This is a genomic window from Lepagella muris (genome assembly GCF_004793975.1).
GTDB classification, from domain to species: domain Bacteria; phylum Bacteroidota; class Bacteroidia; order Bacteroidales; family Muribaculaceae; genus Lepagella; species Lepagella muris.
In genome coordinates this window covers 1-57671 of sequence record NZ_SRYB01000006.1, presented here as the reverse complement: position 1 = coordinate 57671, position 57671 = coordinate 1, and the positions used below count along the sequence as shown (strand labels likewise).

The 57671-nt window shown below is 45.3% G+C and carries 39 protein-coding genes and 1 pseudogene (1 of these 40 running past the window's edge); 31 read left to right on the top strand and 9 right to left on the bottom strand.

Annotated features, from left to right (window positions below):
• Positions 1-3665, bottom strand: partial view of a two-component regulator propeller domain-containing protein gene (locus tag E5331_RS05675; RefSeq protein WP_123483618.1) — the 5' portion only. 445 nt of this gene lie to the left of the window's left edge; only the first 3665 of its 4110 coding nucleotides appear in the window; it begins with the start codon at positions 3663-3665; the stop codon falls past the left edge of the window.
• A 286-nt stretch (positions 3666-3951) separates the two neighbouring features.
• Between E5331_RS05675 and E5331_RS05670 the strand changes: the two genes are divergently transcribed.
• The 3 genes from E5331_RS05670 (at position 3952) to E5331_RS05660 (ending at position 9725) form a co-directional block, all read left to right on the top strand.
• Positions 3952-7017, top strand: a complete 3066-nt coding sequence (locus E5331_RS05670; RefSeq protein WP_123483619.1) for a SusC/RagA family TonB-linked outer membrane protein — start codon at positions 3952-3954, stop codon at positions 7015-7017.
• Between the two features lie 32 nt (positions 7018-7049).
• Positions 7050-8843: a RagB/SusD family nutrient uptake outer membrane protein gene (locus E5331_RS05665; protein WP_275441098.1), complete on the top strand. Its 1794-nt coding sequence runs from the start codon at positions 7050-7052 to the stop codon at positions 8841-8843.
• Positions 8844-9071: 228 nt separating this feature from the next.
• A complete protein-coding gene (locus tag E5331_RS05660; protein WP_123483620.1) occupies positions 9072-9725 on the top strand; it encodes a MarC family protein in 654 nt (217 codons plus the stop codon).
• Between the two features lie 75 nt (positions 9726-9800).
• Here the strand turns inward: E5331_RS05660 and E5331_RS05655 are convergent, their stop codons facing one another.
• Together E5331_RS05655 and E5331_RS05650 are read right to left on the bottom strand one after the other, a co-directional pair.
• The gene (locus E5331_RS05655; RefSeq protein WP_123483621.1) at positions 9801-11147 is read right to left on the bottom strand and encodes an ATP-binding protein; all 1347 of its coding nucleotides are present in this window, start codon (positions 11145-11147) and stop codon (positions 9801-9803) included.
• A gap of 209 nt (positions 11148-11356) precedes the next feature.
• The gene (locus tag E5331_RS05650; RefSeq protein WP_123483622.1) at positions 11357-12646 is read right to left on the bottom strand and encodes an ATP-binding protein; all 1290 of its coding nucleotides are present in this window, start codon (positions 12644-12646) and stop codon (positions 11357-11359) included.
• 389 nt (positions 12647-13035) lie between these two features.
• Here E5331_RS05650 and E5331_RS05645 point away from each other — a divergent pair, with 389 nt between their 5' ends.
• The 9 genes from E5331_RS05645 (at position 13036) to E5331_RS05605 (ending at position 28390) form a co-directional block, all read left to right on the top strand.
• Positions 13036-14364 carry an efflux RND transporter periplasmic adaptor subunit gene (locus E5331_RS05645; RefSeq protein WP_123483623.1) on the top strand — a complete coding sequence of 443 codons (1329 nt, stop codon included), beginning with the start codon at positions 13036-13038 and terminating at the stop codon, positions 14362-14364.
• Positions 14354-17446 (top strand): efflux RND transporter permease subunit, encoded by a 3093-nt coding sequence (locus tag E5331_RS05640; RefSeq protein WP_135984263.1) that lies wholly within the window; start codon positions 14354-14356, stop codon positions 17444-17446. The genes E5331_RS05645 and E5331_RS05640 overlap by 11 nt, the downstream gene beginning before the upstream one ends.
• A 24-nt stretch (positions 17447-17470) precedes the next feature.
• Complete coding sequence (locus E5331_RS05635; protein ID WP_275441097.1) at positions 17471-18892, top strand: TolC family protein; 1422 nt, start codon at positions 17471-17473, stop codon at positions 18890-18892.
• A 295-nt stretch (positions 18893-19187) separates the two neighbouring features.
• Positions 19188-21398, top strand: coding sequence for a hypothetical protein (locus E5331_RS05630; RefSeq protein WP_123483625.1), 2211 nt, complete (start codon positions 19188-19190; stop codon positions 21396-21398).
• Positions 21399-21415: 17 nt separating this feature from the next.
• The gene (locus E5331_RS05625) at positions 21416-23935 is read left to right on the top strand and encodes an alpha-L-arabinofuranosidase C-terminal domain-containing protein (RefSeq protein WP_123483626.1); all 2520 of its coding nucleotides are present in this window, start codon (positions 21416-21418) and stop codon (positions 23933-23935) included.
• Positions 23936-24661: 726 nt separating this feature from the next.
• On the top strand, positions 24662-25783 hold the full coding sequence (locus tag E5331_RS05620; RefSeq protein WP_123483627.1) for a 6-bladed beta-propeller: 1122 nt from the start codon (positions 24662-24664) through the stop codon (positions 25781-25783).
• A gap of 118 nt (positions 25784-25901) precedes the next feature.
• Positions 25902-27056, top strand: a complete 1155-nt coding sequence (locus E5331_RS05615; RefSeq protein WP_123483628.1) for a 6-bladed beta-propeller — start codon at positions 25902-25904, stop codon at positions 27054-27056.
• A 298-nt stretch (positions 27057-27354) separates the two neighbouring features.
• Positions 27355-28137 (top strand): 6-bladed beta-propeller, encoded by a 783-nt coding sequence (locus E5331_RS05610; protein ID WP_168355157.1) that lies wholly within the window; start codon positions 27355-27357, stop codon positions 28135-28137.
• A complete protein-coding gene (locus tag E5331_RS05605) occupies positions 28124-28390 on the top strand; it encodes a hypothetical protein (RefSeq protein WP_135984188.1) in 267 nt (88 codons plus the stop codon). The genes E5331_RS05610 and E5331_RS05605 overlap by 14 nt, the downstream gene beginning before the upstream one ends.
• 301 nt (positions 28391-28691) lie before the next feature.
• Here the strand turns inward: E5331_RS05605 and E5331_RS05600 are convergent, their stop codons facing one another.
• Positions 28692-28937 carry a hypothetical protein gene (locus tag E5331_RS05600; protein ID WP_135984186.1) on the bottom strand — a complete coding sequence of 82 codons (246 nt, stop codon included), beginning with the start codon at positions 28935-28937 and terminating at the stop codon, positions 28692-28694.
• Between the two features lie 412 nt (positions 28938-29349).
• Between E5331_RS05600 and E5331_RS05595 the strand changes: the two genes are divergently transcribed.
• The 9 genes and pseudogenes from E5331_RS05595 to E5331_RS05555 all read left to right on the top strand — a co-directional run bounded on the left by E5331_RS05595 (position 29350) and on the right by E5331_RS05555 (position 42069).
• Positions 29350-32310, top strand: coding sequence for an alpha-L-rhamnosidase (locus tag E5331_RS05595; protein WP_168355156.1), 2961 nt, complete (start codon positions 29350-29352; stop codon positions 32308-32310).
• 42 nt (positions 32311-32352) lie between these two features.
• A complete protein-coding gene (locus E5331_RS05590; protein ID WP_123483631.1) occupies positions 32353-33591 on the top strand; it encodes a DegT/DnrJ/EryC1/StrS family aminotransferase in 1239 nt (412 codons plus the stop codon).
• A 175-nt stretch (positions 33592-33766) separates the two neighbouring features.
• Positions 33767-34426: pseudogene (locus E5331_RS05585) on the top strand (succinate dehydrogenase cytochrome b subunit); the annotation flags it as partial.
• Between the two features lie 374 nt (positions 34427-34800).
• Positions 34801-36795, top strand: coding sequence for a fumarate reductase/succinate dehydrogenase flavoprotein subunit (locus E5331_RS05580; protein ID WP_123483657.1), 1995 nt, complete (start codon positions 34801-34803; stop codon positions 36793-36795).
• A 27-nt stretch (positions 36796-36822) separates the two neighbouring features.
• On the top strand, positions 36823-37581 hold the full coding sequence (locus E5331_RS05575) for a succinate dehydrogenase/fumarate reductase iron-sulfur subunit (RefSeq protein ID WP_123483633.1): 759 nt from the start codon (positions 36823-36825) through the stop codon (positions 37579-37581).
• Positions 37582-37877: 296 nt separating this feature from the next.
• Positions 37878-39230 (top strand): hypothetical protein, encoded by a 1353-nt coding sequence (locus E5331_RS05570; protein WP_135984184.1) that lies wholly within the window; start codon positions 37878-37880, stop codon positions 39228-39230.
• Positions 39231-39454: 224 nt separating this feature from the next.
• Entirely contained in the window at positions 39455-40738 is a 1284-nt protein-coding gene (locus E5331_RS05565) for an ATP-binding protein (RefSeq protein WP_123483635.1), read from the top strand.
• Positions 40739-40777: 39 nt separating this feature from the next.
• Positions 40778-41368, top strand: a complete 591-nt coding sequence (locus tag E5331_RS05560) for a phosphoribosyltransferase (protein ID WP_135984182.1) — start codon at positions 40778-40780, stop codon at positions 41366-41368.
• A gap of 5 nt (positions 41369-41373) precedes the next feature.
• Positions 41374-42069 carry an HAD family hydrolase gene (locus tag E5331_RS05555; RefSeq protein ID WP_123483637.1) on the top strand — a complete coding sequence of 232 codons (696 nt, stop codon included), beginning with the start codon at positions 41374-41376 and terminating at the stop codon, positions 42067-42069.
• A gap of 20 nt (positions 42070-42089) precedes the next feature.
• Here E5331_RS05555 and E5331_RS05550 read toward each other — a convergent pair whose 3' ends face one another.
• Both E5331_RS05550 and E5331_RS05545 read right to left on the bottom strand, forming a co-directional pair.
• The gene (locus E5331_RS05550; RefSeq protein ID WP_123483638.1) at positions 42090-42683 is read right to left on the bottom strand and encodes a DUF4230 domain-containing protein; all 594 of its coding nucleotides are present in this window, start codon (positions 42681-42683) and stop codon (positions 42090-42092) included.
• Between the two features lie 40 nt (positions 42684-42723).
• Positions 42724-43347 carry a DUF4230 domain-containing protein gene (locus tag E5331_RS05545; protein WP_168355155.1) on the bottom strand — a complete coding sequence of 208 codons (624 nt, stop codon included), beginning with the start codon at positions 43345-43347 and terminating at the stop codon, positions 42724-42726.
• Positions 43348-43528: 181 nt separating this feature from the next.
• Between E5331_RS05545 and E5331_RS05540 the strand changes: the two genes are divergently transcribed.
• The 6 genes from E5331_RS05540 to E5331_RS05515 all read left to right on the top strand — a co-directional run bounded on the left by E5331_RS05540 (position 43529) and on the right by E5331_RS05515 (position 49875).
• The gene (locus E5331_RS05540; protein ID WP_123483640.1) at positions 43529-45262 is read left to right on the top strand and encodes a tetratricopeptide repeat protein; all 1734 of its coding nucleotides are present in this window, start codon (positions 43529-43531) and stop codon (positions 45260-45262) included.
• A 153-nt stretch (positions 45263-45415) separates the two neighbouring features.
• Positions 45416-45805, top strand: a complete 390-nt coding sequence (locus E5331_RS05535; RefSeq protein ID WP_123483641.1) for a hypothetical protein — start codon at positions 45416-45418, stop codon at positions 45803-45805.
• 79 nt (positions 45806-45884) lie between these two features.
• Positions 45885-46295 carry a hypothetical protein gene (locus E5331_RS05530; protein ID WP_123483642.1) on the top strand — a complete coding sequence of 137 codons (411 nt, stop codon included), beginning with the start codon at positions 45885-45887 and terminating at the stop codon, positions 46293-46295.
• Entirely contained in the window at positions 46292-47875 is a 1584-nt protein-coding gene (locus E5331_RS05525; protein ID WP_123483643.1) for a BSAP5a family pore-forming toxin, read from the top strand. Before E5331_RS05530 ends, E5331_RS05525 begins: the two co-directional genes overlap by 4 nt.
• 65 nt (positions 47876-47940) lie before the next feature.
• Positions 47941-48345 (top strand): hypothetical protein, encoded by a 405-nt coding sequence (locus tag E5331_RS05520; protein WP_123483644.1) that lies wholly within the window; start codon positions 47941-47943, stop codon positions 48343-48345.
• Between the two features lie 1230 nt (positions 48346-49575).
• Positions 49576-49875, top strand: coding sequence for a hypothetical protein (locus E5331_RS05515; protein ID WP_123483645.1), 300 nt, complete (start codon positions 49576-49578; stop codon positions 49873-49875).
• 104 nt (positions 49876-49979) lie between these two features.
• Here the strand turns inward: E5331_RS05515 and lpxB are convergent, their stop codons facing one another.
• The gene (lpxB, locus tag E5331_RS05510) at positions 49980-51377 is read right to left on the bottom strand and encodes a lipid-A-disaccharide synthase (RefSeq protein WP_275441096.1); all 1398 of its coding nucleotides are present in this window, start codon (positions 51375-51377) and stop codon (positions 49980-49982) included.
• A 29-nt stretch (positions 51378-51406) separates the two neighbouring features.
• Here lpxB and E5331_RS05505 point away from each other — a divergent pair, with 29 nt between their 5' ends.
• Positions 51407-52834 carry a hypothetical protein gene (locus E5331_RS05505; RefSeq protein ID WP_135984180.1) on the top strand — a complete coding sequence of 476 codons (1428 nt, stop codon included), beginning with the start codon at positions 51407-51409 and terminating at the stop codon, positions 52832-52834.
• Here E5331_RS05505 and E5331_RS05500 read toward each other — a convergent pair.
• Positions 52775-53647: a hypothetical protein gene (locus E5331_RS05500; RefSeq protein ID WP_123483647.1), complete on the bottom strand. Its 873-nt coding sequence runs from the start codon at positions 53645-53647 to the stop codon at positions 52775-52777. The two genes, E5331_RS05505 and E5331_RS05500, sit on opposite strands and share 60 nt — an antisense overlap.
• Position 53648: 1 nt before the next feature.
• On the bottom strand, positions 53649-54575 hold the full coding sequence (locus E5331_RS05495) for an NAD-dependent epimerase/dehydratase family protein (protein ID WP_123483648.1): 927 nt from the start codon (positions 54573-54575) through the stop codon (positions 53649-53651).
• 211 nt (positions 54576-54786) lie between these two features.
• Here E5331_RS05495 and E5331_RS05490 point away from each other — a divergent pair, with 211 nt between their 5' ends.
• The 3 genes from E5331_RS05490 (at position 54787) to E5331_RS05480 (ending at position 57141) form a co-directional block, all read left to right on the top strand.
• Positions 54787-55818 (top strand): TolB-like 6-bladed beta-propeller domain-containing protein, encoded by a 1032-nt coding sequence (locus tag E5331_RS05490; protein WP_123483649.1) that lies wholly within the window; start codon positions 54787-54789, stop codon positions 55816-55818.
• A gap of 157 nt (positions 55819-55975) precedes the next feature.
• Positions 55976-56230, top strand: a complete 255-nt coding sequence (locus E5331_RS05485) for a hypothetical protein (protein ID WP_169477641.1) — start codon at positions 55976-55978, stop codon at positions 56228-56230.
• 392 nt (positions 56231-56622) lie between these two features.
• Positions 56623-57141, top strand: a complete 519-nt coding sequence (locus tag E5331_RS05480) for a ferritin (protein WP_123483650.1) — start codon at positions 56623-56625, stop codon at positions 57139-57141.
• Positions 57142-57671: the final 530 nt, after the last annotated feature.

The following is a 57671-nucleotide window of genomic DNA, read 5'->3' as shown; positions in this document are numbered from 1 at the left end:
AGTGATAGCATTCTTAGATGTTCTGCCATGTTTCTTTGTAGTCTCAAAATATTGTTTATTCTTGCGAGTAGCAATTTTGCAGTGAACGGTTTTGTAAGATAGGAGGATGCTCCGGCTTCATATCCCTCTTGTTTGTCGGTGATGGAGTCTTTTGCTGTCAGCATGACGATGGGGATATGAGAGGTGAGGATATCCGCTTTTATGTTGCGACACATTTCGATACCGTCCATCTCCGGCATCATGATGTCTGTCACGATAATATCCGGTGTATCTTCATGGGCGCATCTTAGTCCGTCAAGACCATTCTCTGCCGTCAGCACCTGAAATTGGTTTTCCAGGCATTGACACATATATTTGCGAAGATCAAAATTGTCTTCTACAATAAGTACTTTCTGACGCTCCTTTTTCTCAACGGGATTGTCGGCATCTTGCTCTTCTGCAGTCTTATCGCGGGCGGATGTGTCGTTATCTCCATGCAGTGCATCCGGATAAAGATTATCATGCAGGAGTCTAATTGTGAATACCGATCCTTCCCCCGGTTCTGACTCTACGTCAATCGTTGCTTCATGTATATCAATAAGGCTCTTCACCAATGCCAATCCTATTCCGGTGCCTGATGCCTGATGAGTGTCGTTCGCTTGATAATAGCGTTCAAATATATGCGGGAGTTTATCCTTTGAGATGCCATAACCGGTGTCGGATATTTTGATTTCAAACGTAGATTTACCGTTGATATTGATAATATGGCATGATAGCCTGATTTCCCCCATTTGGGTATATTTCAGAGCATTGATCATTATATTGTTGATGATGATTGTAATGATTTCGGGATCAAAGAGAGAGTCGCTGCTATCATCGTCAATGTCAAGAATTATCTCCACGTCCTTGTTATGGTTGAGCTCTTTGAAATTAAGACCGATTTCCCGCAACAGATTGGGAAGGTTGCCGGATTTCACTTTCAGACGACGGTTCTGTGTCTCTGTCTTGCGGAATTCAAGGATTCCGTTTATAAGGTTGAGGAGTTGTGTTGAACTGTTGCGGATCATTTGAAGTTTGCCCGAATAAGATGCCGGCAGTTTAGGGTCGCTGACGAGTTCTTCAAGCGGACCGAGAATTAGAGTGAGCGGAGTGCGTAATTCATGCGTTATGTTGGTGAAGAATCGCATTCGTTCCTCATTTAGTTCACTACGGTTGCGGTCGGTCTCTTCAAGCAATGATACTTGCTGCTGAAGATTTATCCAGTTGCGGTAAAGTCGCATACAATATGCTATAAGGCTCACAGCTATTATGAGATACAGAATTTTTGCCCACCATGTCAGCCATATCGGAGGAGCAATGTGTATTGTCATGATATTTTGTGGAGCTCCCCATTCATTTCCTTCCTGACGTTGCCTTACGTATAATTTGTATGTGCCGGGTTTAAGGTTCCTGAATAGAACCTTATTTTTTGATGATGAAGGGGAGAGCCAGCCCTTGTCTATGCCCTCAAGAGAACATTGGAACTCGGATATGCTGGCTATTGCGTGATCAAGGACATTAAAAGTGATTGAAAATGTGTTTTGGTTGTGCGACAGATTGATGATGTCGGAGAATATAGGGATACTATATGAATTGTTGTCACTTTCATTATTCTCTTGGAACACTGAGAAATCTGTCACTTTTGCAGGAATGTTATCCTTTTTACTCAAGATTATTGTCGGGTTAATCTCAAACAGTCCATTGCTTGATGCGAATAATATGTTGCCGTTGTCATCCCTTGTCGCGCCATTGTCAATGAACGTATGGATGGGAAGAGTGTTGGAATACTGATATAATTTTGTGGTATTGTTCTCAGGGTTGATTTTTCCGATACCCCTTGAATGACTGAACCAGATGTTGTGGAAATTATCCTCTTCAAGAGATTTTATCTGTAGATACCGGTTGGTAGTCTCCGTGATATTAGTGAAAGAGGAGAGATTTGACAGATTGGGTATCATGGTCACACCGGCGCGTGTGGCAAGCCATATTCTGCCTGAACTATCCTGAAGTATTGAATTTATGGTGTTTGATAGCAGACCTTCCTGTTTGCCGAGATTGCTTTGCAATTCAAAAGAGCTGTTGAGTATGAACACTCCTTTCCCGAATGTGCCTATCCAATAATTGCCGTGGTCATCAATGATGACCGACATAATCACAAGGTCGGAAAGGGATATGTTGATATTATTGTCGTATTCTCCATGAGGAAGACCATTATGGCATCTGTATAGACCTTTGTCTGTACCGATGAGCATGTCGCCATCCGGAGTCTCGGTAAATACTTTCACATCAGGATTGATATTTTCCACACGGATGAATGATTGATTGGAAGGATTATATATCATTGCGCCTCGGTCGTAGGTGCCGATCCATACTCTCCCTTTGCGGTCGATTGTAAGTGCCTTGACGTAGGTCTTTGCAATATCCGGGACGTAAGGTATCGGGATATGTTTTGTCTTACCATCTTTTATTTGGGCGATTTCATTAACACCGCCTACCCAGAGAGTGCCGTCTTGGGAGTACGCGCAGCTCCATGTCGGAAGATATGGGGAACTACTATTGTTTTTGCCGATATATTCTATCCTTGATATTCCGGGACTTATATGATTTATCACCGACAGACCAGTCCTATGGTTCCCTATCCAGATATTTCCGAACGAATCCGGATATATTGTCCTGGCATATTCATTGGAGGTGTATAAACTGAATCCGTTTGTGGGAATCCTTGTGAATTTGGCTTTGCTGTAGCCATCGGCTTTTGAGGAGGAGGCGGGAAGCATACATACTCCGGCAAGGGTGGATGCAAACCAGATGTTGCCGTTACGATCTTGCGCTATGTGGCGTATTCTTCCCGGCAGAATGGAATTAGGATTGTTTTCATCATTTGTGAATGGGATGAAGAGATTCTGTTTCGGAAGATAGAGAGCCGCTCCCTTATCTGTACCTAACCACACATCGTCATCTTTATCCACACATACAGAGTATACTTCGTTGCCGGGTATTGATGGTTTACCTTCCTGATGCCGGAATGTGACTACTTTCTTTTGAACAGTATCTACCACACTGAATCCTTCTCCGGCATGCCCCACATACAGTTTGCCATCCTTCCCCTCGGTCGTGGTCCAGCAGTGTTTTGGCATTCCGGGAATTTTTCGGTAGGTGTATTCCCGGCTTTCTCCTGTTTGGAAATTTATATATTGTGGTCCGAAGTGGTAATAGTTTACCCACATCCCGGAGTCTGATGCAGGGGTGATTGTCGTGACATCAGTCGAAATCTGCACGGGGTGTGTCAAACCATGTATCTCTCCTGAAGCATGGTCATAATAAAATATTCCGTCTCGTTGGGAACCGATCCAGAGCCTGTCTGGATCATTGGGTAATTGTGTCACGCAGTTCAATGCATTTGAACCAAGTCCGGAATTTTCCATGGTGAAATTTATGAAATCTGTCCCGTCAAATCGGTTAAGACCATTGGCTGTGGCAACCCAGATCTGACCTCGGCTGTCTTGTGTAATCGATAATACGTCGCCATCCGAAAGACCAGACATAATTCCGAGATTTTCGATATGGTATTGTTCGGAGGCTAAAATGGTGTTGCTCTGCCAGCATAATATGGCAAACACAACGAGTAGGTTGAGATAAGTCTTCATTACACGATGTTGTGATTCCTATTAATGATTGCAAAATTAATATCATATTTTCAAGTCTGATTGTCGGAATGAATTATTAGTGTGTCCGTATCATTCATAATTTATCGGACAAATCTAATGAATTGTTTGGATAGGTGAGAAAAATAAATAAATATCTAATTTTGCACAGTAGATTGAGGTGATGTTATGATATAAGGTAGAAAATTAAAAGAGTAAAAAAGGTTTTTATTAGGTATTGATTACTAAATATATTAACAAAATACTTTATTTAATACTAACAGACATAATGAAAAAAGAACGTTACCTGATGTGGCTGTTCTTCCTTGTCCTGGGAGCAGTCACCATGAAAGCTCAGCAGTATCAGCTTAAAGGTGTGGTACATGATGAGGTGGGAGAAGCGGTGATCGGTGCTACTGTGATAGTCGAAGGCACGACAAATGGCACTTCCACGGATGTAGACGGACAATTCACACTCAATGTGAAGAACGGAGATAATCTGATTGTCTCTTACGTTGGCTATATCACACAGACAATCAAAATCAATGGACAAAAAGAGATTACAGTGAATCTGAAGCCTGATGACCAGCTTCTTGATGAGGTGGTGGTAGTGGGTTACGGTGCCGTGCAGCGCAAGAACTTCACCGGTTCGGTTTCGACAGTGAAGGTGTCTGACTCTCCTCTGTCAATCATGCCGACCTCAAACGCAATGGATGCGTTGAGAGGTACAGTCACTGGTATAACTGTCGGGCAGCAAACTGGTGCGGGACAATCTCCATCCATGCTCGTGCGTGGTCAGAAATCTGTAAATGGTGGGTCGTCGCCGCTGCTTGTGGTGGATGGCGTGATTTTTCAAGGTGCCTTGCGCGACATTGATCCTTCCGTGATTGAAAGTATGAGCGTATTGAAGGATGCCACATCTCTTGCTGCATACGGTTCGCAGGCTGCAAACGGTGTGATCATGATTACTACTAAAAAAGGTACAGAGGGTAAGCCTCTTGTGTCGCTCTCAACCTCATGGGCCTGGAGCGAGGCGGCTGCCAAACCTGATCTTTTGAGTCCTGCTGACTATATCCGTAAGAACAATATTCTTTCAGGTCTTGATGAGAATGCCGACCCGACATGGATGTCGAAATTTGAGTATGAAAATTATAAGAAGGGGCAGACTACTGACTGGTTTGACTATTCCACTCGCACCGGTCTTATGCAGAACTACGCGCTCTCAATCAGCGGCGCGACAAGCAAGGTCAATTATTTCCTATCTGGATCCTACACTAATCAGAAGGGGGTGATAAAGGGTGACGATTATGAGCGTTTCGTGATGAACAGCCGTATTACCGGCGATGTGACAGACTGGTTGCAGATCGGCGGGCAGATGATGTATTCTCACAACAACTATTCTGGAGCAAGCGTCTACGACCTCTATCAGACCACTCGTCTAAGTCCGTATGGACAGCCCACCCGTGTCAACGGTGAAGTCAACAAATATCCCGTCAATGAGGGTGGATATCGTCTTAATCCTCTATGGAGCGTGCTTTCCAACACGATTGATGACCATGATATATACAATACCACCACTCTTAAAGGGCACATCCTTCTGAAATGTCCTTGGCTGAGAGGTCTTACTTTCCGCATGAACGGCAGTTTCTCTTTGGAGAATATCGAACGCGATTATTTCACCCACGAGGGTTATTATGTAAGGGAGATGAGTGGCGTTGCAATTGAGGATGCCGAGTCTTATTATACGGATGCTGCTGTGAGCGGCTATCTCGCTTCGGCAAACGGCTACACTTCAAGAACCAAGAACAAATCGTATGTATGGGACAATATCCTTAATTACAACGGTCAGTTTGGTGAACATTTTGTGGATGTCACTGCGGTCTATACTCGCGACTCATACGAATATTTCTACAAGGGATATAGTGGTTCTGACTTCTCCGCTCTCGGCAACACAAATCTCGGATATAACGGTCTTAACCTCGCTGCAACTCAGAAAATCAGCAATCCCGGATATACAAAGCACACTGACGTGGGTTATCTCGGACGTCTGAACTATAATTATGACCAGCGTTATCATCTCAGCGTTTCTGTACGTCGTGACGGTTCATCCGTATTTGGTGCTAAGAAGAAATGGGGTACATTCCCTGCTGTCGGTCTTGCATGGACTGTTTCTAATGAGAAATTTTGGGAACCGGTTGCTGAATATGTAAATAATCTGAAGATTAAGGCTTCTTGGGGTAAGAATGGTAATCAGTCGCTTAGTCCTTATCAAACATTGTCAAAGATCACGCTTGGTCAGCAGGGCGGACTTCCCTATGCGTTCGGAAATACAGATAATGTAAGCTGGGGACAACGTATCACGGCTATGGGTAATCAGCTCCTCGGTTGGGAGACTACACAGTCATGGAACTTCGGTTTTGAGGCAGGTGCTTTCAACAATAGGGTAGTACTCGAACTTGATGCCTACAAATCAAAGACTACCGACCAGATTTTCTGGCGATCAATCCCTGTTATGATTAACGGTCTCACCGGTATGTATGCCACTATGGGTCGTGTCGACAACTGGGGTATCGAAGTCAACCTTAACACAATAAATATCGAGAGTAAGGATCTGACTTGGACCTCAAACCTTAATTTCTATCTTAACCGCAACAAACTGAAGGAACTCTATGGCGATGGAAAGGATGATATTTCCAACGGTCTTTTCCTCAATAAGTCGCTCGGTGCAATCTATGGATATAAGAATATCGGTATTGTTCAGGAAACGGATACGGAATATATAGAGGCGAACGGTGCCCAGCCCGGCGACGTTATGTTTGCAGATACTGATGGCGACGGAAAGATTACGTCTGAAGACCGTACTATCCTCGGCTACAGCAAGGAAAACTTCCGTATGGGATTCGGAAATACTGTGACATGGAAAGGTTTCACTCTGTATGCTATGTTTACAGGTGTGTTTGGTGGTCGTGGATATGGTATGGCAAGCAATCTTTATGCTTACCGCACGCTTTCTGACGTAAACATGGATAACAACCTTAATCACGGTTGGTGGACTCCGGAGAACAAGAGCGATAAATATCCGCGTATAAATTATACCGACGGTAGATACAATCCTCTTCAGAACTATTCTTTTGTGCGTCTCGCTGATCTCAGCCTTGCTTATACGTTCAGCCAGCCTTGGGTGAAAAAGATGCATATCAACAACATAAAGGTATTCTTGTCTGCCAAGAATCTATTCACTATCTCATCATGGGATGGTGGTGATCCTGAAATTCGTCAGACAATCGGGTCAGGATATAGCTATGGTTATCCTTTGGCTCGCACTTATTCTGTCGGACTGAACCTCACTTTCTGATAATGGGTCAAAATACTCAACATCTATTTAACATGAAAAAGATGAATTTTAAGAAATTATTGAAATATACGCTCAGCGGCATGGCTATCATTCCGATGCTATCGGCTTGCAATAGCGATACGGATTTTCTCACTGAAAAACCGGAGACAATATATACTCCAGAGAATGCATACGAGACTGTGGATCAGGTGAAAGCCTGCGTGACAAACCTATATGTCCATATCAGATATTGGTATGATGTGGATCAGTTCCTCAAAGGTCTCGGTTCTGACGTGGCGGACACCCCCAATTGGCGTGCGTCGGGAAACGGTGTGTGCAACTTCTCTAACTGGAGCACATCCTCCAACCAGTCGAACAAGATTTTTGAATCGATGTATCAGCTTGTGAACTATGCCAACCAGAGCCTTGAGGGTGTCAACCAGCCATCCCTTTCATGGGCGAGTGAGGATGAGCGTCTGGAGTGTTACGGAGAGATGATGTTCATGCGCGGCTATGGCTATCTTCGTCTTGGTGAAATGTTTGGTGGTGTGCCGCTTGTGACTAAGTTCTATCAGGAGCTTAAACTTGACTTTGAACGTTCTTCACGTAGTGAGACCTATAATCAGGCAATCTCTGATTTGAAGGAAGCTGCCGAGAATCTTCCTGACTATCCGTCTGAAGCGGGACGTGTGGGTAAGGGTGCCGCATATCACTTCCTGTCGGAAGCATATCTTGCGTTGGCTATAGAGAACGATAACAATGCATCTGACCTTGATATGGCAATATCATACGCTGACAAAGTGATGGCTCTGCATCCTGTCATGACCGAGTGTTTCGGTTCTCGTGCAATACCCGGTGGGGGTAAGGCTGTGAACGGCGTGGAGGCATATCGTGAGGACGGCAACGTATTTTTTGATCTTTTCCAGAGAGGAAATCAGGATTATCAGGATGGCAACACTGAAGCTCTTTGGGTATTCCAGCATAACTATAATATTTATCATGAGTATGGCGGCAACAAAAGCGAATCTCCCCGCAACTGGTCTCCCGTATTGCGTGATGCTTTCTGGAAGGATGAATATAAGGAGAATGGTGAGAACTGTCCGTGGAACGGTGCCGATACCGAACTCTATCCCGGTGGCAACATCTGTGCTTATGTAGGCGGACGAGGAATTTCCGCCAATGCGCCTACAAACTATGTGATCAATGAGGTATGGCATGGTGATTTCAGCGATGATATGCGTAATGCTCCATGCAACATACATCGTGACTTTGTGGTAATCGACAAGAACCATTCAATGTACGGTCAGGTTGTCACAAAAGATATGCTTGACCCGACACGTATCGACCGTTATTATCCAGTATGGGAGAAATGGGCATCGTGGGACGATTATAACTACGATGACCTCAGTGAAGGTTGGCAGCGCAGTGCATATTTCATCGACCAGTATGCATGCCGTTCAGCCGAGACGGTCCTTCTGCGTGCCGAGGCTAAGCTTCGCAAGGGCGACAAGGGTGGTGCTGCCGATGATGTCAACATTCTCCGCAATCGTGCGCAATGCTCTTATAAGGCTCAGGCAAGCGACATGACAATGCAGTTCATCCTTGATGAGCGCGTGCGTGAGCTATTCTTTGAGGAACAGCGTTGGCCTACTCTGCTCCGCATAGGCAAGGAGGGTATAGAGAGCATCAATAAGCATGCAATGTATATAGCCGACCAAAGTGAGGCTTGGCCCGGTTGCTTTACCTCCACTCTGCCAGGTATCTCAAAATGGACACTTTTCCCGATACCGCAGACGATTATCGATACCAATACCGGTGCTGTAATCGAACAAAACCCCGGTTGGTAATAAAAAAGGTTATGTAAGCTAACCTTATACCCGATATGGGTGGGAGGGCTGCATCATTAATGAATGGTGCAGCCCTCTTTATAGATTGAAGGTTATGGTTCTATGAGAGCAGTGGTTATGCGGACTTGTAGAAGGAGTGTTATAATTTTTTGAAAATGACATGGGAATTTTTGGTGAGAATACAAAAAATATTTATTATTTTTGCAGAAAATTAAATCTAACCTTGACATGGAAAATTTACTTCCTTTTGCATTTATTTGTCTCACCTCCTTCTTTACACTGACCAATCCGTTGGGGACGATGCCTGTGTTCTTGTCTATGACTAAAGGATTAAACAATTATGAACGTGCGCATATAGTGAAACGTGCCACCATCGTTTCGTTCATAATTCTGATCTGCTTCACAGTTGCAGGACAGTTTCTGTTTACTCTTTTCGGTATATCCGCCAATGGTTTTAAGATAGCTGCAGGTTTCATCATTCTGAAGATCGGATTTGATATGCTTCAGGCGAAATATTCCAATACTAAGTTGAGTGATGAGGAGGTGAAGGTGTATGCCGATGACATATCTATAACTCCGTTGTCAATACCGATGCTTTGCGGTCCGGGTGCGATTGCCAATGGCATCGTCCTTATGGAGACTGCCACAACGGTTCCGATGAAGGTTACTCTCCTCGTGAGCATCGCTCTGATATATGCACTCACATACGTCATTCTTCGTGCATCAACCAAACTGGTGCCTCTTATCGGAGAGACCGGCAACAATGTGATGATGCGATTGATGGGTCTGATTCTTATGGTGATTGCTGTGGAGTGTTTTGTCGGTGGTCTCAAACCGGTCCTTGTCGACATAATCCGTCTGGGCAACGGGCTTCCCGGCTAATATTCACATTACTGACCTACAAATAGAGTGGCGACAGAATCCCGTCGCCACTCTATTTTGTCGGTAAGAACTAAATTATAGGAGTCCGGTCATATATAGGGGAAGATAGGTTACATTTTCCTTTATTTCCAGATTGTCCGGATGGAGCACAATCGCCTTATTTAGTTCCATCTCATATTTTTTCATTGCTTTCTTCAATGAGTATATATGATAATCTTTTCCGGATTTTACTTCTACAAAGTTCATGTTATGCTTGTTTGTGACATGGCTTTTGGGCAGGAGAAAATCAAGTTCCATGCGGTTTTCATTGTCGTTGCGGTCTGAGTTCGAATAAAAGAATAGGCTATAACCTTTGGCAACCAACATCTGTGCCACGATATTTTCCATAAACATACCTTCATTCAACGATAGTTTACCGCGAATTATCTTTCTATATACGTCATTCTTCTCCTCAATATTTGTGAATGCCAAAGAATAAAGTAGTCCGGTATCACCAAAATAGCATTTGAGAGTGGTTCGGTCAGCATTTATAGCCAATCCCATGCTTGGTTCAGTGCTTCCGAAACAAAGGTTTACAAACTTTGCATCTTGTAGCCATGTGAAAGGCTCGATATATTCTCGCATCCTTGCATTCTCTGAAATGGAGGAAAGTCTGAATTTCTTTTCATGTTTTGACAACTGTGATGGTATGGCATCAAAAACGGATTCCACTTTAAAGGTCTGAGATCCGGTGTGTTTGGCAATGTCTCCACGATAAAGGGTCAGGATTATGGATTTCTGACGGTCAGCCTCGTTGAAATCTTTTGTTGAAAGATAGGCTTTTACAACTTGTGGCATCCCTCCGATTACCATATATTCCTTGAAAAGTTGAAGAGCTTTCCTATGAAGCGCCTGTGGTAGTGGAGTCGTTTTGTAATAACATTCTGCAATGAAGTCGGCAAGCATCTCCTCTCCGTTGGCATATAGATATTCCTCAAAGTCCATAGGATACATATTGATATGCTCCTCTTCCGACGGAATAATGATATTCTCGGTATTTTTTCTTATTGACATCAGTGAGCCGATTTCAATATAGTCATACCTGCCGTCTGCAACAAGATACTTAATGGCGGCACGCATCTTCGGACATTCTTGTATCTCGTCAAGAATTATTAATGATTCCCGTTCAAACAGTTGTGTATTATAGATTAGTTGAAGATAAGAAAACAGCCGGTCGCGGTCATGCAGATTATCAAGTATCAAATTCAAGTTATCATCGGAGATGTCGTTGAAATCAATCTTGATAAATGAACGGTATTCATTCCTGCCTAATTCTTCGGCGATATAGCTTTTCCCTACTCGTCGGGCACCATTGATGAGAAGTGCGGAAGTTCCGTTATGTTTCTTCCAATTCAGTAAGTGATTGTATATCTTGCGCTTCATATCATTGTATCACGTTTTCAAGGTTTAGAATACCTATGAAATACACGTTTTCAAGGATATTAATGCTGCAAAAATACACGTTTTCAAGGGATAAACAAAATTTTTCTGTAAAATTGATTTATAAGAAATGCCATTATTAGACAATCTATTTGAGAAATAACTCAATTTCCATAGTACTTCGTAGGGATTGTCTTGTTTTTTCATGTTATTCAATCTTTTAAACATGAAAGAGGTATTACTTTTACCCCATCTGGTCGTGTGTAGGCAATAGGTCCCCCGGTAATCACAAGCAATAAATCTGGTTCTCGCATTTTTAATTGAGTTTCTGTTTCATTCTTTTTCTTTACAAGATCTTTGATCTCAAGGAGATGTTTTGCGCCCATGTCAATTTCAGCACTTCCAAGTTTGAACTCAATCAATGCATATCGTCCATCATCAAGATGCAGCACAGCATCTGCTTCAAGGTCGTATCGATCATGATAATATGATATGGAGCCATACGAAGCCTGGGAGTATGCACGCAAATCCCTAATAGCCATACACTCAAAAATGAATCCATAGGTTTTTAAATCCATCTGTAAGTATTGCGGAGATAACCCTAAAGCTGCTACAGCAATAGATGGATCAGTGAATCCTCTTTTTTTACCTCTTCGAATCGCCGTTGCTGAGCGAACAGCTGGAGACCATGAATCAATGTCTTGAATTACAAATAATTTTTCCAATGCTGATACATAGCTATCAAAAGTCGGTTCCGTGCAACTTTCAGTAGTTGCTGATACATCCTTGATCATTTTGCTTTTCTTTGCAAGAGTCGAGATATTTCGAGCGTATGACCTTAATATTTCACGTGCTAACTTTTCGTTTCGATCTACCCCATCAATTGTAGATATGTCGGTAGCACAAACGCTTTGTACGTAATTCTTTGCCACAAGTAATTGTGCTTTGGTCGATGTTCCCAATAATGTGGCTGGCCAACCTCCTCGGCAGGATGCGAATATGAGCTGTATTAAATCAAGTTTTGATTTTTTACCATCAATGACTAAGTTAGGATTATCGAATAATTCGTTCAAAGATATTTCACCTGTTGATTCCCCTGATTCCCAAAGACTCATGGGAAGCATTCTGATTCGTGCGATACGCCCAGTGCCGGAATGTAAAATTTTTGATTTATCCACAGAATTGGAACCAGTCAAGATAAATTGTCCTACTTTTTGACGTTCATCTACAACAGTCCTTACGGCATCCCATAGTAAGGGTGCGTCTTGCCATTCATCTATAAGCCGAGGGGTAGCTCCTTCTAAGAGAAGAGATGGACGAGTTGCTGCGGTTGCGAGATAACCATCACGTGTATCCGGATTTTGTAGTTTGAGTTCACTGTTGGCTTGTTGTTCTGCAGTTGTGGTTTTGCCGCACCACTTTGGCCCTTCAATAAGAACGGCTCCAAATGCTTCAAGATATTCTTGCAATATTTGATCTGCTATTCGGGGGAAATATAACATGTTTTTTTGAGTGCAAAGTTAATTATTTTAAGGGATATAGCAAATTTATTTTGGTTTTTTGTGGCATTTCATTTTGGTTTTTTGTGGCATTTCATTTTGGTTTTTTGTGGTTACGGAGGACTTTCAAGTTTTATGCTGTTTTCATTGTCTTTGCAGTCTGATTTGGAATAAAAGAAGTGGGGATGTGCCAAATTTTTAAATGTATTTTGTTTTTATTAGCATAAGTTTGGTCAACATTAGTGCGTATAAAAGTGTTATGAATTTGTATCGCCGGCTTGTAAGCGATATGAACCGATTCAGGTACAGGTAATGAAATAGAAAAGAATGAGGTTCAATTCATGGAATGGCCTATCGTCGGAGAAATCATAATTATCTAACGTTTAACCAACATGGGAGTCAATAGCAGTACTTTTCCAAACAAATCAACAGAAGAGGTTATCAACAAAAATCGGCACACAGAAGACTCTAACGGGTATGATGGTGGGCACAAAAAAAGAAATTTCATCATTGCCGGCATCGTTCTGTTGGCGATTGTCGCTGTAATCCTATATATATGGATGCGTCCGAAACCGCAAAATGTGGTCTTGCCGACTGTAGAAGTGGAGGAGGTAAGCACTGATAATGTCAATATATATGGTGAATACGTCGGACGTATACGAGCACAGCAGTTTGTGGAAGTACACGCCCGCGTGGAAGGGTATCTTGAAAAGATGCTCTTCAAGGAGGGTTCCTATATAAAGAAAGGACAGACGCTCTTTGTCATTGACCCTCGTCTTTACAAGGCTCACGTCGAGAAGGCGCGTGCCCAGCTCAACAAGGCACGTGCGCAACTCAACAAGGCGAAGCGCGACCTCGACCGAATCACACCTCTCCACGCACTGAATGCGGCATCCCAACTTGACCTTGACAACGCTACAGCTGCCTACGAGAGTGCGAAAGCGGAGGCTACCGTGGCTGAGGCTGATCTGACGCAAGCTGAATTGACCTTAGGTTACACGCAGGTGACATCCCCCATCTCCGGATATATATCGGAAAGAGTAGCCGACATAGGTACCCTCGTCGGTCCCGGTGGCGGTAAATCGCTACTTGCCACTGTCGTGAAGAGCGACACCGTAAGGGTGGATTTCTCAATGACCGCACTCGACTATCTCCGCAGTAAGGAGCGCAACGTCAACTTGGGCGGTTCCGATCCTGACCGGAAATGGGATTCTTTCGTGAAAATCACCCTTGCCGACGGTTCCGTCTATCCCTATCAGGGTCAGGTGGATTTCGCTGACCCACAGGTAGACCCCAAGACTGGCACATTCTCCGTGAGGGCGGAGATGCCTAACCCCGACAGAAGTCTTCTCCCCGGTGAATTCACAAAGGTGAAGGTGCTTCTCGACGTCAGGGAGAATGCCGTGGAGATTCCCGACAAGGCTATCGTAATTGACAAGGGTGGTGCCTACGTCTATGTGGTGCGCCCTGACAGTGTGGTGGAGAAGAGATTCATAGAGACCGGTCCGCAGACCGACAACAAGACCATAATCGAACGCGGTCTGGCGAAAGGTGAGAAGATCGTGGTGGAAGGCTACCATAAACTGTCGCATGGTATGAAGGTGAACCCTGTGACAGCAGCTCAGGAGAAGAATGGTGCCGAAGAAGTGAATGCATCGGCAAAGGATAAAGGGGATGTGGATGCCAAGGATAAAGGGAAGGAGGGTGCTGATGAAGCGTAATTTCTTTCTTGACCATCCGGTGTTCTCAATTGTGATATCCATCGTGGTATTCATAATCGGTGTCATCGGACTGATGCTTCTCCCTGTCGACCAATATCCGCAGATTGTGCCACCGGTTGTCAAGGTCAGTGCCTCCTATCCCGGAGCCGATGCCCTTACGGTCACTCAGGCAGTGGCTACCCCTATTGAGCAGGAATTGAACGGCACTCCCGGCATGATCTATATGTCGTCGTCAAGTTCAAACTCCGGCGGCTTTTCCGCCATCGTCACATTTGATATTGATGTCGATCCGGAGTTGGCTGCCGTGGATATCCAGAACCGAGTGAAGAAGGCGGAATCACGTCTCCCTGCCGAAGTTGTGCAGAATGGCATATCGGTGTCGAAGGAGACGGCAAGCCGACTGATGACCATCACAATCCAGTCAGACGATCCAAAGTTTGATGAAGTATATCTCAGCAACTACACCACTCTCAACGTCATTGACCCTATCCGACGCATACCGGGCGTCGGCAGTATAAGCAACGTCGGAGGCAGGTATTACGCCATGCAGATATGGGTGGATCCTGCGAAACTTGCAGATATGGGGCTTACGGTGAAGGATATACAGAATGCCTTGAAAGACCAGAACCGAGAATCTGCCGCCGGCACTCTCGGTCAGGCACCTTCGGAGAATGTTGACATAACTATGCCGATCATCGCAAGAGGGCGTCTATCGTCAGTTGCTGAGTTTGAGGATATCGTGTTGCGTGCGGAGAGCGGCGGCTCGGTGATAAGGATGAAGGATGTGGCGCGTGTGTCGCTTGAGGCGTCAAGCTATGCTACGGAGAGTGGTATCAACGGCGGGAATGCTGCCGTAATCAACATCAACATGCTCCCCGGAGCAAACGCCATGGAGGTGGCGGATGCCGTGAAGAGGGAGATGGAGAATATTGCAAAGGGATTTCCGGAGGGTATAACCTACGATATACCGTTTGACATGACCACCTACATATCGGAGTCTATACATCACGTCTACAAGACATTCTTCGAGGCTCTGATACTGGTGATTCTCGTGGTCTATCTATCGCTTCAGAACTGGCGTACAACAATTATCCCAGTGATTGCCGTGCCGATCTCGCTTGTCGGCACATTCGGCGTGATGCTCATGTTCGGATTCTCCCTCAACATGCTGACTCTGCTCGGTCTTATCCTCGCCATCGGTATTGTGGTGGATGATGCGATAGTCGTCGTGGAGAATGTGGACCGACTGATGAACGAGGAGAAACTATCTCCATACGAGGCGACGGCAAAGGCGATGAGTGGTATCGGTTCGGCACTGATTGCAATGTCGCTGGTGCTCTGTGCGGTGTTTATCCCCGTGAGCTTTCTCCCCGGCATAACCGGTCAGCTCTACCGTCAGTTCACTATCACTATCGCGGTGTCCGTCATCATATCCACGATGGTCGCGCTCACGCTGTCTCCGGTGATGTGTGCGAAGCTGCTGCGTCCGGAGACGAAGAAAAAGCGGGCGAAACTGTTCCGGCTCATCAATATCTGGCTCGGTAAGGGGAACCGATTCTATTGCGGAATGATAAGGAAGGGGTTGGCACGACCCAAGACTATGGTTGCCATCTACGTAGGGGCGATAATTCTTATCTGCGTGATGAACTACCTGATGCCGCGCAGCTTCATGTCGCAAGAGGATCAGGGTTATTTCACGGTGGAGCTTGCCCTTCCGGAGGGTGCCACAATTGAGAGGAGCCGTGAGGTGACGGAGAGGGCTATCGCTTATCTGAAGGAGGATCCCGACGTGAGATATGTGCTCAACGTGACCGGATCATCACCGCGCGTGGGCACGAATCCCGCCCATGCGCAGCTGACCGTGATTCTGAAACCATGGGATGAGCGCGAGACGGAGGATATAACCGTTGTCCGCGAGCGCATTAGGGATCATCTTGCCGGGTATCCGGAGAGCGAGGTGTTTGTCTCTACACCTGCCATCATACCGGGTCTCGGTTCATCCGGCGGCTTTGAGATGGTACTCGAGGCGAAGGGGGATGCGACGTATCAGGATCTGCAACAGGCAGTCGACTCATTGAGGCATTATGCCGCAGCAGTGCCGGCGATTGCGAATCTGTCGGTGTCGATGCAGCCAGACATCCCGCAGCTATATTTCGATGTGGACCGCGATAAGGTGAAGATGCAGGGCATACCGGTGAGCGATATCTTCTCCACGATGAAGGCTTTCACCGGTTCGGTCTACGTCAACGACTTCAACATGTTCAACCGAATATACCGCGTCTACATACAGGCGGAGGCACCCTTCCGCGCCAACAAGGAGAATCTGAACCTCTTCTTCGTGAAGAGCACCGACAACACGATGGTGCCGATCACCTCGCTCGGTACATCTCGCTTCACCACCGGACCCGGAACTATGTCGCGCTTCAACATGTTCTATTCAGCCACCGTGTCGGGGGATGCCGCCAATGGCTACAGCACCGGTCAGGCTATGGATGCGCTGGAGAAAATCGTCAGGGAGAAACTTCCCGAAAATATCGGGGTGGAATGGAGCGGTCTGTCATATCAGCAGAAGCATGAGAGCGGCAATACGGCTCTTGTGCTCGGTCTCGCCTTCCTGTTTGTGTTCCTCTGTCTGGCGGCGCAATATGAGAGTTGGAGTGTGCCGTTGGCAGTGATTCTGTCCTTACCCGTAGCCGGAGTGGGAGCATATCTCGGTATATGGGTATGCGGACTTGAGAACAACATCTATTTCCAGATAGGATTGGTGATGCTTGTGGGTCTGGTGGCTAAGAATGCCATTCTGATTGTGGAGTTTGCGAAGGAGGCTGTCGACAAGGGTGCGGATGCCGTGAGTGCCGCGCTTACTGCCGCACGACTGCGTTTCCGTCCTATCGTGATGACTTCGCTGGCATTCATGCTCGGACTTATACCGCTCCTTTTTGCATCCGGTCCCGGTTCTGCCGCACGCCGCGACATTGGCACCGGAGTATTCTTCGGTATGCTTGTGGCGATTACTGTCGGTATCCTGTTTGTACCGTTCTTTTTCGTGATGATAGAGCGTTTCGTTAGAAAAAATAAATAGAAAGATCTAAAGATGCGATACAATTTGAAATCAAATATAATTCTGTCGGTGCTACTTGCCTGCACAATGGCGTTTGCCTCATGTTCGGGAGTGAAGGGGCTTGCGAAGCCCGACCTTCAGATGCCTTCGGCGTTCATGGACAGCCCGACCACTGATTCTCTTTCGATTGCCGATATGGATTGGTGGGAATTTTTTACGGATGAACCGCTGAGGGAGATAATTATGCGTACTCTTGAGAATAACCGCGATATGCTCAAGGCACAGGCACGGGTTGATGAGCTTCGTGCCCTCTATGGCGTGGAGAAGGTCAACATGTTGCCTGAAATCACCGGCACGGTTGGAGCTGACCATGAGACCAATAACTATCATGGCGACGGTGTGGATAAAGATCCGGAATTTGACCTTAAACTATCCGTAGGTTGGGAGATAAATCTATGGGGAGCCCTCACGTGGGCACGTCGTCAGAGCAAGGCGAAGTATGTGGCTACGGTGGAAGATATGCGTGCCATGCGTATGACTCTCATATCGCAGGTGGCATCCGCTTATTTCAGACTTATAGCTCTCGATAATGAGCTTGAGATCGTGCGTCAGACTCTATTGACCCGTCAGGAATCTCTTGAACAGGCACGTCTTCGTTTTGAGGGTGGTCTCACGTCGGAGACTGTATATCAGCAGGCAAAGGTGGAGTATGCCACCACTGCATCGCTTGTGCCGAATCTTGAGAGTGAAATCAATAAGGCACGCAATGCCATAACGCTTCTGATGGGGGAATATCCGGAGAAGGAGATTCGCCGATCGGCATTGAGCCTGTATGAGAATCTGCCGGAACGTCTTCCGGTAGGTGTGCCCTCATCACTGTTGCAGCGTCGTCCCGACCTGCGCAGGGCGCAGCAGAACCTGGAGGCGGCTATGGCGGATGTCGGTCTGAAATATGCCAACCGTTTTCCGAATCTGAAGATCTCCTTGTCAGGAGGTCTGGAGAATGATGAGCTGTCTACTTTCTTCAAATCCCCGTGGACTTACGTGGGAGGAAACATTGCCGGACCGATTTTCGATTTCGGGCGACGTAAGAAGAAATATGAGGCTTCGAAAGCCGCCTACGAACAGGCGCGTTATTCCTACGAGCAGGCAGTGATAAGCGCATTTACTGAGGTAAGCAATGCCGTGGTAGATTACCAGAAGGCGCATGAGTCGGCATTACTGAAGTCGGAGCTTTGCGATGCCGCCACAAAATACGTGCAGCTTGCCCATGTGCAGTACCGTGGCGGAAGTCTCAACTATATAGACGTGCTCGACGCACAGCGACGTTTCTTCGATGCCCGCATCGGACTCAGTAATGCCCTTCGCAACGAATACCTTGCCATAGTCAATCTCTATAAGGCACTCGGTGGAGGACTTGACCCGTCGCCCAAATCCACCGCCCATTCCACATCTCCAACCCATTAGTAATCCAATCTGCCTGTAATAATGGAACCGGTTGAAACTTTATTATCCCGGTGGTCCGACAATACAGATTCAAACACAAAAAGCAGGTCACCATGACGGTTGCCTGCTTTTTGTGTATGTATGGGGTTGAAAGTTGTGTGCTGACGTGTCGGTTTACAACTTTGGCAGGGATGACAACAGAGTTGTCGGATGTTTTTATGTTATTTTGCGGAAACCGACTCATCCGGCTGTTGACTGACCTATCTTTTTGCCGGAATGTGGTCAATGCTATAGAATCAGATTGAATTTATATATCATGAGACAGAACAGAAAAGATTATGCGCGCTTGTGGCGCGTGGGCGTGGCTTTACCATTGTTGGCGTCAATGGGCGCCGGTGTGTCGCCGATGATGGCAGACGACAATGTGAAGACCACGTTCCAGACTTCGCGTGAATGGCGTCCTACTATTGATAACCGTGCGGATGCCGTGATGGTGTATGGTGTGGGTGGCAATCCTTCCGACAGGAATGGAAACCGTAATTTTGAGAGTCGCGTGAAGAGCTGGCGCGACCGTGGCTATACAGTGCATTTCATGACCGGAATCGCATGGGGCGAGTATCAGGATTATTTCACCGGGAAATGGGACGGTCGTTCCCATCTTGATGAAGGACAGGTGACGCAGCGCGGCGACACTATCTGGCACGGGCACCTTGTGCCTTATATCGTGCCGTCGATGAACTTCCTGAAATATCTGAAGGAGGCTCACGTGAAGCGCGTGATTGATGCCGGTATTGACGCTATCTTTATGGAGGAGCCTGAGTTCTGGGCGCGTTCGGGATATAGCGATGCTTTCAAACGCGAATGGAAGGAGTATTATGGCACTGAATGGCAACCGCAGCATGAGTCGCCCGAAGCTACGTATCTCTCCAATAAATTGAAGTATCATCTCTATTATCGTGCGTTGAATGAGGTGTTCACCTACGCCAAGGAGTATGGCAAGACGCTTGGTCGGGATATAAAGTGCTATGTGCCTACCCATTCTCTCGTCAACTACTCTCAGTGGCAGATTGTCAGCCCGGAGGCGAGTCTTGCATCTCTGCCTTGCGTTGACGGATATATCGCACAGGTGTGGACCGGAACTTCCCGCGAACCGAATTATTATAATGGCAAGGCACGCGAGAGGGTATTTGAGACTGCTTTCCTTGAATACGGCTCTATGGAGTCGATGACCGCACCGACGGGCAGAAAGATGTTCTTCCTCACTGACCCGATTGAGGACCGTGCGAAGGATTGGGATGACTATAAGCGTAATTATCAGGCTACCTTTACTGCCAAACTTCTCTATCCCGGTGTAGGCGACTATGAGATAATGCCTTGGCCTGAACGTATCTATGAGGGGCTTTACCGCGTGAGTGCCGACAGCGATGAGAAGACGAAGATTCCGCGTTTCTACTCTGCGCAGATGCAGGTGATGGTGAATGCCTTGAATAAGATGCCGGTGGTGAAGAACACTGTCAGCGGCAACCAGGGTATCGGCGTGCTGATGTCAAACTCCCTTATGTTCCAGCGTTTCCCGCTTCATGAAGGTTATGACGATCCGCAGCTCGCGAATTTCTACGGCATGGCGATTCCTCTTGTAAAGAGGGGTGTGCCTGTTAAGACTGTGCATATCGAGAATCTCGGATTCCCCGCTACGCTTGCATCGACGAAGGTGCTCGTGATGACTTATTCTAATATGAAACCGCTTGACCCGGCTGCTCATGAGCATCTTGCCGAATGGGTGAAGAAGGGTGGTGTGCTTCTGTTCTGCGGCTCGGATAAGGACCCATTCCAGAGTGTGCCGGAATGGTGGAACAACGGCGGCAATTCATACGCTGCACCGTCGCAGCATCTCTTCTCTATGATGGGTATGCCGCAGAATGCCGGTGAAGGTAACTATAAGGTAGGGAAGGGCACTGTATGCGTGATGCGTCATGACCCGAAGGAGTTCATTCTGAATGAGAATGGTGATGCCGGATATATATCTACGTTGACCGGTCTTTATGAGAAGCAGGCTAAGGGTGGCGCACTCAAATTCAAGAACAACTATCTGCTTCAGCGCGGTCCCTACACTCTCGCTGCTGTGGTTGATGAGAGTGTGAGCGATGAGCCGCTTACTCTGAAAGGTAAGTATATAGATATGTTTGACCATACGCTCCCGATGAAGGATGAGGTGACTGTTACACCAAACACACAGGTTATGCTTCTCGATGTCGCTAAGGTGAAGGATGGCAAGAAGCCACAGGTGCTTGCCGCTTCTTTCCGTGAGAGCGATGAGAAGAGAGCGAAAGGGGAGTACACATTTGTAGCAAAAAGTCCGATCGATACAGACGGCGTGGCACGTGTGCTTCTCCCCTCAGCACCCAAGAGTGTGCTGATAGATGGAAAGGAATCATTGGTTTCCAATGCATGGGATGCAGCTTCAAGAACGTATCTAATTAACTTCGAGAATAACCCCGACGGACGCAAGGTGACCTTCCGTTGGTAATATTAATCATCAATTAAATGACTAATCTACTGAAATATGCTATTGCGGCGGCAATGATATCTCTGTCGGTGTCAGCCGTTGCCGAGAGCCGGATAGATATAAATTTAAAGAAAACCGGTGACAAGGTGCCGGCTACGCTCTATGGCGTATTCTTTGAGGAGATATCCGGAGCCGGCGACGGCGGACTATACGCCGAGATGGTGCGCAACCGTGGCTTTGAGGAGGGTACTCTTCCGACCGGCTGCACGCTTGATGCCGACGGCTTTGCCGCCGCTCCGACTGCGCGTTGCTATTCCAATGATTCCATCAACAATTTCAAGGTGCGTTGGGGTGCCGACCGTGGCATGACCGCGTGGCGCACGCAGTATGCCGACGGCTCACAGGCATCTTCGCAAATCACCGATGAATATCCGTTAAATTCCGCAACGCCTCATTCTCTGCGCATTGACCTCAGCCGCGCCCATCGCGACGTGTCGGCTGTAAATACCGGATACTGGGGTATGGCAATCGAGAAAGGGAAAACGTATCGTCTCAGTCTATATCTGCGAGGGGAGGGTGCCCGTCGATGCACGGCTTCGCTCGTGGATGCTGCCGGAAAGTCTCTTGCCTCCGCTCAGATAAATATAGATTCCGATGGCGAATGGCACAAGTATGACGCCACTTTTGTCGCCGATGATTCGTGCGACAAGGCATCCCTTAGCCTGTCGTTCCCTCCGGAGGGTACTATATGGCTTGATTTTGTGTCGCTGTTTCCTGCCGATACCTACCGCAACCGTCCCAATGGGCTTCGTCGGGATATCGCCACAACCATCGAGGAGTTGAAACCGGCATTTATCCGCTGGCCCGGCGGTTGTATCGTGGAAGGTCTTACGCTGGATAACCGTGTGAATTGGAAAGAGACGATAGGTGATCCGGTGAAACGTCCCGGTGAATATGATCTCTGGGGCTACCGTAGCACCTACGGTTTTGGTTACCATGAATTTCTGCAATTCTGTGAGGATATCGGTGCCGATGGTATGTTTGTGTGCAATGCCGGTATGTCGTGTCTGTTCCGTAACGGTGACTATGTGGATGGTGACGACCTTGAACCGCTGATTCAGGATGCTCTTGACGCGATAGAGTATGCCATAGGCGATACCTCTACACGTTGGGGTGCGGAACGTGCCCGCAACGGGCATCCGGAGCCATTCCCTCTGCGATATGTTGAGGTAGGAAATGAGAATGTGTTTGGTAGATATGCCGTAAACTATAACCGTTTCCATAAGGCTATTAAGGAGCGTTATCCGCAGATTGAGCTTATAACGGCTCTCATGTTCAGCAAGGATGTCGAAAAACTTGATGAGGTGGAGATTATCGATCCGCATTATTATGAGACTGCCGACTGGTTCTATAATAATGCCGATGTCTACGACAAACTCCCTTCGCGTCTCCCCTACAAGGTGTATATAGGTGAATATGCCGCTACCGGACGTAACAATCTCTATTCTTCGCTTGCCGAGGCTGCATTCCTTACCGGGGTGGAGCGGAATGGCGACAAGGTGCAACTCGTGTCGTATGCACCATTGTTGCAGAATGCCCATTATGGCAAGGGTCATCTGATTGTGTATGATGGTAAGCAGACTTACGGACGTTCGAATTATCATCTCTTGAAGGCGTTTGCTGAGAATCGTCCTGATGTTAATGTGAATACGGTGATAAGAGGGGAGGATACCGCTGTCCCGTTCGCGCCTCATGGATTTATCGGTCTTGGCACGGCAAATGCGTCTGCGGAGTTCCGCGATATACGGATTGAATCCGGTGGTAAACTGGTATATTCCTCTGAACGTGATGGTATTGACGGCAGATGGAGTCCGCTGAGAGGTAAATGGGAGTTTGGTGCGGATGGCACCATCATTCAGACAGAGGCGTCGCATGAGTCAATTATCAAGCTCAACGACCTTACCACCGGCGACTGCACAATACGTCTTAAAGCCAAAAAGACAGATGGAAGGGAAAGTATGCGCGTGATTTTCGGTATGGAGAATGAGGGTAAGTATTTCATGGCGGATTTAGGCAGTCATTCCAATGAATCTGTAATCTTCCGTGAGATCAGCGAGAAGGGTTCCGTATCGCTGTTCGACTACCGCAATCAGTTGCCGATTCTCAAAGACAAATGGTATGACGTGTGCATCAAGATACGTGGCAATAAATGGACCTGTTATCTTGACGGTAAGGAGGCGTATACCTACAACTATCGCGTTGTCAACAAGCATTATGCGGTTGCCGGCGTTGATAAGGATCGCAAAGAGTTGATAGTAAAGATGGTGAACGGACGTACTGAGCCGTGGCGCACGTCGATAGCACTGCGTGGTGGCAGTGCAGCGAATGGAGATGCACGCCGTATAGTCGTTGGAGCCGATGATATCAATGCGGAAAATTCATTTGCCGAACCATTGAAGATCAGTGCACAGGAGAGCAACATGAAAGTTTCCGGCAATACGATAGACGTGGAATGCCCGGCAAGCTCCGCCATGATTCTCCGTATCCCATTGAAATAACCCGAGTCAACCTCCAATAACACAAAGAGTCAAGGATGCACGATCCTACGCGCATCCTTGACTCTTTGTGTTATATCATTTTTATCGATTGTTGTCGGGTCAATTGTAGAGGCGGAGCCATTTGGTATGCAACCAACATTTTGGAGTTTCCGTCATTTTCGGGCTAAAACATTTTGGAGTTTTCGTCAAAATGATTACTTTTATGTTAAGAATAAGCAGATTGCTCAATTATGGAAAGAGGAATATTCCGATGCAAGATATACGACAAGATTAAGGAATGGAAATCATGGTCAGATGGTTTCGTAGAAAATTCTCATCAAGGATAAGGTCACACTATCTTCTTTACACAAAAGACATACGTTGTGAGGAAGATTTGATTTGTCTGCCGGTCTATAGGCAGGACTATTGTGAAGTTCAAACTGAAAACTGCGATTGTTCCAAAACAAAAGCATGTTGAACCATACTTAAAAAACAATATGTTACAAAAAAGACACTATTTTGATACAATTATGAAAGTCAGGGTTACAAATAATAAAATCTTTTAGACAAAAAGAAATATCATTTAGAAGATTTATATCTAACTTTGCATCGATACTTATCTAAGTAAGACAAACTCAATTTCTGTTATTCTTAGAATGGCATTATGTAAATGACTTCAATAAGAAAAAATCAAAATCAATATACTTTGACAATTATAGTTGTTTATGATTTCAATATCATTCATCAATGGCAAATTTAAAGAATATTTTATTTTCTGCGTTGCTTCTATGTGGTTTAGCTTCATGCAGAAATACAGATGAAAATGCCGGTTCACCTGTGACCGGCTATGATACGGAAGTATCAGCGGAATGTCTGTCATCATTGATTTCCGACTTCGAATGTCTCCAGCTTGAATGTAAACCGGAATGTCTCCTGACAAATATAAACAAGATTGAGATGACCGACTCATTACTCATCATTTCCGACATGGAACATCTCTTTGCATTTACGAAAGATGGAAAATTCTCCCATGTGTTCGGGGCAAAAGGGAATGCTGAAAATGAGTATATTGTCATTGGCACTTTCATGATTGATCCCGAAGGGAAGGTCGTACTGGTGGATCCTTATTCCGGCAAATTCATATATTTCCGACAAAATGGCGAGTTTATCTCATCAACCAAGGTTGATCAATCCATCTTAATGAATATTCAAGATGGATGTTTTGTAGATAAAGACAGAATATTCACCAGCCAATATATCTATAATGACCAGAACACCGCATTCACATTGATCGACTTGAATAAGAAAATAGTACAGGAGGTTGCAAAGACACCTATGCGTACTGACAATACAATGGAACGGATCGGGTTCCACCCTTTCTCCCACTATCAGGATTCTATCAAATGGATCCTTCCATTTGAGCCAAAGGTTTATGGACTCAACTCCGGCTGCATATATGATATCCTCACATCAGAAACGGTATGTGCTAACCTCGGGGAAATAAATAATTTTTCAATCATGACATACATGGATTTTATGCAGAAAAACATGTTCATCGGGTTTACTGATATCTTTGAAACGTCCGGACACATAATCTTACCATGTAGCAACCTTGACTGCACAATTATAAACAAAAAAGATTTGTCTTGTCGTCATTTCTTTACTGAATCCGGAAAAATCGCCTCAATGCAATTGTTTGGCATGCGTTACGCAGGTGGTGACACACTCATAGGTATGTTGATGCCGTTCCAACTCCAGAATATGGAGTTTGCTGAAAATTGTGATGCCGGACTTTTAAAACTAAAAACTCTTAAACAGTCATTTGACAAAGACGGCAATCCTATAATCCTATTCTACTCAATAGAATAGCTAAGAGTTGACTCAGTTGAAATGATACTCACTAAAACGTCTATAAACTAAAAACTCTCAACAAATCTCCCTATGTAACAATGATTTAATCTTTGTCACACCAAACAAAAACATCCACATGAGACGTAACCCTTTTTTCACATTCTTAGGCATCATGGTTTTAGCCGTTTTGCTAAACAACGCATGTAAAAACGAAAAGACACTTAGCGAATTTACTGTCGAGATTGAAAATAATGACGAGAACGTTTCTGAACAATTTGATTCCATTTTCAAATATTCCGGACATGTCGTCCTTAGTACGGATGACCAATCAATTCTTGGGAATATTAACAAGGTATATGTTGATAACGACACGCTATATATAATGCATGAAAATTCTCACATTGCCTCATTTGACAAAAGCGGAGCATATATCAGAGATTATAGTCACCTTGGTCATGGTCATGGGGAATATATATCACTCTCCGATTTCGACATACATGACGATTTCTTATATCTCCTCTCAGACAATAAAATCTTAATATATGATAAACAAAACAATTATTCCGGCACGATAGATCTACCCAATGCCGCGCAAGGGCTATGCGTGATGGATTCAGGTATAGCATTAAATAACGAATTCGGGTATGGCGACAGCTCCACTGTAGATCATTTCTGCTATTCCTTCATATCAAACGATGGGAAAGTTATCAACCGGGTACGATTTAATGATGCGTTGCTCGGTCATACATACTCTACAAACGGACAAGTCGGTAAATTCATAAAAAATGGCAATCGAGTCTACACCTATTTCCCATATAACGAGACTATCTATGAGATTGATTCCATTTCCGGTGACATCAAACCATTAGTTGATCTAAAAATGGAGACTCGCCACATCGGAGCGGATACGGAAGCCCAAGAGGTTGATCGTATTCTGAAATCTAATGTCGCAAAGGTATTTCATGCTGCTTATATCTATGGCGACTTACTTTTCTTTTCCTATTTTGACAACAGGATAAAAAGCGTGCTCTGCTCTCTGCAAGGGAAGATATATCTTAACGGAGCTGCCACAATTGATTCAAACGGACTGCCTATTTCTTTTTACGGATTATACACTTCTTCACCATCCGACAGCATACTTAGCATCGTGCCTGCCCCGGTTGTGAAATCAATCGCATCTGGGAAAAATGGTCTGTCGGAATATCCTGTAATCAACGAAATTTCGCAACAGCTCGAGTCGGATTCAAATCCGGTATTAGTCTTTTATCGGCTAAACAAGCAGTCGCTTTAGATATCGAGATTACCTCCGGAACGACATATTTCATGTGTATCTCAAAACCTTAAATGGTTTAATGTTTAATGTTTATGGTTTATGATCATTAAATTTTGTATAATGAAAAGATTCGTGGATTTTTGTGAATCTTAAACCTTAAACTATAAACTTTAAACCCCTGAAGTGCAGCTTGCGAAACTTCAGTTATTTAACAAATAGGACATATAGATATAAATTCTTCGGCTATGTACTGACTCAGTTGAAATGGTATACAATGGATACAAAATACATTGAAACCATCAAAAAAATAACCACAATGAAAACAACTTTAAAGGTGGCAATCCCTCTTTTTCTATCGTTGGCTATTGTATTGGTCGGATGCTCTGAAAAGAGATCCGACTGTACATCCATACCCCTGAATCTAAGGAAGGTTGCTCGTGATTCAATACCTTATTCGGAATTTGTCGACTCCATCACGTATGTCGATCTTGAAACATCCGACAACTGCATAATCGGCACAATATCCAACATACGCATTGCTGACGGGCAAATCGTGGTTCTTGACGATCTTTCACAACGCGTGATGCTGTTTGACAGCATCGGCAGTTACATACATGATATAGGTAGCCGAGGATTAGGAGCCGGAGAATATATACGTGCCGCCCAAATTGATGTTGACAAAGAAGCGGAAAACATCCTTATACTCGACCACACCGGGTGCGCTGTGCTGAGATATTCGTATGATAACAAATTCATTGGTAAAGATTCCGTAGGATATGCCGATGATATTGTATACCTTGGGAATAACACATATCTGACCGCTAATTACAATGATGCTTCAGACAATGCAGGAATATATCTTGCATCCACATCATCCGGAGAGATCAGAAAACTTGAAGGATGCAGCAATGGTCTGCCTACTAATAAGCCGTGGTTATTTTTCTATGACGATGGAATCATGAGCATCATGACCCGACCTTATGAAAACAGGCTTATGGAATGGAAACAATCTCACATCTGTTGTGGATTTTATTGTCGAACCGTCACCCACCTCTTGGCAGATTCAAGAGATAGGGAAGGATCGAATGAAAGCAACTGAATACATAGATCGTGTGGTCTTCCATAACAGCAGACGTTGGTTTTTCATGTATTTCTGGATGGATGGCGAGGTCAGGCATATATTCTGGGATAAGACCGGCACTAATCCTGAAGTTGTCAGATACTTGAAAAATGATATCGATGGTGTTAACGGAATAGGACTGCCTGTATGCATTGACAATTCATTCGTAATGGTTGTTTCAGAAGAAAATCCTGAGGCAAATCCACGTCTTCAATTCCTGCATCTCAAATGAAAAACAGATATTCAATACGACACCCGCCACATCCGACATGAAGAGGGAAGCCCGCCTGATAATATCCGAAATGTAGAGGCCGTTTGATTCCATATCATGAAATGTGACCGTAGTGTTGGTGTTATCTTAGCGGTAACATTTTGGAGTTTTCGTCATTTTCGGCTCAAAACATTTTGGAGTTTCCGTCATTTTCGGGCTAAAACATTTTGGAGTTTCCGTCAAAATGGTTGCTTTCTTATTAAGAATTAATAGATTACTTGATTGTGGAAAGGATGTGCCTTTTATGAGCCGTGAGGTTCATTTAGTTGTAGAGGCGGAGCCATTTGGTGATGAAATAGAGGAGGGTGATGAAGGCGACAGCGATACATAATGACAGGAGCCATGAGAGACCGAGAGGGTTTTGCAGCAGGTCAATCATGGTGACGGTCAATATGATGGTCGAGATAAGACGTATGTTATTCTGTGCTTTCCACGACATACGGAATTTTCCGCAGAAGAGTAGCACAATCGTGCTGATGATTGTTAGGATTAAATTTGCGATGATCATAGTGTGTGGGATTGAAATGACATACCAACCCCCCACCCCGTAAAGGGGGAGTTAAAGATTCGCACATCAACTCCCCCTTTACGGGGATGGGGGCTGAACCGTATGCAAAGTTATAATTTATTTTTTTGTTGCACAAATTCAGTTAAAATGTTGTAACTTTGGGATGTTTTAGAAGGATATGTGTAAATTAACTGAAGTTTCGCAAGCTGCACTTCAGTGGTTTAAAGTTTATAGTTTAAGGTTTAAGATTCACGAAAATCCACGAATCTTTTCATTATACAAAATTTAATGATCATAAACCATAAACATTAAACCTTAAACCATTTAAGTGAAGCAAGTTGGAAAACTTGCGAAACTTAAATAAATTAACGACATTATGAACTTAACCTTGAGACGAAATTTAATATCACGGATGGGAATAGCGGCTTTTACGATGCTTGCATTTATGCCGGTGGGTGTGTATGCAGGTTCGGGAAGCTTGGTTAAAGGGGAGCATGAGGCAACTGATAGAGAGCGTGACGTTTTTATGGGAGCCGAATGGATCGGGACAGCTTCCGATGACATACCGCTATATCCGGATTATCTTTCTGTGTTTAAGATTGATTTTGATATAGAGGTGGATGCCGGTGGTTCGGCTGCAATACTTTACGGCATGAACGACCCACGTCTGATGAATGTTGACCTTAACATATACAATATCGCTGCTCCTCGTGATGAATCCGCCATAAAGATAGAATTCAGTCATTCGGGAGAGATACGAGTGTTCCGTTATGGGTATCATCCGGCTGACAGCAAGAGCAAACCATTGGGGGTGTATCAGTGTGGAGATGTCTGGGGAAAATCCAATCATGTCAGCATTGCATCTAATCTTGGACATACGGATATATTTGTCAATGGGAAGAAGGTGTGCTATATAGGGATAAATCCTATCGGGAATGGAGGCGACTGGCTGGCGTTCCCGGTATTGGCGGAAATGGGGGTGGATATTTCCGGTAATGCCGTAATCTCAAACTTGAAAGTACGCAATTTCCGGGAACCTTCCAACGTATTGTTCGCCGATTCTGCCGCTCATGCCGTCACAGGGAGGATAAATCTCCCGGAGAGGTCAATGCCGCAACTTCGCACTAATATACCGGTTGACGGTAAGCGTGATGTGAAGTCCGCGAGAATTGATGTGACAGCCAGAGGTATATATGATTTGAAGGTGAATGGCAAACGTGTGACCGAAGGATATTTCTATCCCGGATCCACACAATACAACAAGACACATCTCTTTAATACCTTTGACATAACCCCTTACCTTACGGAAGCGAATAATACGCTGGATGTAAGCATGGGGGAGGGATGGTGGAGCGGTCCTGCCACTTTTATGGGGGAGATGTGGAATTTCTATGGCGACAGGCAATCCTTGCTTGCTTGTGTGACGGTGGAATATACGGATGGAACCGTCTTATGCTACCCGACATTGCCGTCCACATGGGAATATTGTGCAGATGGCGCAAACGTGGTTGGAAGTTTTTTCAACGGAGAGATATATGATGCCACGCGCCGAGCGTCGGATATGACCTGGCATCCGGCAGAGAGGGTCGGTTGCGACTCCACCACTTATCCATTCCCCGGAGGCTGGGATAACGTGGTCATCCGTAGGGATTACGGAGATAAGGTTGTGGCTGCCGACACATTGACCGCCGTCTCTGTCGTGGAGCCGAGGAAGGGTGTCTTCATCTATGATTTCGGACAGAATTTTGCCGGAGTGCCTCTTCTGCGTCTGTCGGGTCAGAAACGGGGTACGGAAGTAGCCATGAGATATGCGGAGGTGCTCTATCCCGATATGGAGCGGTATGGTGCCAACAGAGGTATGATAATGACCGAGAATATCAGGGCGGCAATGAACAAGGATGTATACGTGGCTGCCGGAGAGGAAGAGGAATATTTCTCTCCACGTTTCACGTTGCATGGTTTCAGGTATGTCGAGATCACTGGAATAGACAAACCTCTCCCGGTAGAGGATGTGAAGGCAGTGGCGTTAAGTTCAATTGATAAGTTTAAGGCATCGTTTGAATGCTCGGATACACTTGTCAACCGACTGTGGAAAAATATATTATGGTCAACACGCTCCAATTTCATATCCATACCTACCGATTGCCCTCAGCGTAATGAGCGGCTCGGATGGATGGGGGATATCTCCGTATATGCCCCTACCGCCACAAAGATTGCCGATGTCTCGGCAATTCTGCGTCAATATCTTCAGTCTGTGCGCGATTGCCAGACGCCGGAAGGTAAATTTCCCGATGTGGCTCCTACCGGAGTGGGGTTCGGAGGGTTCCTCTGGGGTAGTGCAGGCATCACCGTGCCATACGAGCATTTCCTGCAATATGGCGACACTACTTTAGTGAGGGAGCATTATCCGGCGATGAAACGATATATGGATTACGTCTTTGATAAGACTATTGATCCGCAGACTGGGGTTATGGTGCAGGACAGGGCTTGGGGAGACTTGGGCGATTGGCTTAGTCCGGAATATGATAAGAATGACAAGTCGCTCCTTTGGGAATGTTATCTTATATATGACCTTGACATAATGACTTATCTTGCGAAGGTGGTCGGTAATGATACGGATGCAGCCTTTTATAAGAATAAAGGGGATGAACGCAGGGAGTTTTTCAAAAAGGTGTATGTGGATCCGGCTACGAAGAAGACACGTTTCTCTTCGTTTGACCCGGAGAGGGAGGGTAGGTTTGTCGATACACAGGCATCATACGCTCTCCCCATAGCTATGGGCATCATGGATGATCCTACATTCGCCGACAATTTTATTGCCACCATCACGCGTGAGAATATTGCCGATAACGGGAAGGTGTGTCCTCCGTATTCCCTTATGACAGGGTTCATAGGCACGGCATGGATTCAGGAGGCATTGAGCCGGATAGGAAGGGGTGATGTGGCATACCGGATACTTGCCAATAAGGAATATCCGTCGTGGCTATATCCTGTGACTCAGGGGGCGACCTCTGTATGGGAGCGACTGGATTCTTATACACATACAGATGGATTCGGAGCAAACAACAGTATGAATTCATTCAACCATTATTCATTCGGCTCTGTCGGCAACTGGCTGCTTACCCGCTGTCTCGGCATAAAATATGATGATAATGGCATTACGGTAGCTCCAGATCCTGACATTACGGGTGCCCTCTCTTATGCCAATGGTGAGCTGGAGACGCCATGGGGATTGGTGAAAAGTGGCTGGAAGATTGAGGGGGATAAGGTGAGATATGAGGTGGAGGTGCCGATCGAGTCGTGTTTTGTCGCACCCGACGGCACAAAACATCGGCTTAACATCGGAAAGAATCGTATCATATTGCGAAAGTGAGATTATTTTGGCTAACTTTGCATTAGTTTTTATGACTTTGATATGGAGGAACGGATTTTACTTTGTCTTTGCCACATGAGTGGCAAGGAGATGGACTTTATAAATGAGGCGTTTGCGGAGAATTGGGTGCTCCCGCTCGGTCCGAATGTCAACGGATTGGAGAAGGATCTTGAGAGGATGTTCATACCCACCGCCGACTCAATGCCGAAGGATGGCGTGACGGTGCAGTCGCCTGATCTTCTTTTGAGCCATGACCCCGCTCTGTTGGAGAGGAAACGTATTGTGGCTCTCTCTGCCGGCACGGCTGCAATCCACCTTGGACTTGTGGCTCTCGGTGTCGGGCACGGGGATGAGGTGATGGTGCAGAGTTTCACGTTCAGCGCATCGGCAAACCCCGTGACATACGTCGGTGCAACCCCCGTGTTTGTCGATTCCGAGCCTGACACGTGGAATATGGACCCGCAGCTGCTCGACGAGGCTATCGCCGACCGTGTGGCTAAGACGGGTAAGAAACCGAAGGCGATAATTCCGGTATATCTATATGGTATGCCTGCAAAGATAGATGAGATATTGGCAGTCGCCGCAAAATGGAAGATACCTGTGCTGGAGGATTCCGCCGAAGCATTCGGCAGCCGCTATCGCGGGCAGTATTGCGGCACGTTCGGGCGATTCGGTGTCATGTCGTTCAATGGCAACAAGATGATAACCACTTCCGGAGGTGGTGCGCTGGTATGTCCTGACGAAGAGACTTGGCGTCTCGTGATGAGCTATGCCACACAATCCCGTGAGCCATATCCATGGTATCAGCATGAGCGGATAGGCTATAACTACCGCATGAGCAACATCTCTGCCGGCATCGGACGCGGGCAGATGACGATAGCCGAGGAGCATCTTGCCCACCATCGCCGGGTGCAGCAACAATACCGTGAATTGTTTGCCGACATAGAGGGCATAGAGCTTCATGAGAATCCCGGCGAGGAGTTCGACAGCAATTTCTGGCTTTGTGCAATCACTTTCGTCCCGGATCTGAAGGTGAGGGGCGATGACGGCTGCGGACGTCCCGAGGCAATGCGCCGTGCACTTGAGGCACGCAACATAGAGACGCGCCATCTCTGGAAACCGATGCACCGTCAGCCGGTGTTCGCATCCTGCCCCGCCTACGTCAATGGAGTGAGCGACGATTTGTTCAGCCGTGGGCTGTGTATCCCCGCAGGTCCATACGTGGGAGAAAGGGAGGTGCGTCGCATCGTGGAGGCTATCCGCAGCTCTATTTTGGCATGAGGATGAAAAATACACGGTGAAAACTTTGTATTAATGAACAAAAAAACATAAATTTGCACATAATTCCGTGTGTCATGCAGATGCCATGCGTAAATTGCTTTTTCCCAAAAGGCGACAAACCTAAGATTCTAAACTAAATAACTTAAAATAACTTTAATTAAATTCAGAAACTGCTATGTGGTTATCAAGCTCATCTGTAGGACGTAAGTTCGTCATGGCCGTCACAGGCGCCGTTCTCGTCCTATTCCTCACATTTCACTGTTTGATGAACGCCATAGCCATCTGCTGGCCGGCCGCCTACAACTCCGTCTGCGAGTTCCTTGGCGCAAACTGGTATGCTCTTATAGCTTCAGCAGGTCTGGCTCTGTTCATCGTAGTCCACATCATCTACGCGGTGATGCTGACCCTTCAGAACCGCAAGGCACGTGGCAAGGACCGCTACGCCCTTTCCAGTCGTCCCAAGACTGTGGAATGGTCAAGCCAGAACATGCTCGTGCTTGGTATCGTCATCCTGGCGTTCCTTGCTGTTCACATGATCCAGTTCTGGGCAAAGATGCAGCTCCAGGAGATCCGTGGCGTGCACGACGTTCTGCCCCCGGCAGCCGGCACCCTCTTCATCCAGGAGGCATTCTCTCAGTTCTACACTCCGATCATCTACATCATCGGGTTCATCGCCCTCTGGTTCCACCTCAACCACGGTATCTGGTCTATGTTCCAGTCTATCGGTTGGGATAATCAGGTTTGGATCTGCCGCTTGAAGAAAGTGGCTTGCTGGTGGAGCTCCATCGTCGTGGCTCTCTTCATCATCCAGGCTATCGTGTTCACAGTGAAGGCTCACGACAATTTCTACAAGACTGACGAGACTCTTCGCCAGCAGTATAAGGAGATGCTCGTGCCTATGTTTGAGAAAGACTTCGGTCCGGATGCAGCCAGCGCAATCACTGCAGCTCCGTTCGACCAGATGAAGCAGATGATCAAAGGCACACTCTCTCAGATGGAAGCTCCCGAGGCTCAGAGCTATTTCGCAAATGATCCTCAGTTCCCGTCTCGTCTCGAAACTATCAAGGCTGCCGCCGCTCTCATCGACTATCTTGACGTCGACGTGGAAGAGGCTGCCGTTGAATCCGCTACAGAAACCACTCCCCAAACAGAACCAGAACCAGGCAAGTAATTAGCGATATGGAAAATACAAAAGAAAACATCAGAGTAATGAATCCGGCTGATTCCAAAATCCCGGAGGGTCCTGTCGCTGAGAAATGGACCAACTATAAGGCTCATCAGAAACTCGTCAACCCCGCCAACAAGCGTCGTCTTGACGTGATCGTTGTGGGTACAGGTCTTGCAGGTGCATCTGCTGCCTCCACTCTTGCCGAGCTGGGTTTCAACGTGCTCAACTTCTGCATCCAGGATAGCCCCCGTCGTGCTCACTCTATCGCGGCTCAGGGTGGTATCAATGCAGCAAAGAACTATCAGAACGACGGCGACTCCGTGTATCGTCTTTTCTACGATACTGTGAAGGGTGGTGACTATCGTGCCCGTGAGGCAAACGTCTACCGTCTTGCAGAGGTCGCTAACAATATCATCGACCAGTGTGTGGCTCAGGGCGTGCCTTTCGCACGTGAATATGGTGGGCTTCTCGCCAACCGTTCTTTCGGTGGTGCGCAGGTAAGCCGTACTTTCTATGCAAAGGGTCAGACAGGTCAGCAGCTCCTTCTCGGTGCTTACTCTTCACTCAACCGTCAGATTCAGGCTGGCAAGGTGAAGAGCTACAACCGCTATGAGATGCACGACGTTGTGCTCGTGAAAGACAAGGATGGTGTGGAACGCGCTCGCGGTATCATCGCCAAGAACCTTGTGACCGGTGAGTTCGAGCGTTTCGCTGCTCATGCAGTAGTAATCGCTACCGGTGGCTACGGCAACACCTACTTCCTTTCAACCAACGCTATGGGCTGCAACTGCTCCGCTGCTATGGCTTGCTACCGCAAGGGTGCTTATTTCGCTAACCCCGCTTACGTACAGATCCACCCGACCTGTATCCCCGTGCATGGCGACAAGCAGTCAAAACTTACCCTTATGTCGGAGTCTTTGCGTAATGACGGACGTATCTGGGTGCCCAAGAAGAAAGAGGATGCCGAGAAACTTCAGAAAGGTCAGATCAAGGGTAGCGATATTCCGGAGGAGGATCGCGACTACTATCTCGAGCGTCGTTATCCGGCATTCGGTAACCTTGTTCCGCGTGACGTGGCTTCTCGTGCTGCCAAGGAGCGTTGCGATGCCGGCTTCGGCGTGAACAACACAGGTCTTGCAGTGTTCCTCGACTTCTCCGAGGCTATCAACCGTCTCGGCATCGACGTGGTTCGCCAGCGTTACGGCAACCTCTTCGATATGTATGAGGAGATCACCGACGTGAATCCCGGTGAGTTCGCTCGTGAGGTGAACGGCGTGAACTACTACAACCCGATGATGATCTTCCCCGCTATCCACTACACTATGGGTGGTATCTGGGTTGACTATGAGCTTCAGACTTCTATCAAGGGTCTGTTCGCAATCGGTGAGTGTAACTTCTCTGACCACGGTGCTAACCGTCTTGGTGCATCTGCCCTCATGCAGGGTCTTGCCGACGGTTATTTCGTGCTCCCCTATACAATCCAGAACTATCTGAGCGACCAGATTACAGTACCTCACTTCTCAACTGACCTTCCGGAGTTTGACGCTGCCGAGGCTAAATGTAGAGAGGCTATGGATCGACTCATGAACATCAAGGGTCATCGTTCTGTTGACTCTATCCATAAGGAGCTTGGTCATATCATGTGGGAATACGTCGGTATGGCTCGTGATAAGGAGGGTCTTGAACTCGCTATCAAGAAGCTCGGTGAGCTCCGCAAGGTGTTCAACACCGACCTGTTCGTTCCCGGCACTCAGAAGGGCATGAACGTCGAGCTTGACAAGGCATTCCGTCTTAACGACTTCATCACTATGGGTGAGCTTATCGCATACGACGCACTCAGCCGTAATGAGAGCTGCGGCGGTCACTTCCGCACAGAGTATCAGACTGAAGAGGGTGAGGCAAAACGTGATGATGAGAACTGCTTCTACGTAAGCTGCTGGGATTATGCAGGTAGCGACGCAAAGGCACCCTCACTCATCAAGGAGCCGCTCCACTATGAGGCTATCAAGGTTCAGACTCGTAACTATAAGTCATAATCCTTATATAACACAGAAATTTCAATCATGGAAGAAAATATAATGAAAGTCAACCTCAAGGTTTGGCGTCAGGCCAATCCGAGAGAAAAGGGCGGTTTTGTGACTTATAATGACGTCGAGACCACACCCGATACATCTTTCCTGGAGACCCTCGACATTCTCAATGAGACTCTTATTGAGAAGGGTGAGGAGCCTATCGTGTTCGACCACGACTGCCGCGAGGGTATCTGCGGTATGTGCTCGCTTTATATCAATGGTCATCCCCACGGACCGGCAACAGGTGCGACTACCTGCCAGCTCTACATGCGTCGTTTCCAGAACGGCGAGACTATCACTGTTGAGCCTTGGCGTTCGGCTGCGTTCCCTGTTATCAAGGACCTTATGGTGGACCGTAACGCATTCGACAAGATCCAGCAGGCTGGCGGTTATGTATCGTTCAACTGCGGTGGTGCTCAGGATGCCAACGACCTCCCGATCTCTAAGGTGAATGCTGACGAGGCTATGGACTCTGCAAGCTGTATCGGCTGCGGTGCTTGCGTAGCTGCCTGCAAGAACGGCTCTGCAATGCTCTTCGTGTCGGCTAAGATCAGCCAGCTCGCTCTGCTTCCGCAGGGTGCTGTGGAGAAAGACCGTCGCGTGCGTGCTATGGTTGCCAAGATGGACGAACTCGGATTCGGCAACTGCACTAACACCGGTGCTTGCTCTGCTGAATGTCCGAAGAACATCAAGCTTGCCAACATCGGTCGCATGAACCGTCAGTTCATCGCTGCAAAGTGCAAGGAATAATATCGACGGGCGAATTGTCCCCGGCGACATAATCTGTGGCATACGTCCACGTTAACGTTAAGAGCATGGAGATTCTCAGGCAATGCCTGGCTCTCCATGCTCTTGTTATCATTGAGGAAGAGAGGATTTTGGCAAACCTCATATCTCTTTCAAAATAAGTTTAGAGACTTTAATTAGATTAGTGTAAAATGTTTTGAAAACAAGTGATTATTTATTACTTTTGTAAAGAATTTACAATACTATTAAGAAAGATACGTTATTTGTTGGACTTTGAGAATAATTTAAAATTGGAAGATATGAATAGGTTAAAATCAGTTCTGTTATTATGTTTTGTTATGATGATGGCTGTGTCGTGTAAGGATAAGGAGGAGCCTGTCCATACATTGCAATTTGATGTGGAAGGCTTGAAACTGTCATACGATGCGATTACGGGTGCATTTGATGGGGATATACCGTCGGAAGGTAGCGTATTCACTATTATCGGAAAAGGTGAGTATTCAAACTATGTGTATGTCACTTCAATCATCATGAGAGATGATATGGAAGATGGGAAAGATGAGAAATTTGAACTGTTGCCCCCAGGTTCCGAGGTTTCTGCTATTCAAAGAGGGGAATGGGGAGAGATAGAATATCTTACCATTACTCCACCATACAAGATTAAGTTCAGAATCAGTCCTAACAAGGGAAAAACGCCAAGGATTATTAATATCCGATTTGGGGAAGGAGATAATATCGGCAATATAAATCTCCGTCAGTCTAAGGATTTGAATCAGGAGGAGATACAATGGGATTATATATTCAGCAGCCCGGTCTCTACAAATGATATTTTCATAGGTAGCAGGTATCTTGGTATCCAGAATTGGAACTGCTCCGGAAATGCACCGCAGATTTATCCATCGGCAGTATTCCCGGCAAGCACATTTGCCACTACTTTTGACAAAGAATTTGTCGGGGAGAAAAATCCGATAACGTTATATACGGATTTCAGCGATCCTTTCATGGCAGAAATCAAGCAGCCGTCAATGGTAAATTATATCCGTTTTCTGAAAGAAATGCAGGCTTCGGAAGAATATGTAAAGGAAGCAACCCCGTCACTTAACCGGTTCCGGTTGGCAGATCTTGGTGCACCTGACAACATAAAGAATGTATTTTCTGATAATCCCCGTCTGGCAGATGCGTTCTGTGAGATTATTTACCAGAAAACAGATGTTGATAAATTCAAGAATTGGGTTGTCGGAGAGATTATATTCAAGGGATTGACCGTCACGATGGACTCTCCCGGAAAAGAGGGGTTATTTGTCGATGGGGATGTAGATAAGGACGATCCGGTATATGTTAAGAGTATCACCTATGGAGCCTCTGCTTATTTTGTAATAGGGAGTAATCTTGGTTACGATGAGATTAAGGTTATCCTGACTAAGCCGTCACTCACGGACGATGTGTGGGAGAAATTGGATAAAACCGCACTTGTCCTTATCACTTCCTCATCCCCGGATGAGGAAGCTGATTTGTCAACTTCATACTCTTCATTAAGCTCATTTATGGAGCATCCATACGATTCCGGTCAATACGGATACCCCATCTATTGCACAGGATGCTATCTTGACGATAATTCCTTTTTCCATTACCTCTGTGAGGAATATGAGTAGATTATTGCATAAGGAAAAACAGAAGGACATGGTAAACTGAATCTTTATAAAGAGAACCGGGTGGTACATGCGATGAAACTCTGAAGTGAAATTGCGCCAAACTCTGAAGTGAAATTGCGCCAAACTCTGAAGTGAAATTGCGCCAAACTCTGAAGTGAAATTGCGCCAAACTCTGAAATGTCAAAATTATTTATTATATTTGCACCACAAAACAAAGGAATAATATGGAAACGCGTAAATATAAGAAACGAATTGTTGACAAGATTCTTGCAAGGAAATTATCCGGGAAAGGAGCTGTTTTGATTGAGGGTGCTAAATGGTGTGGAAAAACTACTACAGCAGAGCAACAGGCAAAGAGCGTTCTTTATATGTCCAAATCAGGATCATTGCAGCGTAACCGTGAATTAGCGATGATGAATCCTGATCTGTTGTTGCGCGGTGAGCGTCCTCGATTGATTGACGAATGGCAAGTAGCACCTGAATTGTGGGATAGTATACGGTTTGATGTGGATCATGCCGGTGCTCTTGGACAGTTCATACTTACCGGTTCATGTGTACCGCCTGATATGTCAAATGTTATACACAGCGGCACCGGAAGATTTGCATGGCTGAGAATGCGTCCTATGTCGCTTTGGGAATCAGGAGATTCAACAGGCGAAGTGTCCTTATCAAACTTATTTACATCGCCCGAAAGGATAGGAGGGATAAACACACAAAATCTCGAAAGCATTGCATATCTCCTGTGTAGAGGAGGTTGGCCGCTTGCTGTGGATATGGCAGACCGGGAGATTGCTCTTGATCAAGCATTCGATTATGTCAAGGCTGTTGAGCAACGCGACGTGAGGGAGGCAGATGGCATTGCCCGCGATCCATCAAGAGTGCATCGCTTATTGAGGTCTTATGCCAGGCATCAGGGAGCGCAGGCAAATTTTGCCACGATAAAAGCCGATCTGATAGAGAACGAAGGAGAGGGTCTTGATGAAGTCACAGTTGCCTCATATATAAAGGCTCTTAAAAGCATTTTTGTCATAGAGGATTCAGAAGCCTGGAATCCTAATCTCCGTTCCAAAACCGCGATTCGGACATCAGATACAAGATATTTTACAGATCCATCAATTGCAACTGCAGTATTAGGTCTCGGTCCGGATGATTTGATAGCTGACCTTGAAACATTTGGGCTATTGTTTGAGACAATGTGCATAAGAGATCTCCGTGTATATGCTGACGCAGTAAACGGAACTGTTTACCATTATAGGGATAAGAATGGATTGGAATGTGATGCCGTAATTCACTTAAGAAATGGCAATTACGGCTTAATTGAAGTAAAATTGGGAGGAGAAAGACTAATCAACGAAGGCGCATCTACGTTGAAAATGCTTTCCGAAAAGATCGATACGACAAAAATGAAGAAACCCGCGTTCATTATGGTTCTTACTGCTGTTGGAGATTACGCATACCAAAGACCGGACGGTGTCTATGTGGTTCCTATTGGTTGTCTAAAAGACTAAGTGGTAAAGGCTGTTTAACCTTTAGGAATAAGTTTGCGGATGAAGGTATTGACTTTGAATGAGGAGGGATTGCGGATGGCTGCGAGGCGGCTCGCTGACGATATTGTCGGGAGTTGTCCTGATGGTTTTGACCTTATGGTGGGGATACGTCGGGGAGGTGCGTTTGTTGCCGACGGATTGCGGGAAGCGTTGCCCGACGGTTATTGCCGCTGTAGGAGGGATGTGGAGCTACAGCGTCCGTCAACGAAGAGGAAGGGTGACAGACTCTTTGCAATACTGCGTAAAATGCCGATATGGATGCTTGATACCTTGCGCTGCGTGGAGGCACGTATGTTGCAATTATCTTGCCGTGGCAGGAGGGTGGAAGAGATGGGACTGTCGCCCGATACCGCTCCATTACCCTCGTTGGATGAGAAGCCTCGGATATTGGTGGTGGATGATGCAATCGACTCCGGAGTGACGATACGCGTGGTCTGCGACGCACTGCAAGAGAGATATGGCACGGATGCCGTGATAAAAACGGCTGTCGTGACAGTGACGACCGATGCCCCGCTCTTGGATGCAGATTTCTATTGCTGTCATGACCATACGCTCGTGAGATTTCCTTGGTCAATGGATTACAAACGGTAGAGGTTATGGAGAAATACGACATGGGGAAAACTGACACAGGGAAAGACGACAGAACACCTCTCATGGTGGTTGACCTTGATGGCACTTTGGTGAGCGTCAATACGTTCACGCTTTTTACGAAATGGTTGGTGCGACATCTCTATCATGATTCCGGATTCATTCCTCTCATGGGATTGTGTCGTGATGTGTTGCTTAGGAAATGTCGTCTTATCCCACATTCTGAAGTGAAACGACGGATATTGAGGATTGCAGCAAATAATTGCAAAGAGAGCGATTTCCGAAAATTTGCAGAATCACTCAAATCCTGTCTGCGACCGGAAGTGATGACTCTTATCAAGGATTTAATGCAGGAGGGTGGTACGGTAGTACTTGCCACTGCAGCTACGGCTGTATATGCCCTGCCGTTTGCCGGGATTTTGGGCATACCATATTGCGAGGCTACCCAATACTCCGGTTCATCCGCTACCTCCGAATCAGATTTTGAGGAATGTAGGGGTGTTGTCAAGAGGATGCGTGTGGAGAGACTTGCACGCGATAGGAATCTGCGTATAGAGTGTGTGCTGACGGATCATCATGATGATCTGCCGCTTCTCTCGCTTCCCGACATAGAGCGCATCTTGGTGGCACCATCGTCTCATACGGAATCCGTGGTGAGGGGAGAAGGTTTGGATTACCGTATTATAGGGAACGAAAAAATATAGTGGATGGAAAAAGACCCCCGTCATGGACGAGGGTCGGGGGTCGGGTCGATTATTATGACCGGTGCGTTCTTATCGTCAGTGCCCTTCATTGCATTCAGTAGCGGTGTCAGGGTGGCTATGGCATTCTTACGTGCCTGGCGCACGTAGCCGCGTTTATACACGCGCTTACGCGACTCCTCCTGCCATTTGCTCTTTATTGCATTCTCCTCGGCGGCGGTCATTGTGCGGCTGAAGACTGAGTTGCGAGCATCCCAAGCATCCAGCACCTCGTATGCTCCCGGTTCGGCATTCTCAAGAATGTCTACGCGTTCGCGGGGAAGATACACAAGGGTGGTGTCGCCACGTTGTTCTATACGCAGGCTGTCAAGGTCAAAACGTATGCGACCCTCCACAGTCTGGCGTGCCACAATCCATTTCCCGTTGATATGTGCCTTAATAGCCATCTCGTCATGAATGTCGGAGGTGCATAGTTCCACCATACGGGTGATTGACTTAATGCGAGCCTCATTGGTCTTATATTCCGGAGTCGGGGCAGACGGACGAAGGGTCCATGCTATGAATGCAACCATAGCGATAACCGTCACGGCGATTATTATCTTAATCCATTTGTTCATCGTGTGCAGGAATTACTGTGTGTAGGTATTATTGTAAACCTCATTTGAAACTTATTTCAGCCTTATATCCCCAGTTGGAGATAAGTTCCGTAAGGTAAGCACGTGCCTTATCCTCGGCAGCCTTGCGCAGATGATCGGTGGCACCGGCTTTTGCAGACATCTCCTTTTTCACCTCCTTTGCCATCTGTGATTTGAGCGATGCGCGTTCGGAAGGGGTGATTGAGGAGCGGAGTCCCGTCACGCGGCTGTGCACCTCATGGAGCTGGGGTTCTCGTCCGTCGGTCATGATCTCGATCGGAGGGAGTGTGAGGTAGGCGGTGCCTGTCTCTGTGTCCACTTCGACATCCTCGCTGGAAACCTTGCTCAGATCGAGATATGCCACGATATAAGTATCGTAGGAATATACGCCGAGACGCGTGCCTATCTTCATCCGATTCAGCAGGGCGGATGCCTTAGCTTCGATACTCTTGGCGTCCTTATATTCCGGATCGGAAATCATACCCACCTTCCCGACAGTCATACGTGCCAATTCCAGACGGCTCACGTTCTGAAGCTGCGAGGAGATCTCAAGCGGATAATCCTTCTCCTTGTGGGAGCATCCGGAAAGAGGAATCATAAAGATTGCAATGATGATGTTGATAGTTATGCCGATAAGATTCTTCATAATACAATTATTCTTCATACCCTTATTTGACATATTCCCCGGTCATAAGTTACATTCGGGATGGTTAATAATTGCAAAAAAAAATTGTATTCTAAATACGAAGCATATATTTTTATTGTAACTTTGCCATGTCAAATAATGAGGTTTAGACAAATTCAATCAGAATGATTCAGAATCAATCATGATTATCCGTTTCATTGTCATATTAGTGTTTGCAATCGTGCTGACCTGTTGTGGAGGTCAGCCGGATCCGCGTCTTGAGGAAGTGGAGAGGTTGATTTCCGTCTCTCCGCGAGAAGCGATGGATTCGTTGGATGCAATCAGGTATGACAGATTGTCATCTTATGATAAGGAGTATTATGATTTCCTTATGGTAAAATCGCGCGACAAGGCGTTTGTCATCCACAAGTCTGACAGCCTTATCCTACGGGTTATTTCCAATGAGAAGCGGCATAAGAGTAGGGGAAGATATGCAGAGGCACTTTATTACGGCGGACGTGTGTATCACGATTTGGGAGATTACCCCACAGCCCTAAATTATTATCAGAATGCGTTAGACTACACTCCGGCTGATGGTGGGGATAATGTTCTGCGTGGAAAGATACTGGCTCAGACAGGCGATCTGTTGATGGCACTGAGACTCTATGAGAAAGCTATACCATACGTTGAGGAGGCGTTGAAATTGGATTCCATACAAAGGGATTCACTCAATATGATTTATGATGCTGAATTGTTGGGAAGTCTTTATCTTTACATGAAAAATTATGATAAGGCAGAGGAGCAATTTCGGCAGACAATGCAACTGTCAGATAGAATATCTCCGGACGATTCACCATCTCTTCAGATAAATCTTGCATGGACATGCTACAAAAAAGGAGATATTGAGCAAGCGTTGAGATTTATACGTTGTGCGTTATCCGGCAGTGATTCATTATCCAAACCTGCCGCCTTGTCATGCGCAGCTTTCATATACAAGAGAGCGGGTATATGCGACACTGCGATGATGTATGCGAGTGAGTTGATACGAGATAAGCGTTCGGACAACAATAAAAATGGATATAAGATATTGCTATCTAATCAGATGAGAAGATATGTGCCGACAGATTCATTACTTCGTTACATTGATGAATATCGCGATGAGATTGAGTCATATCTTGAACGTAACGGCGACCGGCAAGCTCTGCTACAGACGTCATTCTACAATTATCAATTGCATCAGCGCGAAAAAATAAAGGTGGAAAGGGATAATGAGTATCTATATATGTGGATTTTTGGCATGTCAGTTCTCATTTTATTACTGATAGTTGCACTCCTTTATCTTAAGAATAGGAATCAATCAGAGAAGTTGCGACTACATGAGGCAATAGACAATACGAAAATTTTGCGTGGGATGCTTGAAAGCGGGGAAGATGGTATCCGGCAGTGGTCGGAAAATACGGAGTATCGAAAGGGGGTATCATTGGATATAAATAGTAGTATTCATTCATCCGGTATGAATGAATTGCGGATGCGCCTACGGGAAGAATTGCTTTCTATTGTGAACGATAATAAACAAATATCGGAAATCTCGCCTGTAATATTGAATTCGGAGGCTTACAAGAAGATTCAGCAATATCTCGATGCTGGGAAACCGATTGTTGCTAAGAACCGTCTGTGGGATGAAATAGAAAGTATGGTAATAGAGAGTTCTCCGGAATTTAAGCAGCGGTTGTACCTGCTTACGGGTAGTGATCTGTCGACTTTCGATTATCATCTCGCTCTGCTCATAAAGTGCGGTTTTACTCCTACAAATGTGTCGGTGTTGATAGGAAAGGCAAAAAACACTATTTCATATCATAGAGGAGAACTTGTGCTAAAGGCATTTGATAAGAAATTGCCTACGGGTATAATTGATAGGATAATACGTTTATTATAAGGTATTTATATGTTTGGGTTGTGTTCCAATTTAGTTCCAATTTAATTTCATATATGCATTTTGGAACTAAATTGGAACTCTTTTTTTATCATTAATGTAGATTGATGTCTTAATTTTGGGGAAATTTTTGATACTAAACTTATGTCAATTTGCATGAATAAATTTTTCATTTATCCGATAATAGTTGGTGCGGTACTTTTTTCTGTAGCAGAAATCCAAGGTGCTGCCGACACTGCCGACGACACAACTTATGTAGTGGAGATCACAGAGAATTCAGATACTGAATATCTTTATCCAACTCCAAATAAACATCGCATGCCTTCAAAGAGGAGTATTTGCCTGATAACACCGCAAGGAATAAGCACGCAGATGGTTGCAACGGAGGATATCGATCTTTTTGAGATATATAGTCCGCTTGGAGAATGTCTGGGTATTTTTGCTTCAGAGCAGGATTTCATAACATTCATCTATAGAATGGATGGTACGGTGGAAATCAGACTTCATCACGATGATGGTATTTTGTATGGGTATCTTTATCGTTGATGATAGGAAATGGTATGCCTGTGGCTGTTTGCTAATGAGTGAACTTGATTGATTATTAATACACCTAAATTTGTTTTTTATGAAGATTGTAAAATGTATATTATCAATTTTGTTAGTGGTGATCTTTGCCCAATGTGGTAAGGATGATGAGAAGGTAGATGATCTTATTAAGGTTTCCGTTTTCCAAACTATGTGGGAAGGTACCCTCAAAGATAGCCAGGGTAAGGAATATGCAGTAAGGCTACTTTTTGATTACGAATCATTCGGAACATTCCTTTATAAGACAAATAATGATGATTCCTTTGATGATGAACAGGGCTTTAAATATAATCAGGAAGGTCGTATTATAAAAATTTTCCCGATTTACCCTATTGATATTATTGTAGGAGAATGGTGGATTACTAAATATGATGGCAAACACATGACCCTGACAAGAGATCCGGAAACCACATTTTCATCAACAATTACTTTAACCCAAATAATAAAATGAAACAATTAACATTCCTTCTATTACTATTCTGTTTGGTATCTTGCGTTGAAAACGAACCAATGCTTCTTGATGAATACAAATCATCAAGTGAATATATAATCAGAGAAAGACCGGCAGATAATCCGTGGATTCCGTATATTCCTAAGTCTACCTCTATTGAAACCAGAACGGGCAGAGGGGCTTTGGCTCTGAGGGATTTCTTGGGTTATTCGCTAAACCCACAAATAACACCTATTGAAAATACTCTAAATCTTGGTTATCCGGTAATTGATAAGGATAAATTATCAAAGTCGCACTCTTCGTATTTCACGTATTGGAAAAATGCGAGTCACAAGACAAATGTATATTCTTACAAGAATATTGATGATTATTTATCAAAAACGAAATTTACTGATAAAGTTGCACATGGGAGTGAGTTTAAGTTTTTGGGAATACATTTGGGTCATAAACATACAATGACTTCCATATTTGGAGAGAATTTGATTAATGACACAACATCTGTATTTGGTGAACTGAATGTAATTGCGAATGATTCCGTATATCGAATGCAGTACTCAGATGCTATTCAGAAGGAGATATTGGTTGACTATCTTGATTCTGAGTTTATTAAAAATGTCCATACTCTTCATCCTTATGAACTATATAAAATGTATGGAAGTCTTGTAATGACAAATTTTTGTTCGGGCGGTAGAGCAACTGCATATTATGTAGGAACGCATTTAAAATCTTCTTCGGAAGAAGAACAAGAATCGGATTTGTCTCATGAAATTAATGATTCGTTTACATGGAAGACAAATGATACTGGTAATGTGAATTTGTCTATTGGAAGAGGGAAAAATGGAGTATGGTCTACAACTCGAAATTTTGGACATATAAAGTTTAGTGCTACTACCCTTGGTGGAAATGCATTTGGATTCGTTACTCCTCAGGAGGTTGGAAATACGACATTAGATCTTACTTCTTGGGTAGCTTCATTGTCAAACGAATCAAATAATGTAATTTCAAAATTTAATCAGAATGGACTGATCCCTGTAACAGATTTTATATTAGAATTAAATATAAAGAATAGATTGCGTAATTATATAAATCAAAGTACTGAGGTTAGTGTTACTCATAAAGAACCGATGTTAATGATTGGAAAGTTTACTGCAAATTCAATTTGGTGTTGGTTTAACGATAGGTTTGGAAATCCATATACCCTTTTATGTGGATCTTTTAGTGGATCTGATGGAGTTGTAAAGACGAATAATTGGATAAATGGAATAACTAATATGTTTAAGATTAAAGTACTGAGTAATGATACAACTCTTAACACTAATAATGCTAAAGAGCAACTTGCGAGTCCGGATCCATTTTACAATATAGGGTTTCAGAATATAGGATTTCATCGATATAAAAAACTTATTCATCAAGGTGTCGTATATTTAATAGATGAAGAGGATAAAGTGGGCTTCTCTATTTATAATAATGGGATTTTGATTAATGAGTATGGACTGAAAGATTATATTTCATCTGCCCCAGCAGCTACAATAAGTTATTCAAAACTGATTGATGACAATTATAAGATATGTTGTTTATAAATATGTATTTAATTGAATATTATTTAAGTAACTTCAAATTAATATTATAACAAAAGAATGATTTTATGAAAATAGTAAATTGTATATTGGCATTTATGATGGTTTTATCCTTTGCGCAGTGTAGTAAGGAAGAACATGAAAATGAGACTAAGATAGAGGTGTATCAAACGATATGGCAAGGGACTCTGACGGATAGTTCCGGAAAAGAGTATTATGTGATGTATTCGTTTGGATCGGAATCTTCAGGCGATTTTCTCTACAACACCAAAAAGGATGAACCGTTCAAGGATTATAATTCTTTTGAATATCGGTTGGAGGGTCATATTTTACGCATAAGTCCCATAGTCCCAAATAACATATTTGCGGGATATTGGTGGATTACAAGGTATGATGGTAATAACATGACCTTATTAAAAGAGCCAGACACAGCTGAACAATCAATCATGACATTAAAAAAAGTATTGCAATGAAGTATTTAGTATTTACACATTTTTTTAATGTCATGTATCATGGTAATTTAGTTGAAAATGTAATCGCGAAATAGCAAGATGAGTCGGTTATTTCTAATAATAGATAAATTAGTTATTGGGGACATTCTCCCATGATAACAGAGTGTATAATAAATATAAGAAATTGGTACATAAAGAGGTAATATATCTATAGATGAAGAGGATAAGGTAGGTTTCTCTATTTATAATAATGGGACTTTGATAAATGAATATGGATTAAATGATTATATATCATCCGCACCGGCAGCTACAGTAAGTTATTCAGATTTAATTACTGAAAAATACTACATTACTTGTCTGTAAGATATATTAGATTGAAGAATTTGAAGCTTATAATTATATGATAATAGTTATGTGAATTGTGGTGATATAATCACAGATTTCGATGTGGCGTGCAGAAAAGGCTTTGAATCTACAGAGCTTTAATCTGCACGCCATTTGGAAATTGTTACATCATGCCCATCAAACCAATACATCCGGCACACAGATTATTTTGTGCTTGATGTCATAATCATGATGTGCTTGATGTATTTATTCATTCCAATTACATCATGCACATCATATCGTTACATTATGCACATCAATCCAATACATGCGGCACACAGATTATTTTGTGCTTGATGTCATAATCATGATGTGCTTGATGTATTTATTCATTCCAATTACATCATGCACATCATATCGTTACATTATGCACATCAATCCAATACATGCGGCACACAGATTATTTTGTGCTTGATGTCATAATCATGATGTGCTTGATGTATTTATTCATTCCAATTACATCATGCACATCATATCGTTACATTATGCACATCAATCCAATACATGCGGCACACAGATTATTTTGTGCTTGATGTCATAATCATGATGTGCTTGATGTATTTATTCATTCCAATTACATCATGCACATGATATTGTTACATTATGCACATCAAGCCAATACATCCGGCACGCAGATTATTTTGTGCTTGATGTCATAATCATGATGAGCTTGATGTCTTTTTCCATTCCAATTACATCATGCACATGATATTGTTACATTATGCACATCAAGCCAATACATCCGGCACGCAGATTATTTTGTGCTTGATGTCATAATCATGATGAGCTTGATGTATTCGGAAGAGGATAGTAGATTAAACTTTTTATGAAAGGGAAGGTCAAAATGACAAAATAAAAGGCAAAAGTATGAAAGACATGTTTAAGAGAATAAAGAGATGGATTCCGGTGGGGCTTGTGGCTGCCACTTTCGGACTTATGATACCGTCGTGTGCACCCGGAATGTATTGCGGTGACTGCTACTACAGTGAATATCCGAATCCGAACCATCATCACCATCACAAACCTCCCAAGCCACCGAAACCACCGAAGCCTCCCAAGCCCAATAAACCGGGTAAACCATCGAAGCCGCATAAACCAGGCAAACCGTCGAAGCCGAATAAACCCGGCAAACCCGGCGACAAGAATGATCATCGTGGGCATCGATAAAGAATGGTCGGTAGAATTAGGTTGTATTTCATAAAAGCCGTCTTTTGAGAGATTTGACAGATACTCTTCAGAAGACGGCTTTTTGTTTATTTGGAGGGATACCCTTAGTTTTCATTGTTGTCGGAGCTATCCAGACGTGGACGCGGGCGGGGTCTGCGTCTGTTTGTAGGTCTGGCATTCTCCCGGGTATTGTCATTCCCGCTTGCTGAAGAATCCTTGTTGCCGTTGGCATTATTGTTTTTAGTTTTCTTGTCGGTCGTGGGATTGTCGTGCGGAACGGTGAGACCGAGAGAGTCAGTGATCAGTTCGGCGGCATAGTCGCTTGCCACACTGTTGCCGAGACGGCGTTTGAGATTCTTGTAGCCCGACAGCTGCCAGTCGCGTTTCGGCGACGGCTGAAGCAGCGGCGAAAGTTCGCGTGCGATAGTCGTAGGTGTACAGTTGTGGAGAAGTAGTTCCGGTACGACCGTATTGTTTACGATAAGATTCGGGAGGGAGACATACTTCACCTTCAGCAGCTTCTCCATCAGACGATACGTCAGTTTCCTGCCGTTGCCACGATAGCACACCACCTGTGGGGTACCGATAAGTGCCGTCTCGAGAGTGGCGGTGCCGGAAGTGACGATTGCCGCCTGTGAATACTTCAGAAGGGTGGGAGTCGCACCAAACACCACCTGAAGTCCCGGATCCTGAGCCACCTCACGATAGAATTTCTCCGGCACGGCGGGGGCTGCCGCCACGGCATATTGGAAATCCGGAAATCTCTTGGCGGCAGCTATCATGATGGGGAGATTATTGCGTATCTCCCCCTTGCGCGAGCCGGGGAGGAGGGCGATGATAGGCTTCTCCTTATCCTCAAATCCCTGACGCTCCACGAAATGCTTGCGAGGAGGAAGATGACCCATGGAATACTCCACCTCCTGCACCGACGGATTCCCGACGTAGGTCACGTTGTAGCCGTGTCGCTTGTAGAAACCTACCTCAAACGGCAGTATGGAGTAGAGATTGTCTACCCACTTCTTGATCTTTTTCACACGGTATTCCTTCCATGCCCACACTTTCGGCGATATAAAATAGTCCACTTTTATCCCTAATGAATGGGCATATTTTGCCAGCTTGAGATTGAAACTCGGATAATCCACGAGAATAAGCACGTCGGGACGATACTCTGCCACGATACGTTTGGCCGTGCGCAGGTTCTTAAGGAGCGTGGGGAGCTTGCGGAGCACTTCCGAAAAACCCATCACATTCATCATCTCATAATGGATTTCCGGATTCTTACGTGCGGCTTTCGCCATGAGATCCCCGCCGAAAAAACGGAAATCAGCATCCGGATCAATTTTTTTCAAGGAATTGATCAGGTTGGAGGCATGAAGGTCGCCGGATGCCTCGCCGGCAATTAGCATATATTTCATCTGGGCTACAATCTTATTGATGCCTACGTCTATGCCGGTGGAATCCGGCGGCCGCCGACGCCTTTCACAAAGCGCAATATACGGCATGACGGAAGCGTTTCTTATATATGAACGAAATGAAGTACATTTTATTGATACCGCTGGTGATGTTTGGTTTAATATCCACCTCGTGTATCAACGACGATTTCACCGATTCTTCATCGGCGACACTCGCGTTTTCTACTGATACGGTAAGTTTTGGAACGGTTTTTACCGATCTCGGCACTCCCACTGCCCGGTTGAAGGTGTTCAACCGCAATAAGAAAGGTGTGCGCATATCCTCCATCCGGTTTAAGGATTCCGCCACTCCGTTCTCCCTTAATGTGGATGGCGTGAGCGGCACGTCGTTCGGCGATGTGGAGATCAGGGGTGGGGATTCGATATTCGTATTTATCGAGAGTTTTATCCCGGAGACCTCGGCTGTGGAGCCTTGGAGAGTGGCGGATCAGTTGGAGTTTGTCACTAACGGTGTCACACAGGAAGTGGAGGTGGAGGCTTGGGCGCAGAACGTGACCCGTCTGAAAGGGGAGAGGATTACTGCCGACACTCGCCTGACACCTAAATTGCCCTACCTTGTGTTTGACTCGCTCACCGTGGATAAGGATGCCACGCTCACTATCGACCCCGGCGTCAGGATGCTCTTTCATGACGGCGCCTCATTGATTGTGCACGGACGGCTGGAGGCTGTCGGGGAGGTTGGCAATATGATTCATCTGCGTGGAGACCGTATCGACAATGTGCTCCCCGATGTAGGTTATGAAGTACTCTCCGGACAGTGGGGGGGAGTGGTCATAGCTCCCGAATCGTTCGGCAACCGTATCGAATACGTGGAGATGCAGTCAAGCTCCACCGGATTGCGCGTGGATTCGTGCGGCGACCTGTCGCGTCAGAAACTGACGCTTGTCAACAGTTGGCTTCACAATTCATCCGGTTCTGTGTTTGAGTCGCGCTACTCAAAGACGGATGCCTACGGCTGCTGTTTCTCGGAGTCACCGTTGGCAGTGGTCTCGCTGACGGGTGGTGAGCATGAGTTCGTGCAATGTACCATCGCCAACAACTATCTCTTCACAGCCGTGACGGAGGCTAATCTCTCATTATATCATTGCCTACCTTCTGATGATGCCGATAATAGAAACTCTCTGATGAAGGCTAATTTCGAGAATTGCATAGTATGGGGTATAGGCAAGGCGATAAATGAGGGGAAACTCGACGGGTCAGACGTATATCTGAAGAATGTGCTTCTGAGGGCTGATGGCACGGATGACGGGCATTTCGTGGAATGTATCTGGAATGAGGATCCCCTTTTCCTGACCATACGGAATGACTACTATTTCAATTATCATCTTCAGCCCGATTCCCCGGCGATAGGGCGGGGGAATCCCTCCTACGTCAATGCGGCGTGCCTCTACGACATGGATGGCGTGGCGCGTCTGCCTGAACCTACGTCACTCCCCACTCTCGGAGCCTATGCCGGAGTCTCTTCTGGGGAAGGCGTCGATCATTGAGCCGGGAGTGGCATTGATGATCTCTATGCCGCGTGAGCGTGCATAGTCGGCGATATGCCAGTAGCTGCGGAAGGCTATTGTCATGCTGCCGAGCACGTCGTGCAACCGTAGCCCCTTGTAGGTTTCGCGGACGCGGGCATGTTCCTTCTCGTTGTCCTTATAGAAGTGAGGCTGAACGCTGACCACGAAATTCTCGTCGTCTACGCTGAGCGTGCGCGTCCATGTGTGGTCGGCACCGCAGAGGTATATCTTGCGGTAGCCTTCGCGTATCGCTGTCATGATGGCGGGTATCATCACGTTGCGAGGGCGCGGCATACCCAATCCGGAATCGAATATGGAATGTGACAGCCATTTGTAACCCTCAATCGGGGTGAGGTTGAAGGTAGCCAAAGTAAGATTGGTGTTATCCATGGTTAATCCCAAAGCAAAGTCTGCAAATTTGAGTGGGACGCAGACGGTCATATCCCAGCTGACCTTATCCAATTCCTGCCACAGTCGCGCCACGTTGGGGTCGGTGTCATTCCCGGAGAAGAAATGACCGTCGGCAAGTATGTAGTATTGCGGTCGGAGGGAGAAGAAGTCGGGGGTGTTGGCAGCGAAATTCACAGCCATGAGGTCGTTGGAGCATAACCATTCGCTGTCGTTGTCGATGGTCTGCCGCAATGACGGACCGTTACCCATGATGACGATGGCTTTCCCCTCTTTCACAGGGCGACGGGGCGACACACTGCGCGATTGCAGCGCGATCTTAAGTAATGATGCCGCTGAAGCGGCAGTGTCGGAGAGGAATGATTGCAGTTTATCGGTCTTCATTTTATTTCTCGGAGTAGGGGTAGGTTGGGTCGGTTCGGGAGATCACATCAAGGGTGTTGTGAAATGTAATTCCGGATTTTTCGATTAGTTTGGAGCCGTCAAAGGTCAGGGTTTTCATCCGTTCAGTGACTACTTTGGGGTTGAGGTTTTGGTTTATTACCGGAATGAATCTTCCGAGACGCCATATCCATTCCGCCCAATCGGGGGTGAGACATGTTATACGTTTCTGTTTCCCTGCATTTGCTGTCATGGCTTCCATGAGGTCTACGAGTCGAGGTGATTTTCCGTCGGAGGCATTGTATATGCCGCCGATGGTATATACCTCCTTTATTGCGCGTGCTACGTCGTAGGCTGTCACGATGCTGAGTCGGGCATCATTGCCGCAGATGTGTATGTAGCGACCGTTGACGGCATCTCTGAACATGCGGAGTGTCTCGCCGCCAACACCGTTGCCAAACATACGGGCGGGGCGTATTATCGTGAGACAAGTCTGATGTCGGCTTGCAAAGGTCTCGCATTTTGTCTCTGCACCTTTCTTCGACAATCCTGTCGGACTCTCCGGTATGATGGGTTGCCCCTCTGTTATCTCTGTTCCCTCCTCTGCGCCATACACTTGCCAGCTGCTGATGTAGACCATGTATCGTGGTGGATGTGAGTCAAGAGCATCCATAAGGTTGACAGTGCCGTCTACGTTTAATTTTGCATTATCATAATCATTCTCTTCCGATCCGGCGCAATGCACGACGATATCGAAACTCTGAGAACCGAAATCGGGAGCTCCGGTCTTGAGATTGCACCGGAAATCGTTATCTTCACCTCTTCCAAGCGTGAAAACACGGTAGTCCGGATCTGAACCGAATATCTCCTTCAAGTAGCGTCCCAGCATACCCGATGCGCCGGTGATCAATATGTCTTTCTTTTCTTCCATTGGAATTTATTGCCTAATGCTTGGATTTTAAGGAATAAAATACTAATTTTACCCATGTTAAGAGGTGAATGTAAAAATTTATGTTTTTACACTTCAAATTTATGTTTTTTTGCTGACATGAGCAAATTTACTTCTTTTTATGAAGTTTGAATCACCCCCAAGTTTCAGTGAAAAAGTTACGGTTGTACAAATTTTTATTAAATAAAAGTGTATGAAGATTAGCCAAATTTTAGGGATAACAATTGTTGCAGGCATACTTTTTGAATTGCCTTCATGTGGAAGAACAAATTCTTCTGCATCTGATATGCTTTTTGAGCAAACGGATTCGATTGCGTGGACTGTGTTGGGAGGTGATGATATTATCCCTTTCGCAAATGATATGTTGGTCACGGATTCCTCGATTTATGTATTAGGGCTTGCTAATGGGAAGTGGCTTCATATATACAATCAGGAAGGTAAGTTGTCAACTTCCAAACTGAGTCAAGGGAAAAGCTCGGAAGAGGCAGTCAATGCAATTGGCATGAATATTGAATCGGATACACTTCTCTCTGTATATGATCATGACATTTCAGTTGTCAAGATTCTTAATACAGATACATGGGAGATTGATAATTCAATAAATCTGCACAATTCGTTGCCGGTGGTATGGCAGGCGTCCACTATCGGTAAAGATTTAGTGCTCGTAAACCATCCCTCTATAAAAGGAGAGGAGGATATGGTGAGAGGTTTTTCAATTGTTGATGCCAAAAGTGATAAAGTCATATCTACGTATGATTCCATACCGGATGTATTCAAGGATAACCCGATGATGTTGATGGCACAGGAGAATCTTTCCGTAGCACCGGATGGAGTGCATTTTGTCTCTGTGACCGGATTAGGTGGGACAATTGAGACTTTTGAGGTAAAGGATGGTAATATTCATCCGCTCTACTCCTCAGTAGTGTTTCCATTGGATTTTGTTGATGTCAATGGTATGAAGCAGATTGTTCCGGATCCGATATTAGGCTTTTTCTCGGTGTGTGCTGCTGATGATTATTGGTTGGCATCTTATGCCGGGACAAAAAATGACAAGGATCTTACAAAAATCGGGATTTGGGATTGGAAAGGCAAGCCTATCCGAGGCATAAAGACCGACAAGTTGATAATGAAACTCGCTATAAGTCCTGATGGCAGACAATTATATGGTCTTTTGATGGAAGATGATGGATCGTTTTCCTTTGGGACAATCAATCTTGATAATTGAATAAAATGTGGACTGCAATTGTAGATTCCGATTCACTTCATTTTAATTTCAAATAAAATCTATAAAAATATAGTTTATGTGGAGTCTTATTGTTGTGAAATAGATTCTAAAGTATTACTTTTGTTTCGTAAGATGAAGTGAAATAAATATTTTTAGGGTGAAGGAATTGATAAGACGTGTGAGGATATGGTTGGCGGGGTTGACGTTCCGGACGGGTGTCATTGTCGCCTGTGTGTGCGTGGTGTGTTATGCCATGTCGTTCCTGCAGATGCTTCTTCCGCTATCGGTGACTGCGAAAGGGGTGCTTTGGACCATCTTCTTCGGTCTGGCGAAGACTGCACAATACACTGCCCTCGCAATACTCGGCACATCGGGTTATCAGCGGCTCAAACGTATCTTCGTAAGGCGTTGACGCATGCATTGGATGAGATGTGGCACTTTTCTTAAATTCTGACTTAAATTTACGGCTTAAATTTATGGCTAAAGCGTAAAACAAAACATGCCGTTGTGGCGTTGAATGGATAGAGTTTTATGTAAAGAATGTCAGACCCGACTGTCGCACTCTTCGCATGATGCGGTGATGAGGCGGTCACTTATAAAAATAAGAAATAGAAATGAAACATCAAGATTCCTCTCCCGATATGATTATCCGCAAAGTGCGGCGATTCCCTTTAGGTTTATTACGTGTGGTGCGCAGTCTTGAACACCTCAAACGTTTCCATTTCCTTTGACAAGAATCGCATACTGTCACTTCGGGCCCGACATCCAAACAGACGAAACGATAACTTAAATATTATAAAACTTATGATCAGCAAGAAAATAGTTGATGCACTTAATGAGCAGATCAACTGGGAATTTTGGTCAGGCTATCTGTATCTTTCCATGGCGAATTATTTCGAGGAGGAAGGTCGCAAAGGTATGGCAAACTGGTTTCGCGTGCAGTTCAAGGAGGAATTTGACCACGCCCAGATTTTTATCAATTATCTGAACGCACGCGGCGGAAAGGTGGTTCTTTCTCCCATAAACGCAGTGCCCCAAGGTTGGGAATCTCCATTGGCAGCTTTCGCAGCCACGCTTGCGCATGAGCAGGAGGTGACACGACGTATCCACGACCTCTATGCCCTCGCAGAGGAGGAGAGAGATTTCGCTACTCGTCAGAAACTGAATTGGTTTGTGGCTGAGCAGGTGGAGGAGGAAGAGACCGTGAAGGATATTATCGACAACCTCACTCTCGTAGGCACTGACGGCACCGGTATATATCAGATCGACAGTAAACTCGGTGCACGTACTTACGTGCCGGCTGCTCCGCTGGCAGAAAAATAAGCCGGCTCCGGTCAGTATATGAAGGAATAATACAAAAAACAGAATAAAAAGTAAGCGCAGCTCATGGAGTTGCGCTTATTTTGTAGGTATAAATATGGGTATATAAATAACGGCATCCCCGAAGGAATGCCGTAAATATTAGAATTTAAGGCTCTATAAATACTCATGTTCGGCTTGCTGACGTTTCACAACGTCGTTAGGCCATATCTTACTACTAACTTAATTCGTCATATTATGAAATATCTTACTCTATTGTCGATATAATCTTGTTTGATATCACCTGATTTCAGGCATTTGGATCATGCCTCAGCCCGAAGATGATATTTTGACGCAAAATTAATCATTGAAGTTGTCTAAACTTATTTTGAGATGTTAAAAATTCGGTAAAATAAATAAAATACAGCGCATCCTGAAAATGAAGCACTATATTATAGTCGCCAAACTTCAATAAGTTGCACCTATGCCAGAATACGCAGTACTTGACAAAGATACAATAAAAAATCGAATTATGCCCTATCTTTCGGTCGCAA

Coding starts and splice junctions, on each gene's coding strand:
- E5331_RS05670 (WP_123483619.1), top strand. CDS start 3,952: ATGAAAAAAGAACGTTACCTGATGTGGCTGTTCTTCCTTGTCCTGGGA.
- E5331_RS05665 (WP_275441098.1), top strand. CDS start 7,050: ATGAAAAAGATGAATTTTAAGAAATTATTGAAATATACGCTCAGCGGC.
- E5331_RS05660 (WP_123483620.1), top strand. CDS start 9,072: ATGGAAAATTTACTTCCTTTTGCATTTATTTGTCTCACCTCCTTCTTT.
- E5331_RS05655 (WP_123483621.1), bottom strand. CDS start 11,147: ATGAAGCGCAAGATATACAATCACTTACTGAATTGGAAGAAACATAAC.
- E5331_RS05650 (WP_123483622.1), bottom strand. CDS start 12,646: ATGTTATATTTCCCCCGAATAGCAGATCAAATATTGCAAGAATATCTT.
- E5331_RS05645 (WP_123483623.1), top strand. CDS start 13,036: ATGGGAGTCAATAGCAGTACTTTTCCAAACAAATCAACAGAAGAGGTT.
- E5331_RS05640 (WP_135984263.1), top strand. CDS start 14,354: ATGAAGCGTAATTTCTTTCTTGACCATCCGGTGTTCTCAATTGTGATA.
- E5331_RS05630 (WP_123483625.1), top strand. CDS start 19,188: ATGAGACAGAACAGAAAAGATTATGCGCGCTTGTGGCGCGTGGGCGTG.
- E5331_RS05625 (WP_123483626.1), top strand. CDS start 21,416: ATGACTAATCTACTGAAATATGCTATTGCGGCGGCAATGATATCTCTG.
- E5331_RS05620 (WP_123483627.1), top strand. CDS start 24,662: ATGGCAAATTTAAAGAATATTTTATTTTCTGCGTTGCTTCTATGTGGT.
- E5331_RS05615 (WP_123483628.1), top strand. CDS start 25,902: ATGAGACGTAACCCTTTTTTCACATTCTTAGGCATCATGGTTTTAGCC.
- E5331_RS05610 (WP_168355157.1), top strand. CDS start 27,355: ATGAAAACAACTTTAAAGGTGGCAATCCCTCTTTTTCTATCGTTGGCT.
- E5331_RS05605 (WP_135984188.1), top strand. CDS start 28,124: ATGAAAGCAACTGAATACATAGATCGTGTGGTCTTCCATAACAGCAGA.
- E5331_RS05600 (WP_135984186.1), bottom strand. CDS start 28,937: ATGATCATCGCAAATTTAATCCTAACAATCATCAGCACGATTGTGCTA.
- E5331_RS05595 (WP_168355156.1), top strand. CDS start 29,350: ATGGGAATAGCGGCTTTTACGATGCTTGCATTTATGCCGGTGGGTGTG.
- E5331_RS05590 (WP_123483631.1), top strand. CDS start 32,353: ATGGAGGAACGGATTTTACTTTGTCTTTGCCACATGAGTGGCAAGGAG.
- E5331_RS05580 (WP_123483657.1), top strand. CDS start 34,801: ATGAATCCGGCTGATTCCAAAATCCCGGAGGGTCCTGTCGCTGAGAAA.
- E5331_RS05575 (WP_123483633.1), top strand. CDS start 36,823: ATGGAAGAAAATATAATGAAAGTCAACCTCAAGGTTTGGCGTCAGGCC.
- E5331_RS05570 (WP_135984184.1), top strand. CDS start 37,878: ATGAATAGGTTAAAATCAGTTCTGTTATTATGTTTTGTTATGATGATG.
- E5331_RS05565 (WP_123483635.1), top strand. CDS start 39,455: ATGGAAACGCGTAAATATAAGAAACGAATTGTTGACAAGATTCTTGCA.
- E5331_RS05560 (WP_135984182.1), top strand. CDS start 40,778: ATGAAGGTATTGACTTTGAATGAGGAGGGATTGCGGATGGCTGCGAGG.
- E5331_RS05555 (WP_123483637.1), top strand. CDS start 41,374: ATGGAGAAATACGACATGGGGAAAACTGACACAGGGAAAGACGACAGA.
- E5331_RS05550 (WP_123483638.1), bottom strand. CDS start 42,683: ATGAACAAATGGATTAAGATAATAATCGCCGTGACGGTTATCGCTATG.
- E5331_RS05545 (WP_168355155.1), bottom strand. CDS start 43,347: ATGAAGAATCTTATCGGCATAACTATCAACATCATCATTGCAATCTTT.
- E5331_RS05540 (WP_123483640.1), top strand. CDS start 43,529: ATGATTATCCGTTTCATTGTCATATTAGTGTTTGCAATCGTGCTGACC.
- E5331_RS05535 (WP_123483641.1), top strand. CDS start 45,416: ATGAATAAATTTTTCATTTATCCGATAATAGTTGGTGCGGTACTTTTT.
- E5331_RS05530 (WP_123483642.1), top strand. CDS start 45,885: ATGAAGATTGTAAAATGTATATTATCAATTTTGTTAGTGGTGATCTTT.
- E5331_RS05525 (WP_123483643.1), top strand. CDS start 46,292: ATGAAACAATTAACATTCCTTCTATTACTATTCTGTTTGGTATCTTGC.
- E5331_RS05520 (WP_123483644.1), top strand. CDS start 47,941: ATGAAAATAGTAAATTGTATATTGGCATTTATGATGGTTTTATCCTTT.
- E5331_RS05515 (WP_123483645.1), top strand. CDS start 49,576: ATGAAAGACATGTTTAAGAGAATAAAGAGATGGATTCCGGTGGGGCTT.
- lpxB (WP_275441096.1), bottom strand. CDS start 51,377: ATGCCGTATATTGCGCTTTGTGAAAGGCGTCGGCGGCCGCCGGATTCC.
- E5331_RS05505 (WP_135984180.1), top strand. CDS start 51,407: ATGAAGTACATTTTATTGATACCGCTGGTGATGTTTGGTTTAATATCC.
- E5331_RS05500 (WP_123483647.1), bottom strand. CDS start 53,647: ATGAAGACCGATAAACTGCAATCATTCCTCTCCGACACTGCCGCTTCA.
- E5331_RS05495 (WP_123483648.1), bottom strand. CDS start 54,575: ATGGAAGAAAAGAAAGACATATTGATCACCGGCGCATCGGGTATGCTG.
- E5331_RS05490 (WP_123483649.1), top strand. CDS start 54,787: ATGAAGATTAGCCAAATTTTAGGGATAACAATTGTTGCAGGCATACTT.
- E5331_RS05480 (WP_123483650.1), top strand. CDS start 56,623: ATGATCAGCAAGAAAATAGTTGATGCACTTAATGAGCAGATCAACTGG.